Genomic DNA, 57,671 nt, shown 5'->3' on the forward strand with positions numbered 1-57,671 from the left:
TCCCGGTCGACTGGGATGCCTTCTACGCCGGTACGGGTGCTCAGCGTGTCGAGCTGCCGACCTATGCCTTCCAGCGTGAGCGGTATTGGCTGGCGCCGGGCGCTGGAGCCGGCGACCCGGCGGCCGCAGGGCTCGGACGCATCGGACATCCGGTCCTCACGGCCGGGGTGCGGGTCGGTGATCGGGACGAGTGGCTGTTCACCGGTCGCCTGTCGCAGGAATCCGCACCGTGGACGCAGGACCACGGTGTACTCGGGATGATCGTCGTGCCGGGTACGACCCTGGTCGAACTGGCCGGTGCGGCCGGACGGGAAGCGGGCAGCCCGCTGCTCGACGAACTGGTCCTCGAAGCACCGCTGATCCTGGACGCCGACACGGCCGTCCGTGTACAGGTGACGGTCGGGGAGCCGGATGAGGACGGCCGTCGTCAGGTCGCGATCTACTCGCAGCCCGAGGGAGGGCAGGGCGAGGGAACCTGCCATGCCCGTGGCCTTCTCGCGCAGGACGAAACCCCGGCGGAGACGTCGTGGATGCCGGCCGAGTGGCCGCCCGCGGACGCTGAACCGATCGGCGTGGACGCGCTCTACGCACGGCTCACCGAGCTGGGCTTCGACTACGGCCCTGTCTTCCAGAGTCTGCAGAGCGCCTGGCGGGACGGCGACGAGGTCTTCGCCGAGGTGGCTCTGCCCGACGAGGACACGGAGTCGGCCAAGGGCTTCGGCATCCACCCGGCCCTGTTCGACGCGTCCCTGCACGGCGGGCTCGACTGGCTCGATCTGGGCGACGGATCCGCGCGATTGCCGTTCTCGTGGTCCGGTGTCCGCTTTGGGCAGGGCGGCCTGGCCCGGGTCCGGGTGCGGATCGGTTCAGCGGGTGATTCGTCGCTGCGCGTCGACATCGCTTCCGAGCAGGGTGATCTCGTCGCACGCGTTGCCGAGTTGGCGTTCCGGACGGTCGAGCCGTCGCAGCTCAAGGACACCCGAGCTGAGCACGGAGATGCCCTGTTCCGTCTCGACTGGACCGAGGTCGCGAGTGAGGCCGGCGTCGAGGCGCCCCGGGTCGGCGTCCTCGACGACGCCCTGGAGCAGGCGCTGGCCGAGGGCGCTGCCGCGCCGGACGTGGTCGTCGTCCCGATCGTCGGCTCGGCGCAGGCCGACGCTGCATCCATGCATGCGGTCACCGAGGACACACTGCGTCTGCTCCAGCGGTGGCTCGCCGACGAGCGACTCACCGGGGCCCGGCTCGCCGTGGTGACCCGTAATGCGGTCGCCGTCGGTGAGCAGGCGCCGGACCTGGCGCAGGCGCCGGTGTGGGGCCTGGTGCGCAGCGCGCAGTCCGAGCACCCGGACCGGATTCTGCTGCTCGATGTCGACGGCGACGAAGTACCCGACTGGGGATCCGTCCTCGCGACCGGCGAACCGCAACTGGCCGTCCGCGCCGGGCGGATGTTCGCGCCGCGTCTGACCAGGGCTGTCCAGTCCGGCGACGCAGGACGTTCACCGCTGGGTGCCGAGGGCACGGTGTTGATCACGGGTGGTACCGGTGGTCTGGGTGCGTCGTTCGCGCAGCACTTCGTGCGGGAGTACGGGGCGCGGGATCTGCTGCTGGTCAGCCGCCGTGGAATGGCGGCCGACGGCGCCGAGGAACTGGTCGGTGAGCTCCAGGCGGCAGGAGCCCGGGTCCGTGTCGAGGCGTGTGATGTGGGTGACCGGGAGGAGGTCGCCCGGCTGATCGGTTCGCTGGAGCGGCCGCTCGGCGCGGTTGTGCATGCGGCCGGTGTGCTGGACGACGGTGTGATCGAGTCGCTGACGCCGGAGCAGGTCGAGCGGGTGCTGCGGCCGAAGGTGGACGCGGCGCTGCATCTGCATGAGCTGACGGCGGGTATGGATCTGTCGGCGTTCGTGCTGTTCTCGTCGGTGGCGGCGTTGATCGGCAGTCCGGGGCAGGGCAATTACGCGGCGGCCAATGCCACCCTCGATGCCCTTGCTGCCGTGCGGCGGGCGGAGGGGCTTCCGGCGACGTCGCTCGCGTGGGGTCTGTGGGCCACGGCGGGTGGTATGGCCGGTGGGCTGGGTGAGGCGGAGATCGCCCGGCTGGAGCGTATGGGTACGGCGGCGCTGCCTACCGAGCTCGGTCTGGAGTTGTTCGACCGGGGGTTGGGTCTGGGTGAGGCGTTGGTGGCGCCTGTGTTGTTGGACCCGGTGGCGTTGCGGTCACAGGCTCGTGCGGGGTTGCTTCCGGCGCTGTTTCGTGGGTTGGTGCGGTTGCCGGTGCGGCGTGCTGGTGGGGGTGGTTCGCTGGCGCGGCAGTTGGCTGGTGTTGCGCGGGGTGAGTGGGAGCGGGTTGCTCTCGATCTGGTGCGTGGGCAGGTGGCTGCTGTTCTGGGGCATGGGTCGGGGTCGGTGATCGATCCGGATCGGGCGTTCAAGGATCTTGGGTTCGATTCGCTGGGTGCGGTGGAGTTGCGTAACCGGCTGTCGCAGGTCAGTGGTGTGCGATTGCCGTCGACGTTGGTGTTCGATCATCCGACGTCGTCGGCGGTGGCGCGGCTGTTGGTGTCTGAGGTGGGTGGTGTGGAGCCGGCTGTGGCGCCGGTGCGTGCGAAGCGTCGTCGTTCCACGGTGGACGAGCCGTTGGCGATCGTGGGTATGGCGTGCCGTTATCCGGGTGGGGTGACGTCGCCGGATGATCTGTGGCGGCTGGTGGCGGAGGGCCGGGACGCGATCTCGCCCTTGCCCACCGACCGGGGCTGGGACCTGGAGCGCCTCTACGACCCCGACCCCGACCGACTCGGAACCGTCTACACCCGTGGCGGCGGTTTCCTGCAGGGTGCCGGGGACTTCGATGCCGGGTTCTTCGGGATCAGCCCGCGCGAGGCCCTGGCCATGGACCCGCAGCAGCGGTTGCTGCTGGAGGCCGCCTGGGAAGCCATCGAGGACGCCGGGCTGGACCCGGCCTCGCTGCGCGGCACCGACACCGGCGTCTTCTGCGGTGTGGGCCCCTCCGACTACGCGGCGACCCCGGCGGGCTCCCTGCCGGAACTCGAAGGTTTCCGACTGACAGGCGGCACGACCAGCGTCGTCTCTGGCCGGGTCGCGTACACCCTGGGACTGGAGGGGCCGGCGGTGTCGGTCGACACGGCTTGCTCGTCGTCGTTGGTCGCCCTGCACCTGGCGTCCCAAGCGCTGCACTCCGGTGAGTGCTCGCTGGCCCTGGTCGGCGGTGTGACGGTGATGGCCGGCCCGACCCTGCTCATGGAGTTCAGTCGGCAGCGTGGTCTTGCTCCTGACGGCCGTTGCAAGTCGTATGCGGCGGGCGCGGACGGCACCGGGTTCTCCGATGGTCTGGGCCTGGTCGTCATGGAGCGGCTGTCGGATGCGCGGCGCAACGGCCACCGGATTCTCGGTGTCGTGCGGGGTAGTGCGGTCAATCAGGACGGTGCGAGCAACGGTCTGACGGCGCCGAACGGGCCGTCGCAGGAGCGGGTGATCCGCCAGGCGCTGGCGAATGCCGGTCTGAGCCCCGCCGACGTGGATGCCGTCGAGGGGCATGGCACGGGGACCCGGCTCGGTGACCCGATCGAGGCCCAGGCGCTGCTGGCGACGTATGGCCAGGAGCGGGTGAACGGCCCGCTGAAGCTCGGATCGATCAAGTCGAACATCGGGCACACGTCCGCTGCGGCGGGTGTGGCCGGTGTGATCAAGATGGTGAAGGCGATGCAGCACGGGGTGCTGCCCCGCACACTCAACGTGGACGAGCCCTCTCCGCATATTGACTGGTCTGCGGGTGAGGTGGAGCTGCTGACCGATCCTGTGCAGTGGCCTGCTGATGGGGAACGGCCGCGCCGTGCGGGTGTGTCCTCCTTTGGCGTCAGTGGGACGAACGCTCACGTGATCCTTGAGGAGGCTCCGGCGGTCGAGGAGCCGGCTGCTGAGGCGGCCGTGGTGCGGCGTCCGCCGGTGGTGCCCGTGATCGTGTCGGGTAAGAGCGGGGCGGCCTTGGCGGGGCAGGCGGAGCGGCTGCGGTCGCATCTGGTGTCCCACGACGGGCTGGATGTGGTGGATGTGGCGTTCTCGGCGGTGATGTCGAGGGCGCAGTTCGATGAGCGTGCGGTGGTAACCGCGAAGGACCGGGACGATCTGCTGGCGGGGCTGGCCGCGTTGGCGGACGGGCAGCCGGCCACGGGGCGGCCCGTGGCTGGGAAGACCGGGTTCTTGTTCACCGGGCAGGGTGCCCAGCGGGCCGGTATGGGCGCGGAACTGGCCGCCGTCTATCCCGTGTTCGCCGAGGCCTTGGACGAGATTTGCGGCCGGTTGGACGGCCTCTTGGGTCGTTCGCTGAAGGAGCTTTTGTTCGCGGCGGAGGGTTCGCCGGAAGCGGCACTGCTGGATCGTACGGAGTTCACGCAGCCGGCGTTGTTCGCCGTCGAGGTGGCGTTGTTCCGGCTGCTGGAGTCCCTCGGGGTCCGGCCGGACGTCCTCGTCGGGCATTCGGTGGGTGAGCTGGCGTGTGCCCATGTGGCGGGTGTGCTGTCTTTGGACGACGCGTGCACGCTGGTCGCCGCCCGTGGACGCCTGATGGGTGCGCTGCCTGCCGGTGGTGGCATGGTCGCGGTGCAGGCGACCGAGGCGGAGGTGGCCGAGTCTCTGGCCGGCTTCGAGGGCCGTTTGTCGGTCGGTGCGGTGAACGGTCCGACGGCGGTGGTGGTCTCGGGTGAGCTGGCCGCGTTGGAGGAGTGGCTGCCGTCCTGGCAGCAGGCCGGTCGTAAGACGACCCGGTTGAAGGTCAGCCATGCCTTCCACTCGCCGTTGATGGAACCCATGCTGGACGAGTTCCAGGCCATCGCCCAGAGTCTGACGTTCCACGCCCCTCAGGTTCCGGTGGTGTCGAATGTGACCGGCACGTTGGTGTCCGGTGAGCTGACGGACCCGGGTTACTGGGTTTCCCACGTCCGTGAGGCAGTCCGCTTCGCCGACGGGGTACGCACCCTCGCCGAGCAGGGCGTCACGCGCTTCGTCGAGGTCGGCCCGGATGCCGTACTCACCGCCCTCGCCCAGCAGACACTGGACGACGAGGACGCAGTCTTCGCACCTGTCCTGCGTGCCCGTACTCCCGAAGCGGAAGCCTTCGCCACCTTCCTCGGCCGGGCGCACGTCGCCGGTATCCCCGTCGACTGGGACGCCTTCTACACCGGCACCGGCGCTCAGCGCGTCGAACTGCCGACCTACGCATTCCAGCATGAGCGGTACTGGGTGGCGCCGGGAGCTGGAGCCGGCGACCCGGCCGCGGCTGGTCTGGGACGCGTCGAGCACCCCGTCCTCAGCGCTGCGGTGCCCGTCGGTGACCGGGACGAGTGGGTCTTCACCGGCCGCCTCTCCCAGGACACCGCGCCCTGGGTGCGGGACCACGTGGTCCTCGGCATGGTCATCGTCCCCGGTACCGCCTTGGTCGAACTGGCCGGTGCGGCCGGACGGGAAGCGGGCAGCCCCGTTGTCGAGGAGCTGGTGCTCGAAGCGCCGCTCATCCTGGACGCGGACACCTCCGTGCACCTCCAGGTCAAGCTGGGTGAAGCCGACGAGGACGGCCGACGCGAAGTCGCCCTGTACTCCCGCCCCGAGGGCGGGGGCGAGGACGATGCCGGGCGACAGGCGGTCTGCCACGCCCGCGGCACCCTGGTCGCGGCGACGGACGACACGGCTGCGGACTGGTCGGCGCAGTGGCCGCCGGCCGATGCGGAACCGGTCGCCGTGGATGCGATCTACGCCCGGGTCAGCGACATCGGATTCGACTACGGGCCTGCCTTCCAGGGTGTCCGCGCGGCCTGGCGTGACGAGGACACGGTGTACGCCGAGGTGACGCTCCCGGACGACCAGGTGGACGCGGCGGCGGGCTTCGCCATCCACCCGGCGTTGTTCGACGCGTCCCTGCACGGCGGCCTGGACTGGCTGGACTCCGGCGACGGCACCTCGGCGAGCCTGCCGTTCTCGTGGTCCGGCGTCCGGTTCGGGCAGCGTGGCCTGGCCCGTGTCCGGGTGAGGATCGGTTCGGCCGGGGCATCGGCGCTGCGCCTCGACATCGCCGGTGAGGACGGCGTACCGGTGGCGAGTGTGGCCAAGCTGGCCTTCCGGCCCGTGGACCAGAGGCAGCTCCAGGGCTCGAAGCAGAGCGCAGGCCCGCTGTACCAGGTCAACTGGACCCCGGTGACCGGTGAGCCCGGCGAACCCGTCCGGCCGGCTGTGCTGGGTGGCCTGCCGGCCGCGGGTGAGCGTTACGCGGACCTTGCCGCGCTGGAGCTCGCGGTGGTCGAAGGGACCGCCGCCCCGGACGTCGTCCTGGTGGGCGTCGAGCCGGACGGCACCACCGATGTCGCGTCGGGCGCGAGGGCGGCCACCGTGAGCACGCTGGAGCTGCTGCAGCGGTGGCTGGCGAGTGAGGTGCTGCGGGAGTCCCGTCTGGTCGTGGTGACCCGTGACGCGGTGGCCGTCGACGGGCAGGCGCCGGATCTGGTGCAGGCGCCGGTGTGGGGTCTGGTGCGCAGTGCGCAGTCCGAGCACCCGGGCCGGATCACGCTCCTCGACCTCGGGGACGACGGACAGCCCGACTGGGACCTCGTCGTCTCCCTTGACGAACCGCAGCTCGCCCTGCGCGGCGGCGATCTGCTCGCCCCCCGCCTGGGCCGTGCGGCATCCGCTGCCGTGCCGGACGTCTGGCAGCTGGGCACGGAACGCAAGGGCTCCCTCGACAGCCTCACCCTGGTCCGTTCCGAGGGGAACCGTGCGCTCGAGGCCGGTGAGGTACGCATCGGGGTCCGGGCCGCGGGCCTGAACTTCCGGGACGTACTGATCGCGCTTGGTCTCTACCCGGGTGAGGTACCGCTGGGCACGGAGGCCGCCGGCGTGGTCCTCGAAGTCGGCCCCGAGGTGACCGACCTGGTCCCGGGCCAGCGGGTCATGGGCCTCATGGCCGACGCCTTCGGCCCGGTGACCGTCGCGGACCGGCGGATGATCGTGCCCATGCCGTCGGGGTGGTCTTTCTCGCAGGCGGCCTCGGTCCCGGTGGTCTTCCTGACCGCGTACTACGGTCTGGTCGACCTGGCCGGACTGCGGCGCGGCGAACGGCTGTTGGTGCACGCGGCCGCCGGCGGTGTCGGTATGGCAGCCGTGCAGTTGGCTCGCCACCTGGGAGCGGAGGTCTTCGCGACCGCGAGCCCCTCGAAGTGGGGCGCGCTGACGGAACGCGGCATTGCCGAGGAGCGGATCGCCTCCTCGCGGGACCTGTCGTTCCGGGAGATGTTCCTGGAGGTCACTGGCGGGTCGGGCGTGGACGTCGTACTCAACGCCCTGGCCGGGGAGTTCGTGGATGCCTCGCTGGATCTGCTGCCACGCGGCGGCCGGTTCCTGGAGATGGGCAAGGCCGACGTCCGCGACGCCGACGAGATCGACCGGACGCACAGCGGGACCCGCTACCAGGCGTATGACCTGTTCGACGCCGGCCCCGAGCGCCTGCAGGAGATGCTGCGCGAGGTCGTGTCGTTGTTCGAGCAGGGGGCGCTGGAGCACGCGCCCGTCCGTACGTGGGATGTGCGGCGGGGTGCGGAGGCGTTCCGGTTCCTGCGTGAGGGCCGCAATGTCGGCAAGGTGGTGCTGACGGTGCCGGCTCCGCTGGGTGCCGAGGGCACGGTGTTGATCACGGGTGGTACCGGTGGTCTGGGTGCGTCGTTCGCGCAGCACTTCGTGCGGGAGTACGGGGCGCGGGATCTGCTGTTGGTGAGCCGTCGTGGTGCGGCGGCCGAGGGTGTCGCGGAGCTGGTGGCCGGCCTGGAGGGGCTGGGTGCTCGGGTCCGTGTCGAGGCGTGTGATGTGGGTGACCGGGAGGAGCTCGCCCGGCTGATCGGTTCGCTGGATCGGCCGCTCGGCGCGGTTGTGCATGCGGCCGGTGTGCTGGACGACGGTGTGATCGAGTCGCTGACGCCGGAGCAGGTCGAGCGGGTGCTGCGGCCGAAGGTGGACGCGGCGCTGTATCTGCATGAGCTGACGGCGGGCATGGATCTGTCGGCGTTCGTGCTGTTCTCCTCCGTCGCGGCGTTGATCGGCAGTCCGGGGCAGGGCAATTACGCGGCGGCCAATGCCACCCTCGATGCCCTTGCTGCCGTGCGGCGGGCGGAGGGGCTTCCGGCGACGTCGCTCGCCTGGGGCCTGTGGGCGAACGCCACCGGTATGGCCGGTGGGCTGGGTGAGGCGGAGATCGCCCGGCTGGAGCGTATGGGTACGGCGGCGCTGCCGACCGAGCTCGGTCTGGAGTTGTTCGACCGGGCCCGGACGGTGGACGCGGCCGTGCAGGTGCCCGTCCTGCTCGACCTGGGCGCGTTGCGGTCGCAGGCTCGTGCGGGGCTGCTCCCGCCGCTCTTCCGGGGGCTGGTGCGGGCCCAGGCACAGCGGCAGGCGGACGGCAGTGGTGGTTCGCTGGCGCAGCGTCTGGCGGGTGTGCCGGAGGCCGAACGTGCACAGGTCGTGGTCGAGGTCGTCGTGGCGCAGGTGGCTGCCGTGCTCGGGCACGCCTCGGCGTCGGCCGTGGACCCTGAGCGTGCGTTCCGGGAGCTGGGCATCGACTCGCTGGGTGCCGTGGAGCTGCGTAACCGGCTGACCCAGGCCACCGGACTGCGGCTGCCGACCACGCTGGTCTTCGACCACCCCACCCCCACCGCCATCGCCCACTTCATGCTCAACGAGGTGGGTGGTGTGGAGCCGGCTGCGGCGCCGGTGCGTGCGAAGCGTCGCCGCCCCACGGCGGACGAGCCGTTGGCGATCGTGGGTATGGCGTGCCGCTATCCGGGTGGGGTGACGTCGCCGGATGATCTGTGGCGGCTGGTGGCGGAGGGCCGGGACGCGATCTCGCCCTTGCCCACCGACCGGGGCTGGGACCTGGAGCGGCTTTACGACCCCGACCCAGAGCAGACCGGGACGCTCACCACACGTGGCGGTGGCTTCCTGGAGAACGCCGGCGACTTCGACGCGGACTTCTTCGGGATCAGCCCGCGCGAGGCCCTGGCCATGGACCCGCAGCAGCGGCTGCTGCTGGAGGCGTCCTGGGAGGCCCTGGAGAACGCCGGACTCGACGCTGCCTCGCTGCGAGGCAGCGACACCGGCGTCTTCTGCGGTGTCGTCTCCTCCGACTACGGCGGCTCGATGACCCCCGACCTGGAGGGCTTCCGGCTCACCGGTACCACTGCCAGTGTCGTCTCCGGCAGGGTCGCGTACAGCCTGGGGCTGGAGGGTCCGGCGGTGTCGGTCGACACGGCCTGCTCGTCGTCGTTGGTCGCCCTGCACATGGCTGCGCAGGCGCTGCGCTCCGGTGAGTGCTCGCTGGCGCTGGTGGGTGGCGTGACGGTGATGTCCGGGCCGTACCTCCTGGTCGAGTTCAGCCGTCAGCGTGGTCTTGCTCCTGACGGCCGTTGCAAGTCGTATGCGGCGGGTGCGAACGGCACCGGGTTCTCGGACGGGCTCGGTCTGCTGGTGGTCGAGCGGTTGTCGGATGCGCGGCGCAACGGGCACCGGGTGCTGGCCGTCGTGCGGGGTAGTGCGGTCAATCAGGACGGTGCGAGCAATGGTCTGACGGCGCCGAACGGGCCGTCGCAGGAGCGGGTGATCCGCCAGGCCCTGGCCAACGCCGGCCTGAGCCCCGCCGACGTGGATGCCGTCGAAGGCCATGGCACCGGGACCCGGCTTGGTGACCCGATCGAGGCTCAGGCGCTGCTGGCGACGTATGGCCAGGAGCGGGTGAACGGCCCGCTGAAGCTCGGGTCGATCAAGTCGAACATCGGGCACACGTCCGCTGCGGCGGGTGTGGCCGGTGTGATCAAGATGGTGAAGGCCATGGAGCACGGGGTGCTGCCCCGCACGCTCAACGTGGACGAGCCCTCGCCGCACGTCGACTGGACCGCCGGTGACATCGCCCTGCTCACCGAGCAGCAGCAGTGGCCTGCGGAGACGGAACGGCCGCGCCGTGCGGGCGTTTCCTCCTTCGGTATCAGCGGGACGAACGCCCACGTGATCCTTGAGGAGGCTCCGGCGGTCGAGGAGCCGGCCGTCGAGGTGACCGTGGTGCGGCGTCCGCCGGTGGTGCCCGTGATCGTGTCGGGTAAGAACGGGGCGGCCTTGGCGGGGCAGGCGGAGCGGCTGCGGTCGCATGTGCTGTCGCGTGCGGGGCTGGATGTGGTGGATGTGGCGTTCTCGGCGGTGACGTCGAGGGTGCAGTTCGACGAGCGAGCCGTGGTGACCGCCAGCGATCGGGATGGTTTGCTGGCGGGGCTGGCCGCGTTGGCGGACGGGCAGCCGGCTGCGGGTGTCGTCACGGGTCGGCCCGTGTTCGGTAAGACGGGCTTCTTGTTCACTGGGCAGGGTGCTCAGCGGGCCGGTATGGGCGTAGAGCTGGCTGCCGTCTATCCCGTGTTCGCCGAGGCCCTTGACGAGGTATGCGCCCGCCTGGACGGCCTGCTGGGGCGTTCGCTGAAGGACCTGCTGTTCGCGGCGGAGGGTTCACCGGAAGCGGCACTGCTGGATCGTACGGAGTTCACGCAGCCGGCGTTGTTCGCCGTCGAGGTGGCGTTGTTCCGGCTGCTGGAGTCCCTCGGGGTCCGGCCGGACGTCCTCGTCGGGCATTCGGTGGGTGAGCTGGCGTGTGCCCATGTGGCGGGTGTGCTGTCTTTGGAGGACGCGTGCACGCTGGTTGCTGCGCGTGGCCGGCTGATGGGTGCGCTGCCTGCCGGTGGTGGCATGGTCGCGGTGCAGGCGACCGAGGCGGAGGTGGCCGAGTCTCTGGCCGGTTTCGAGGGGCGTTTGTCGGTCGGTGCGGTGAACGGTCCGACGGCGGTGGTGGTCTCGGGTGAGCTGGCCGCGTTGGAGGAGTGGCTGCCGTCCTGGCAGCAGGCCGGTCGTAAGACGACCCGGCTGAAGGTCAGCCATGCCTTCCACTCGCCGTTGATGGAGCCCATGCTGGACGAGTTCCAGGCCATCGCCCAGAGTCTGACGTTCCACGCTCCCCGGGTTCCGGTGGTGTCGAATGTGACCGGCACGCTGGTGTCCGGTGAGCTGACGGATCCGGGTTACTGGGTTTCCCACGTTCGTGAGGCGGTGCGTTTCGCCGACGGTGTGCGCGCCCTTGCCGAGCAGGGTGTGACGCGTTTCGTCGAGGTCGGCCCGGATGCCGTGTTGACCGCTCTCGCCCAGCAGTCGCTGGACGACGAGGACGCGGTGTTCGTACCGGTGCTGAAGGCTCGCGTTCCGGAGACGGAAGCCTTCGCCACCTTCCTCGGCCGGGCCCACGTCGCCGGTATCCCCGTCGACTGGGATGCCTTCTACGCCGGTACGGGTGCTCAGCGTGTCGAGCTGCCGACCTACGCCTTCCAGCGTGAGCGGTACTGGGTCTCCCAGAGCACAGGAGCCGGCGACCCGGCCGCGGCTGGTCTGGGACGCGTCGAGCACCCCGTCCTCAGCGCTGCGGTGCCCGTCGGTGACCGGGACGAGTGGGTCTTCACCGGCCGCCTCTCCCAGGACACCGCGCCCTGGGTGCGGGACCACGTGGTCCTCGGCATGGTCATCGTCCCCGGTACCGCCTTGGTCGAACTGGCGTTGAGCGCAGGCCGGTCGACCGATTGCCCGGTTGTGGAGGAGCTGGTGCTGCAGGCGCCGTTGGTGCTGGCGGAGGATGCGGCTCGGCAGGTGCAGGTGACGGTGGGTGCGCGGGACGCGGAGGGGCGTCGGGAGGTCGCGGTGTACTCCCGGCCCGAGGCGCCCGAGGTGGCCGAGGAGGCGGCGGTCTGTCACGCGCGTGGGTGGCTGACGACGGCGGCGGAGCCGTCGGTGTCGTTCCCCGCGGCCTGGCCGCCGTCCGGTGCCGAGTCCGTTCCCGTCGATGCGTTGTATCCGCGGTTGGCGGCGTCCGGTTATGAGTACGGGCCGGTGTTCCGTGGGCTGCGTGCGGCGTGGCGTGTGGGCGGGGAGGTGTTTGCCGAGGTGGAGCTGGCTGAGGGTGTGGCTGGTGGGGGCTTCGGTGTGCATCCGGCGTTGTTCGATGCGGTGTTGCATGCGGCGTTGGTGGACCGGGATGCGGGTGCGGGTGTGGATCTGCCGTTCTCGTGGTCGGGGGTTCGTCTGGGGCGTGGTGTCGGGTCGCGGGTGCGGGTGCGTATCGGGCGGTCCGGTGAGTCTGCGATGTGTGTGGAGGTGGTGGACGAGCGTGGTGTGCCGGTGGTGGCGGTGGAGTCGCTGTCGGTGCGTCCGGTGGATCAGGCGCAGTTGGCCGGTGCGCAGCGGGGTGGTGGGAACAACGCGTTGTTCGGGCTGGAGTGGGCCGCGGTGACGGCCCCCGCCCCGGCCCCCTCCACGGCGCCGTCCCCGCAGGTGGCCGTGCTGGGTGGCCTGCCGGCCGCAGGCGAGCGTTACGCGGACCTCGGGGCACTCGAGCGCGCGGTGGCCGAAGGCGGCAGCATTCCCGACCTGGTGGCGGTCGCGATCGACGAGCCGCCGTCGCGGTCGGATGCCGTACGGGCCGTGCGTGAGGTCACGCGGAGCACGCTGGAGCTGCTGCAGCGGTGGCTGGCGAGTGAGGTGCTGCGGGAGTCCCGTCTGGTCGTGGTGACCCGTGACGCGGTGGCCGTCGACGGGCAGGTGCCGGATCTGGTGCAGGCGCCGGTGTGGGGTCTGGTGCGCAGTGCGCAGTCCGAGCACCCGGGCCGGATCACGCTCCTCGACCTCGGGGACGACGGACAGCCCGACTGGGACCTCGTCGTCTCCCTTGACGAACCGCAGCTCGCCCTGCGCGGCGGCGATCTGCTCGCCCCCCGCCTGGGACGGACGCCCCCGCAGCCGACGGGCCGTGCCTGGCGGCTGGGCATCGAACGGAAGGGTTCGCTGGACGGCCTGGCGCTCCTGCCGTCCGACGGCGACCGTCCCCTCGGCGCGCGCGAAGTGCGGGTCGGTATCCGGGCCGCGGGCCTGAACTTCCGGGACGTGCTGATCGCGCTCGGGACGTACCCCGGTGAGGCACCGCTGGGCAGCGAGGCCGCCGGTGTCGTCCTGGAGGTCGGTGCGGACGTGACCGACCTGGCGCCCGGTGACCGGGTCATGGGTCTGCTCATGGACCCGTTCGGTCCCGTCGGGATCACCGATCACCGGATGATCGTGCCGATGCCGGACGGCTGGTCCTTCACCCAGGCGGCGGCCATGCCGCTCGTCTTCCTGACCGCCTACTACGCGCTGTCCGAACTGGCGGGCGTCCGGTCCGGTGAGCGACTCCTGGTGCACGCGGCGGCCGGCGGCGTGGGCATGGCGGCGGTGCAGCTGGCCCGGCACTGGGGCCTCGAGGTCTACGCCACCGCCAGCCCGGCCAAGCAGGACGCGGTGCACGACTCGGGCGTCCAGGACGACCGGATCGCCTCCTCGCGGGACCTGTCGTTCCGGGAGAGGTTCCTCGAGGTCACCGGCGGAGCGGGCGTGGACGTCGTACTCAACGCCCTGGCCGGGGAGTTCATCGACGCCTCGCTGGATCTGCTGCCTCGCGGCGGCCGGTTCCTGGAGATGGGCAAGGCCGACATCCGGTCTCCGGAATCGGTGGCCGGCGCCCACCCTGGCGTCCGGTACGTCTCCTTCGACCTGCTCGAAGCCGGCCCCGACCGGATCCAGGAGATGCTGCGCGAACTGGTGTCCCTCTTCGAGCGGGGTGTGCTGCGGCACTCTCCGGTGCGTACGTGGGATGTGCGGCGGGGTGCGGAGGCGTTCCGGTTCCTGCGTGAGGGCCGCAATGTCGGCAAGGTGGTGCTGACGGTGCCGGCTCCGCTGGGTGCCGAGGGCACGGTGTTGATCACGGGTGGTACCGGTGGTCTGGGTGCGTCGTTCGCGCAGCACTTCGTGCGGGAGTACGGGGCGCGGGATCTGCTGCTGGTCAGCCGCCGTGGGATGGCGGCCGACGGCGCCGAGGAACTGGTCGGTGAGCTCCAGGCGGCAGGAGCCCGGGTCCGTGTCGAGGCGTGTGATGTGGGTGACCGGGAGGAGGTCGCCCGGCTGATCGGTTCGCTGGAGCGGCCGCTCGGCGCGGTTGTGCATGCGGCCGGTGTGCTGGACGACGGTGTGATCGAGTCGCTGACGCCGGAGCAGGTCGAGCGGGTGCTGCGGCCGAAGGTGGACGCGGCGCTGCATCTGCATGAGCTGACGGCGGGCATGGATCTGTCGGCGTTCGTGCTGTTCTCGTCCGTCGCGGCGTTGATCGGCAGTCCGGGGCAGGGCAATTACGCGGCGGCCAATGCCACCCTCGATGCCCTTGCTGCCGTGCGGCGGGCGGAGGGGCTTCCGGCGACGTCGCTCGCGTGGGGTCTGTGGGCCACGGCGGGTGGTATGGCCGGTGGGCTGGGTGAGGCGGAGATCGCCCGGCTGGAGCGTATGGGTACGGCGGCGCTGCCGACCGAGCTCGGTCTGGAGTTGTTCGACCGGGCCCGGACGGTGGACGCGGCCGTGCAGGTGCCCGTCCTGCTCGACCTGGGTGCACTGCGGTCGCAGGCGCAGGCCGGGCTGCTCCCGCCGCTCTTCCGGGGGCTGGTGCGGGCCCAGGCACAGCGGCAGGCGGACGGCGGTGGTGGTTCGCTGGCGCAGCGTCTGGCGGGTGTGCCGGAGGCCGAACGTGCGCAGGTCGTGGTCGAGGTCGTCGTGGCGCAGGTGGCTGCCGTGCTCGGGCACGCCTCGGCGTCGGCCGTGGACCCTGAGCGTGCGTTCCGGGAGCTGGGCATCGACTCGCTGGGCGCGGTCGAGCTGCGTAACCGGCTGACCCAGGCCACCGGACTGCGGCTGCCGACCACGCTGGTCTTCGACCACCCCACCCCCGCCGCCATCGCCCGTCTCCTGCTCGACGAGGTCGGCGGCATGGAGCCGGCCGCCCCGGTCGCCGCCGAGAGCACCCCGGACAGCGGGAGCGGCACGCTCGGCGTGCTCCTGCGGCACGCGCACGCGGCCGGCGCCATGGCCGAGGCCGTGCCCCTGCTGACCGGGGCGGCCCGGTTCCGGCCGGCCTTCGCGTCGGCCGCCGAGCTCGCCGGTGACGCGTACGTGGTGCGGCTGGCGTCGGGAAGCGCGCGGACGAAGATCGTCTGTGTGCCGTCCTTCGTGGTCGGTTCGAGCCCGCACCAGTTCATGCGGTTCGCCGACGCCTTCGGCGGCGAACATGACGTGTACGCCTGCACGTTGCCCGGGTTCCGGGACGCGGAGCCCGTGCCCGGATCGTGGGACGCGGCGATCGAGGTGCTGGCGGAGTCGGTCGCCCGGGCGGTCGGCGAGGAGCCGTTCGTCCTGGTCGGCTACTCGACCGGCGGTGTACTCGCGCACTCCCTCGCCGCCCGGTTCGAGGCGGCCGGGGTGCGGCCGGCCGGTGTCGTGCTGATCGACACGCCCATGCCGGAGACCGAGGAGGAGACGAACGGCGTCTTCACGTCGGTGATGACGCAGATCCTCGGCCGTGAGCCGCAGGCCGGCGCGATCGGGGACGCCGACTGGCTGGCGATGGGCGCCTACATGCGGCTGCTGGCCGCGCACACGCCGGACCCCGTCACCGTCCGCAGCCTGATGATCCGCGCCGACGTGTCGCTGGACGGGAACGCCTGGCCGGCCTGGTCCGTCGCCGACACCGACGTGAAGGTCGCCGCGGACCACTTCGCCCTCATCGAGGCGCAGGCCGCCGAAACCGCCGAGGTCACCCGCCAGTGGCTGCGGCACACCGACCCGGAGCAGACCAAGTGAACGCGAATCACAAGAGCGGAGACAGAACGGACATGGAAAACTCTCAGGCGGGCCAGGAGGCCCGTTGCCCCGTCGACCACGGCGGTGCCACCGGAGCGGGCACCGTCATACCCGCCACCGCGCTGCCGGGGTCGAAGAAGCACGCGGTGATCCAGCTGTTCAACTACTGGACGCGTCCCCAGCGGTACATCGAGGAGTGCCGCAAGGAGTACGGCCCCCGGTTCCAGGTCAGCATCCGGCTCCCTCCGCGCGCCGTGTACGTGCTGACCACCCCCGAGGACGTCAAGGCCATGTTCACCGCGCCCGCCGATGTGCTGCACACCGGCAACGGCTCGGCCACGATCGAGAAGTACACCGGCCAGTCCGGTCTGGCCTGGCTCGACGAGGACGCGCACAAGATCCGGCGCAAGGCCATGATGCCCAGCTACCACGGGGCGGCGCTGGAGCGGATCTCGGCGGCCATCCCGCAGATGGCCGAGCGGGACGTCGCCGCCTGGCCGCGCGACCGGGCCGTCCCGCTGCACTCGTACATCCACGGCTTCACGATGCACGTGATCCGTGAGGTGATCTACGGGCCGCAGGTGCCCAAGCGCTGGGACGAACTGCACGCGCTGCTGCTGGAGATGATGCGGTTCAACAACGGGCCGGTCTCGCCGATGCTGCTGCACAAGATGCCGCCCCGGCTGTTCAAGCTCCTGCGGGCGATCCGGCCGCTGGGGCTGGACCGTTTCCTGAAGCTGCGCGACCAGGCGGACGCGCTGATCTACGAGACCATCGAGGAGCACCGCGCGTCCGGGTACCGCGGCGACGATCTGCTCTCCACCCTGCTGGGTGTCACCCACGCGGACGGCTCGCCGCTCACGGACAGTGAGATCCGCGACGAGATGACGACCATCTTCCTGGCCGGCACGGAGACCACCGCGGCCGCGATCGCCTGGGCGTTCGTGTACCTGGCCCGCCACAAGGACGTCACCGAGCGGCTGCGCGAGGAGATCGCGCGCGGGGAGGACACCTATCTGACGGCGGTGATCAACGAGGTGCTGCGGCTGCGTCCGTCGATCCCGCAGATCATCGTCCGCGAGGTGAAGAAGCCGATCGAGATCGGCGGTGTGCGTTACGAGCCGGGGCAGCACCTGTGGGCGAGCGCCTTCCTGCTCAACCGCGACCCGAAGCTCTACGAGGAGCCGGACGCGTTCCGGCCCGAGCGGTTCCTCGACGTCAAGCCCGGTGTCTACTCGTGGATCCCGTTCGGCGGCGGGCGTATCCGCTGCCTCGGCGACCGGATCGCCCTGCTCGAGATGAAGGCCGTGATCCGCGAGGTGCTGACGCAGTGCGAGCTGCATGTGTCGGACCCCGAGCCGCAGCGGGCCCGCAGCCGGATCGTGGTGAACGTGCCGGCCGACTTCGCGCGCGTGGAGCTGCGCGACCGCGTGCCCAGCCTGGTGGGGGAGGGACGCGCGTGAACCCCCTGATGCTTCCCGTCGTCGCCGCGCAGGGGCTGTGGGTGCGTGCCAGGACCGAGGTGCTGCCGCCCGCCGCCGGCCCGGTCACCGGGACCGTCGCGGAAGAGGAGGCCGGTCCGCCGATGCGTGTCGCCGTCCTCGGGGAGTCCACCGCGGCGGGCTGCGGGGTCGCGACGCACGACGAGGGCTTCCCCGGCAGCCTCGCGCGGGCACTCGCCGCCTCGCACGGCTGCCCCGTCACCTGGGAGGTGGCCGGCCGGCACGGCGCCACCGCACGCCGGATCCGGTACCAGCTGCTGCCGCAGCTGGGCGAGGGCTACGACCTGGCGGTGCTGCTCGCGGGCGCCAACGACGTGCTCGGCCGGCGCAGCCCCGGCCAGTGGGGGGAGGATCTCGCGGCGATCGTCGACGAGCTGACGAGGCGGGCCGGGTCCGTCGTGGTGCTGGGGACCCCGCCGTTCGCGGACTTCCCGTCGCTTCCCGGCACGCTCGCACGGTACTGCGCCGAGAACGCGGCCGGCCTGGACCGGGCCTCGCAGCGGATCTGCGCCGGGCGGCCGCAGGTGACCTGGATCGACTCGAACGACATCATGCAGATCACCGGGGACTTCTTCGCGCGGGACGGGTTCCACCCGTCGGCCCACGGCTACCGCCAGTGGGCCCGGGCGGTCGCCGACCACGCACGTGCCGAACGCCGTACCGACCCGAGGTGATCCCCATGACCGAACGGAGCTGCCGCGTATGACGCCGCCGTCGGGCGAGACGACGCCCCGGAGGGGATGGAGCATCGCCGTCGTCCTCATCGGCGTCTTCGTCTCCTCGCTGGACCTGTTCATCGTCAACATCGCGTTCCCCGACCTGGAGGACGCGTTCCCGTCGGCGGGCCTGAGCGATCTGTCGTGGGTGCTCAGCGCCTACGCGATCACGTTCGCCGCGTTCCTCGCGCCGGCCGGACGGTGGGCGGACAGGTCGGGGCGCAAACGCGCCTACCTGGCGGGCCTCGTCCTGTTCACGCTGGCGTCGGCCGCCTGCGCCGCGGCCCCCTCGCTGGGGGCGCTGGTGGCGGCGCGGACGCTCCAGGCCATCGGCGGCGGGCTGATGCTGCCCAGCTCGCTGGGCCTGCTGCTGCCGCTGTTCCCGCCGCACAAGCGTGGCGCGGCGGTCGGCCTGTGGTCGGCGATGGGCGGTGCGGCGGCCGCTCTCGGTCCGCCGGTCGGCGGTCTCCTGGTCCAGGCGGGCTGGCAGTGGGTGTTCCTCGTCAACCTGCCCATCGGCGTGGCCGCCTGCGCGGTCGGCGCGTGGGCGCTGCGCGAGATCCGCGAGGAGTCCAGCACCTCCCCCGACGTGCTGGGCGCCCTCGTCCTCGCGGTGACCGTGGGCGCCGTCGTGGCGGCCATCGTGCAGGGGGAGAGCTGGGGGTGGACCAGCGGGCGCATCCTCGGCATGTTCGCGCTGGGCGCGCTCGGCGTGGTGTTCAGCGCGGTGCGGGCCGTCCGGCATCCGGCCCCGGTCATCGAACCGGCGATCCTGCGCATCCGGGCCGTGTCGCTGGCCAACGTGGCGACCGTCCTGTTCTTCGCCGGTTTCGGCGCCATGATCCTCGCCTCGGTGCTGTTCCTCACCGGTCTGTGGCACCACTCGGTGCTGCGTTCCGGGCTGGAGATCGCGCCCGGCCCCGTCATGGCGGCGGTCTGCGCCGTGCCCGGCGGCCTGCTCGCCACCAAGTACGGGAACTACGTGGTGGGTTTCGCCGGCAGTGTCCTGTTCGCGGTGGGCGGGGTGCTGTGGGCGACCGCCACGTCCGCCGACGTGGCCTATGTGAGCGCCTTCCTGCCGGCCGGCGTGATCGCGGGGATCGGGGCCGGGCTGGCCCTGCCGAGCCTGTCCGGCGCCGCCACCCTGCCGCTGCCCCCGGAGCGCTTCGCCACCGGCACCGCCATGGTGTCCATGTGCCGCCAGGTCGGACTCGCCCTGGGTGCGGCGGTCGTGGCGGCCGTACTGGGCGCCCGCCCGGACCTGGCGGCGTTCCACACCGCCTACTTCTTCATGGCGGCCTGTGGTCTGCTCGGCGGCCTGGCCCTGTTCGGCATCCGGGACAGCGCCTCCCGCCGGGCCCCGGCGGCCGTGGCGGAGGGGGCGGCTCCGCGCTGAGCGCGGCCCTTCGGCCGTTCTCGGCCCGGGCAGGTCTGCGGCTGACCGCTCCTGCCCGGGCCGGATGCGCGGCGGACGCCGCGCATGGTGTGCGTCAGGTGGCCGTGGACAGCGCGTGCAGGGCGTCCGCGAGCCGCTGGAGGACCTGTTCGGCCTGGGCGTCGGACATCCCGTCCGCGCGCCTGCTCAGCCGCAGTTCCCAGGCGCCGTCGGGCTCCGGCACCGCCTCGATCAGCAGCTCGTAGCCGGTATGGGGCGGACGGACGCGCAGCGGCTCCGCGCGCACCGACTCGCCGAGGCGTACCCGGGGCGGCTGCTTCTGCAGGATCACCCAGGTCTGGAACCACGGGTGCCGGTCCCGTCCGGGCCGCAGGGACCGCACCAGTTCGTCGAACGGCGTGCGTGCGTGCCGGAACGCCGACGCGACGGACCGGGCGCAGGTGGTCAGGAGCTCCGCGTCCCGCTGGTCCGGCACGGCGGTCAGCGGGACCGGCAGGGTGTTGACGAAGCAGCCGACGACCCCTTCCAGCTCGGGGACGTGGCGTCCGGCCGACACGGTGCCCAGGCACAGGTCCGTCACGCCGAACACCTGGGACAGGGACCGGCCGGCCGCGGCCAGCAGCGCGGCCACCGGCGGACCGCCGTACGCGTCGGCGGTGCGGGTGAGCCGGGCGACCACCTCGGGGGGCACTCGCACGGCGGACTCGACGCGGCGGGCCTGGGTCCCCTCGGAGGGGCTCGGCAGGAAGGGGCGCGGCGGGTCGCCGAGCACCTCTCGCCAGTACGGCAGGTCCTGTGCGAGCCAGGAGCCGAGCCGGTCCCGCTCCCATCTGCTGAACCCGGCGTAGGTGGCGGGCTGTGGTTCGGCCGGTGGTGTGTCCGGTGCCATGGCGGCGGCGAGGTCCTCCATGAACAGGGTCTCCGACCAGCCGTCGAAGGCCAGGTGGTGCACGCGTACACAGAACAGGTGCGTCCGCTCGTCCACGCGGCACAGCCGCAGCCGCAGCGGCGGCTCCTTCTCCAGCTCCGTGGGCCGGCCCCACCAGTCCGCGGTGATCTCCTCGGCGAGCTCCCGCAGACCGTGCCCGTCCGTGGGGCGGGGGGCGGCCGTGTGCTCCAGGGGCACGGTGGCGAGGTCCGCCGGCAGGGCGCGCTGCACCGCGGTGTCGCCCTCGTAGGGGTACACGGTCCGCAGCACCGCGTGCCGTTCGATCACGCGTCCGAGGGCCGCCTCGAAGCGCCGGACGTCCAGGGGGCCCGTCACGGCGTAGGCGAGCACGACGACGTTGTCGGCGTCGCCGGGGGTGAACTCCTCGGACAGCCAGAACCGTCGCTGGGCGTGCGACAGGGGAGCGTCGCCGGGGCCGGCGCCCAGCGGGACCGGGCCGGGGTCCGCCGATCGCTCGCGGGCCTCGCTCAGCGTCAGCAGCTGGTCCAGGGTCCGTCGCTGGTACACGTCGGCCGCCGTCACGTGGGCTCCGGTGCGGGAGCTGATCCGGGAGGCGAGCCGGACCGCGTCCAGGGAGGTGAGTCCGGCGTGGAAGAGGTCCTCGTGCGGTGCGACCGGCCGGCCGAGGAGTTCGCCGATCTCGGCCGTCAGCGGGCCGGCGGCCGGGGCGGAGGAGTCCGTGTCCGGGACGGCGGGGTCCGGGGCGGGTGCGGTGGCGGCCTGCTCGAGCAGGGCGCGGATCGCCGCCTGGTCGGCCTTGCCCGTGGTGCTCAGCGGCAGCTGCCGCAGGTGCAGTTGACGGCTCGGCACCATCGCGGCGAGCAGTGTGCGTGCCGCGAAGTCGCGCAGTTCCCGCGGGTCGAGGGGCGTGCCGTCGAGCGTGGTGTAGACGCAGGCGAGTTCGGGCCGTCCGGGCGTGGTCTCGATGCGCAGCACACAGCTCGTGGCGATCTCGGGGTGTGCTTCGAGGGCCTTCTCGACCTCTCCGGGGGCGATGCGCACGCCGCGGATCTTGAACTCGCGGTCGGCGCGGCCCCGGTAGCGGTAGGCGCCGTCCTCGTCGAGCACGGCCAGGTCGCCCGTGCGGTAGTGGCGGACGCCGTCCAGGTCGAAGAACGCCTTCGCCGTGGTCTCGGGGTCCGCCAGATAGCGCAGGGCGAGGCCGTCGCCCGAGAGGGCGATCTCGCCGACCTCGCCGGGGGCGGTGCGGCCGCCGGAGGGGCTGACCAGGGTCACGCCGGTCCGGGGCACCGGCCGGCCGATGGGTATCTCGGTGGCGGTCTCGTCGACGTCCCGTGGGCGCACGACGTGGGTGGTGGCGAAGATGGTGCTCTCGGCGGGCCCGTAGCCGTTCACGACGTGCAGGCCGGGGAAGGCCGTCAGGACCTCGCGGACGTGTCCCGGCGAGACGCGTTCGCCGCCGACGAGCAGCAGCCGGATGCCGCGGAACGCCTCGACGTCCTCCTCGGTGAGCACGTTGAACAGCGAGCTGGTCAGCCACAGGCTGTTCACGCCGCGCCCCACCAGCTCCCGCAGGGTGGCCGCGTCCACGGCGGGGCGGTCGCGGTCGAGCAGGACACAGCAGCCGCCGTTCAGCAGCGGTGCCCACAGCTCCAGGGACATGCCGTCCCAGGGTAGGGGCGCCGACTGCAGGAACACGCTGTCGGTGTCCAGGGGGATGGACGGGCAGCCGACCAGGGTGCGGATCGTGCCGCGGTGCGGGGACACCACGCCCTTGGGCTGCCCGGTGGAGCCGGACGTGAAGAAGACGCACGCCGCCTCCGTGCCGTCCTCGAGAGGGGGCAGTGCGACGGGCTCGGCCGCGCCGGCCGCGAACCGGGCGAAGGTGTCCTCCGTGACCACCACGGACGCCCCGGAACGCCGGACGACCAGGTCGGTGCGGGCCGCGGGCCAGGCGGTGTCGACGGCGATGTAGGCCGCCCCCGCCTCGAGGACGGCCAGGAGCGCCACGACCAGCTCCGGGGAGCGTTCCAGGCGGACGGGGACGCAGTCGCCGCGCCGCACCCCCGCGGCGTGCAGGCCCTGCGCCATGGTCGCGGCCCGCCGCCGCAGTTGCGCGTAGGTGAGGGCGCGGTCGCCCTGGCGCAGGGCGATCGCGTCGGGGGTGCGCTCGGCGTGGTGGGCGATGACGCGTTCGATGCGTTCACCGCGCGCGTAGGGGCTGGGCAGGTCCATGGGGCATCCCTCTTTCGGCTGAGGCACGCGCGGGCTTGTCGTGTGGCGAAGTGTTCGCCCTTCGCGAGGACGCGGCGGCCGACGGGGAAATAGCTGAATTCGGCTGTTACCGCGATCGCGAAAGGCTAGCAGGCAATCGGTGGCCGGCCGGTTCGTATAGTGGCGTCCTCCATTTCCCTCTTGGTGGCACTTTTCTGGAAGTGCGCGCCCCGCGGATCGAAGCGGATGTTCCGCTTCGGGGAGGGTGTTTTGACCGATGGCGGGTTGACTCGATTTGACCCAACGGGTTAACTGCGTGAAATCCATGGAGTGATCACATGCATGAGGGTTTACGTTGTGCGCCCGCCGTCCGGCGCCACCGCATCTGATCGAGAAAGGCCCCATCGTGCGTGTTCGACCGACGGCCAAGCCGCTGTGGTGGTCACGGCTGCGACCGCTTCGGGAGCCCGGCTCCGCACCCCGGGCCCGGCTTCTCGTCGTGCCGCACTCGGGCGGCGGACCCAACCGCTATCTGCGGCTGTTCCGGGACCTGCCCGACGACGTGGAGATCCTCGGACTCACGCTCCCCGGCAGGGAGCGCCGCGTCACGGAGCCGCCCGGCGCCGGCCTGGACGAGGTGCTCGACAGCCTCGCGACGATCCCCGGGCCCGAGGTGCCCGCGGTGGTCCTCGGGCACAGCCTGGGCGCGACGGTCGGCCTCCATCTCGCGCACGCCCTCGGCCGGCACTGCCTCGGGCTGATCGCCTCCGGCCAGGAGCCGCGCGATTCCGCCGTCGGCTGGCTCACCGAGGACTCCGGGGACGAGGACGTCCTGCGGCTGCTCGAACTCGGCGGTGACAAAACTCACTTGGCCATAGCGGACGCGGAATGGCGCGCGGCACTCCTGGACACCCTGCGGGCGGATCTCAGGCTCGGCGCGGAGAGCTCCGAGCGGAGCGGGGGCGTACGTATCGACGCGCCGATCACCGTGCTGTGCGGACGCGAAGACCGGCTGGTCGACCTGGCGGCGCTCGAGGGGTGGGGTGCGTACTCGGCCGTGGGGTGCGAGGTGCACGTCGTGCCCGGCGGACACTTCGCCCTCTTCGACTCCGTCAACCGGCCGCGGTACCTCGAGGCGGTCGAACGACGCCTCTCCGGCGCCGCGCACCCGTCGGGACGGCCGCCCCGGGCCTAGCCCGCTGCCGTACGCGTCCGCAAAGACAATTCGTCGGCGGGCGGGGGGAATAGGGGTGGAACCTCCTTGCCGGGGGGAATTCATCGCCGCGGGCGGGAGGGGGTCGTCTATTATTCTTTGCAATCCGATGCTGGATCAGGTTCAACCTATGGGGGGATTTGTGCCGGAAGTAAAGCCCGTGACCGAGGCCGACACACTGCACACCTGGTTCGCCCGGAAGGCCGCCGAAAGTCCCCGGGCCACCGCGCTCACCGCCGGCAAAGACTCCATGTCCTACGCGGAACTCCACGCATCCGCCGGAAACATCGCCGCGCGTCTCGTCGCGGCCGGAGTGCGCCCCGGTGACCTCGTTCCGGTGCTGGTCCCGCGCGGCCGGGTCGTTCCCGCGGTCCTCGGGGTCCTGATGGCGGGCGCCGCCTATGTGCCGCTCGACCCCCGGTACCCCGACAGCCGCCTCGCGAGCCTGGTCGAACGGGTCGGCGCGGGCGTGATCGTGACCGACGAGGAACTGGCCGTACGGGCCAGGACGTGGAGCGGGGCGTCCTTCGTGCTCGTCGGCTCCGCCGCGGACCCGGACCTCCCGGCCCCGAGCGTCGACGTCGCCCCCGACGACCTCGCCTACGTGATGTTCACGTCGGGCTCGACCGGCACGCCCAAGGGCGTGAGGATCACGCACCGCAACGTCACGCGGCTGATGGCCGGGACGTCGGAGCTCTACGGCCTCGGGCCCGACGACGTGTGGACGATGCTGCACTCCTACGCCTTCGACTTCTCCGTCTGGGAGATGTGGGGCGCGCTGCTGTTCGGCGGCCGCCTCGTCGTCGTCGACGACGACACGGCCCGCGCTCCCGACGAACTGCTCGGCCTCCTCGACCGGGAGGCCGTCACGGTGCTGAGCCAGACCCCGTCGGCGCTGGCCGCCCTCGTCGGCGCCGACGAGCTGCGCCCGGCGGGACTCGACCGCCTCCGGCTGATCGTGCTCGGCGGCGAACGCCTCGACCCGGCCACACTGAGCGGATGGTTCGCCCGCCGGGGCGACACCCGGCCGCGCGTGGTCAACATGTACGGGATCACCGAGACCACGGTCCACGTCACGTACTGCCCCATCACGGCGCGGGACGCGGCGGCCGGCGCCGGCAGCCCCATCGGGGTGCCGCTGCCCGACCTGGACATCACGCTGCGGGACGAGGACGGCGCGCCGACCCCGGTGGGCGAGGTGGGCGAGATCTGGATCTCGGGGCCCGGGCTCGCCCGCGGGTACTTCGACGACGACGCCGCCACGGCGCGCGCCTTCCGTACGGCCGCCTGGGGCCCCGGCGACCACCGGTGGACCTACCTCAGCGGCGATCTCGCGCGTGCGGACGCCGACGGTCGGCTCTTCTACGCGGGGCGGCGCGACGAGCAGGTGAAGGTCCGCGGCCACCGCGTCGAACTGGGCGAGATCGGAGCGGCGCTCAAGACCCACCCGGACGTCGTCGACGCCTGCGTCGCCACCGACACCGGTGACTCGGTGGGCTCACGGCTCCTCGCCTGGGCGACCGTCCGCGCCGGGGGCCCGGGTGCGGACGGGCTCCGGGCGTACCTCGCCGACCGGCTGCCCGCTCACATGGTGCCGGGCGAGGTCCGGCTCGTGGACGCGATGCCCCTGACGCCCAACGGCAAGGCCGACCGCAGGGCCCTTCTCGAACAGGCCCGCACGAGCGCGCGTCCCGCGGCACCCGTGCCGCGGCAGTCTCCCGTGGCCGACTCGCTGCAGGCGGCGGTGGCGGCCATCTGGGCCGATGAACTCGGTGTCCCCGACGTCGGCCTCGGGGACGACTTCTTCGACCTCGGCGGACACTCCCTGCTGGTCGCGAAGGTCATCCGGCGCACCCGCAGGGAGATCGGTGCGGAGATCGGCGCGCGCGCCCTCTTCCAGGCGCCGCGCCTCGGCGACTTCGTCGAGCGCGTACGCGCCCAGGCCGACGCCGGCTGAGGGGGACGAACGCCTTCAGGGCCGCCCAGGGGCGGCCCTGAAGGGTTTCCAGCGGCTCCACGTGTCAGGACGGGCGGAGAAGCCGTTTCAGGCAGTGCAGGAAGTCGTCGATGTCGCGGCCGGTCATGCAGCCCATGGTCGAGAGCCGGAAGAAGCGGTTCTTGAGCTGCTCCTGGGCGCTGTAGACGACGAATCCGCTCTCGCGCATCCCGTGGTGCAGCGACTCGTAGCTGAGCCCCTCGGGGATGCGGATCGCGGTGAGGCACACGGACCGCTCCTCGGGCGCGAGCATGATCTCCAGCCCCAGCTCCTCCAGTCCCGTGCGCAGCCGCCTCGCCAGGGCGAGGTAGCGGGCGTGCCGTGCCTCGCGTCCCTCCTCCAGGGCCAGGCCGAGCGCGGTGTCGAAGGCGTAGAAGGCGGGGATGCCCGGCGTGAAGGCGGGCGCGAGGTCCTTCTCCTGGGCCGTGTAGTGGCGGTGCAGGTCGAGGGAGAAGCTCCGCCGCGGGAGGTCGCCCAGCGCTTCGAAGGCCGCGTGCCGGCCGGCGACGAAGCTGAGCCCCGGGGCGCCCTCGACACACTTGTTGGACGACCCGGCCAGCCAGTCGACCCCGTCGCCGGCCAGCGAGATGGCCTCGGCACCCACGCTGCTCACCGCGTCCACGATCACCTCGCGGCCCCTGGCGTGGGCGATCCGGGCGAGGGCGGCGACGTCGTTGAGCCGGCCGGTGCTGGTCTCGTGGTGCACGACGCCGACGTGGGTCAGCGTGCCGTCGTCCCCGAGCAGCCGGTCGACCGCGTCCAGGTCGACCGGGGAGTCCCAGCCCAGCCTCAGATGGCGGGTGCGGATGCCGTGGGCGGCGGCGATGTGCTGGAACCGCTCCCCGTAGTGACCGTTGTCGATCACCAGCAGTCCGGCGTCCCGGGGGACCACCGAGCTGACCGCGGCCTCCACCGCGGAGGTGCCCGATCCCGTGAGGATCACCGAGGTGTGCCGTTCGTCGCCGGCGCACAGCCGGGTGGTGCGCTGCCGCACCCTGCGCATCAGCTCCGCGAACTCGGGCTCCCGGTGGCACATGTCGGGCCCGGCCAGGGCCGTTCTGACCCGGGGGTCGGTCACCACCGGGCCGGGGTTCATCAGGACCAGCCGATCGGATGCCGCGGGCCGGCCGGCCGCTGTCACCTCGGTCATCGGGCCATCGCCTCCATGAATCGGGCCGCCGAGGCGGGGGGCCGGAGAGCGGGGCGGCCGAGCTGCGGATGGGAGCCCGGCGCGATCCGGACCCGGATCAGACGCGGGCCGGGCAGCGACTGGCAGCCGGCGACGGCCCGGGCCAGCTCCTCCGGCTCCGACACGTCGTGGGCGGCCTGATAGCCGCAGGCGGTGGCGAGGCCGCAGAAGTCCACGGTGCCGGAACCGCTGGGCTGGCCGCCGGTGGACTCGTAGGACTCGTTGTCCAGCAGGACGTGGAGCAGGTTCGCCGGGGCCTGGCGGCCGATGGTGGCCATCGCCTCCAGGCGCATCAGGGCCGCTCCGTCGCCGTCCAGGACGACGACCTTGCGCTCCCCGGAGTACAGCGCCACTCCCAGGGCGACGCTGGAGGCGCAGCCCATGGACCCCACGACGTAGAGGTTGTTCGGCCGGTCCCAGTCCCGCTCCAGCTCCCGGGCCGTCTTGCCGGTGGTCGCGATCAGGCAGCCGTCGGGGTCCATGGCCCGCACGACGTGCCCGATGGCCTCGGCCCGGAGCATCCTGCCGGACGTCTCCTCGGGCGGCTCCACGGCGTACGGGGCGATGGAGCCCTTGGGGACGACGAAGGCGAACGGCAGGCCGGTGGACGCCATGTGCTCCTCGGCCACGGCCAGCCGTTCCGCCAGCGCGGCCGGGTCGGACGGGAGCAGTTCGTTGCGGATGTCCATGAGGGTGAGCATCTCGGGGGTGATGCGGCCCATCAGCTCGTGCTGCGGTTCGTCGGTGGTCGACGGCCGGCCGCGCCAGGTCACCAGCAGGAGCACCGGGAGCCGCAGCGTGTGACAGAGCGAGGTGAGCGGGTTGACCGTGTTGCCCAGGCCCGAGTTCTGCAGGATGACCACGGGGCGGCGCCCGGCCAGGCGGGCGCCCGCGGCGAGCGCGACGGCCTCGCCCTCGTTCGCCGCCACCAGGTAGTCCTGCGGGTGCTCGGCCTGCAGGCAGCTGATCACCGGGCCCAGGAACGAGCACGGCACTCCGGTGAACGGGCCGAACCCGCGGTCGCGGAGCAGGCTGACGAGTTCCCCGGCGTCCAGCCGGCTGACGGTCCCGGTCATCGCTCGGCCCCGCTCGCCGCCATGACGTCGCCGACGAAGCGGAGGTCGTCGGCGGTGCGCAGCTCGGTCCAGCCGGAGGCGACCTCGACCGCCCGGACCTGGAGCCCGCCGAGCAGGACGTCGGAGAGCAGCTCGGCGACGGTCGCCGCCGACCCCTCGGCGCGGCGCTTCTCCGCCGCGCTCACCAGCGCGGCCAGGCCCCGTGCGGAGAAGAGCGCGGCGCCGGTGAACTCGGCGTCCGCCGCGCCGCCGCCGAAGGCGGTCACCAGGCTGCTTCCCGCGGTGAGCCGGCGGCCGTCCCGGGCGCTCGAACTCAGGGCCACCCCGACCGCGTCGGGACGACGGGCCGCACGCGCCGACACGTCGACCAGGACCGTGACGTCCGACGCGTTCGCGGCGAGCTGGCGCAGCGGTCCTGCCTCGAAGAAGACGTCGTCGGGCAGGACCAGGGTGGATCCCGGGTGGCTGCCGGGCAGGGTCGGCACCCAGGCCGCGGCGTCCGTACCGACCCCGGCGACCACGCTGACGTCCTGCGGCGCGCGGGCGGGGGGCTCACCGGCGGCGTGGACGGCGACCTGCTCCACCCCGCTGCGGCGGAGTTCGGCGGTCTGGCAGTCCAGGACGTCCGCCGCCCGGTCGAGCCCGGACGGCTGCTGCGCACCGGGCACGACGAACGCGCGGGGGGCGCTGTCGTAGGGGGTGATGTAGAGCCCCTCGTCCCGCTTCTGCGCGGGCACGCCCTGGAGGTCGAAGACGGTGGCCAGGGGAGCGATGTGCTCCTCGATGCCGGTGGTCCGCCCGTCGCGCAGGATCGCCTCGAAGGCCTGGCTGACGGCGGTGATCCCGGCGCGCAGTCCGTGGTTGGCGTAGATCACCATCTTCGCGCCGGCCTCGCCCAGTTCCGCGGCGGTGATGGTGTGGTACGTCGTGGGCACGACCACGACCGGCACCGGGAGCCGCCAGCGGCCGAGGAACTCCAGGACGGGGTCGGGCGACGACCCCTTGGCGTGGATGAGCACCGCGTCGGCTCCGGCCTCGGCGTAGGCCTCGCCGCGGGTGAGCGCCTCGTCCATGCCCCAGCCGGCGATCAGCGCCTCGATGCGGGCGATCACCATCAGCTCGGTGCCGCGCTGCGCGGCCTTGGCGGCGGCCAGCTTCCCGCAGAACTCGCCTATGGGAGCGAGCTCCTGACGCCCCGGTATGAAGCTGTTGACCTTGGGGAACCGCTTGTCCTCGATGGAGACCGCGGAGATGCCGGCCGCCTCGTAGCGGCGGATCATGTTCATCACGTTGTGGGCGTTGCCGTATCCCGCGTCGCAGTCCGCCACCACGGGAACGTCCACGGCCGCGGCCATCGAGCCCGCCACGGCGAGGAGTTCACTCATCGTCAGGATGTCGGTGTCCGGGACGCCCTGGGAGGCGGACACCTCCAGCCCGCTGGACCATACGCCGTCGAATCCGGCTCTCTCCGCGAGCCGCGCGCCCAGGGGGTTGTGGGCGCCGGCGATCCGGACCACTCCCGGCCGCTCGAACAGATCACGGAGGGAGGCGCCGTCCGTGAGGCCCTCTGACGCCCTGGTAACTGCCGCCTTCATGAAAATGCTCCTTGGATGGAATGAGGAGGCGGGGTCAGTCGACGTTGACTGAGGCCCTTGGCAATGAGTTCCCTTAACAACAATTCCCGGAGTGCGCGAGAACGGGCGCCCGGACCTGTTCCGACATCGTTATCGGATGGCACCCGGAGTGGTGATCCTGGATTTCACCCCCGAGATGGAAATGGAATTCCGGGCCAGGCGGCACCTGCCGGAAAGGTGACGCAGGTGCCGTCGTCGGCCGGAGGTCATCCGGTTCCCGGTGCGTGGCGGCCCTGCCAGTCGGCGGCCGTGGGAGCCGGCAGCAGGCCGACGTGGCCCTCGCGTTCCAGGGGCGTGACCCAGCTGGCCACCAGCACGAAGTCCCACAGCGCCAGACCGTCCGTGGCCGGGGGCATCGTCGCCGCCAGCTCGTCGAACGACATGCGCGGCCCGCCCGCCATGACCTCCCGGATCCGGGCCTCGGCGTCCTTCGGCAGCCGCCCTTCGCCCGTCAGGCGTTCCAGGGTCTCGTCGATGTCGAAACCGTGCTCGACCGTGGCCGCCTCGAGCCGCCCGACCTCCTCCAGGAGCGCCGCGGAGACCTTGTCCGCGTCGGCCTCCCCGGCGCCGCGCAGCAGCTCCCTCCGCGACTCCCGGTCGAGGAGGATGCCGAGTTCGCGCACGAGGTCCGCCGGCTCGTCGGCGACGTGGCAGAACTTGATGACCTTGTTCGGGGCCCGGAGCACGGACCTCAGATGCCTCGGCCCCCAGGGGTGGAGCACCGAGCCCTTGAGGTCCGCGAGCCGGACCGTCCCCGGCGTCACCCCGGTGTGGGCGGTGTCGCGGAGCAGGAGCAGGAACGTGTCGGTGGCGGAGTGCATCAGCGACGACAGGGCCAGCCGGTCCGTGGTGTACAGGTTCCAGTCCCAGCGCCAGAGCTCGCGCATCGAGTGGCGGTTGTAGCGCACCCGCTCGAAGCCGACGAGTTCGAAGCCCTCCTCCTCGACGAAGCTCAGCGTGCGGCGCATGCGCCGGCCGACCACCCCGTCCGGCTTGAAGGCCAGCATGGCCAGCGGTCCCAGCGTCTCGGCGGCCCGCTCGCCGGCCACCCGCACCAGGTCCTCCCACGTCTCGCGGAAGTACAGGTCCTCGACGAAGAGCTCCCGCTTGCGCGGTGACACCGTCAGGGCACGCCAGTCGCTCTCCCGCAGCACGCTGTCACCCATCGCGTCCCCACAGCCCCGCTTCCGGATTGTCGATCACCTTGGCCGTGCCCGGGTCGTCGCTCGCCACGCAGACGCTGCCGAGCACGGCGAGATCCCAGTCGGTCACGTCGATGCCCAGCGACTCGACGTCCGCGCAGAACGCGCGCCACGGCACGATCCGCCCCTGGCGGATGCGTTCCGTCCACGCGAGGACGCGGGCGGCCGTCTCGGCGGACGCCGCGTCCCCGGCGGCGCTCGCCCGGACCTTCGGCTCCAGCCTGGCCAGAGGTTCCTCCACGTCCAGGGTGTAGAGCCGGTCGATCTCGCGGTCCAGTTCGGCGCGCAGACGGTCGTGGTCGCTCTCCGGCATCGAGCCGTCCGCCACGGCACGCAGGATCCGCCGGCGTTCCGCCGGGCTCAGCAGCAGGCCGATCTCCCGGAGGAGGTCGGCGGGTTCGTCGGCTACGTGGACGTGATTGATGATCCGGTTGGTCAGTCTCAGCCGGGCCCGCAGCGAATCGGGGCTCCGAGTGTCGGGGTCCGAGGATCCCTTCAGCCCGCTGAGGCGGACCGCCGCCGGGATGGGCGACGGCGCGTCGTCCCGCACGAAGAGCAGCAGACACGGTCCGGTCGCGTAGACGTGCCCCGTCACCACGAGTCGGTCGAGGGTCGCGGAAGTGAGCTGGTACCGCCACATCTCCCGCCAGAGCACCGGCGTGAACTCGACGTGCTGGGCCGCGACGGGGGTGAACCGCTGGTCGGCCAGGAAGTCCAGAATCGGTGCCAGTTTCCCGGTGAGCAGTCCGTCCGGCTTGAGCATCAGCAACGCGGTCGAGCGGATCAGTTCGCCGAAACGGTCACCGAGGATCTCTTCGGCGTCCGCGAGTCCCTCGCGGAAGTAGATCTCCCGCTCATAGAGACCGGCCTTCGTCGGAATCCGCGTCAGAGCGTCCCACACTATCGACACGATTTCTGGTTCTGCCTTTCTTGCTCCTCGCGAACAGTGACGCGGTTTGCCGGATCAATCTCATAAGCGTGCCGCGGGGCCTGTCAAGACGCCGAAGCGTTCGGTGTGTCCTCGCTTTTCGTCATGGGCAGGCGCCGCAGTACGCCGGCGAGTGCGGTCGTCACTCTTCTGTCCGCATCCCGGCCGCGGCTGGTGATGCGCAGCCATTGCCGGCCGCCGCTCGCCGACTTTTCGTCATAGGCCTGCACGAGAATGCGGTCCGCGGTGAACAGCTCGTCCGCGACCGCGTCGGCCGAGACGCCCTCGGGAAGTCCGGCGAACACGGCGTGCGCGTCCGGCGGCACGACGGTCAGCGGCCCGAGCGCGGCCAGGTCGCCGGCGAGTGCGCGCGCGTCGGCCGACACCCGGGCGCACGCGCGCCGGAAGTCCTTGTCGTAGTGCGGCAGTACGCGCAGGAACTCCTCCGCCAGGCCGCCGAGCCTCGGTGACGGCAGCCGGGTGCGCAGCAGGGCGGCGCGGTCCGGGTCGGCCGTGGCCGCGAAGCCGAGCGGGATGCCGCCGACGCCGTAGGCCTCGCCCAGGTCCCTCAGCACTACCAGGTTGGGGTGCTCCTCCAGATGGGGCAGCAGGGAACCGGCAGGCGGTGCCGAGAGGTCCACGAACGACTCGTCCACCAGGACGGTGACGTCGGGCAGCGCCTCGCACAGGCGGCGCAGCTCCGGCAGGGGGACGGCGACACCGGTCCGGTGATGCGGAGAGCCGACGACGGCCGCCGTGCACCCGTGGGCGCGCACGAACGCGGTGAAGGCGTCCACGTCGAGCGTGAACCGGGGCGGTTCCAGCGTGAACGGCACGAGCTGCGCGGACCGGACGGCGTCCACGTGGCCGTCGCCGCCGGGATCCGGCACCGCGACCGGACCGCCGGCCTCGCACAGCGCCGCCAGCAGTTCGGCCGTGCCGCTCGCCACGCACACCTGCCCGGGACGCAGCCCGTGCACCGAGGCGACCAGCTCCGTCGACAGCCCGTTGTCCGCGGGGGAGCCGAGCAGCAGCTCGCGGACGGGTGCGGTGAGCGAGGCGTACATCTCCGGCGTCGGGAAGCCGGAGTTGCGCAGCGACCGGTGGTCGCGGACGTCGAACCGCCAGTACCCGCCGCCCGCTCCGGTCAGCAGCTCGCGGCGCCGGCGCGGCGGGCTGAAGAGGTACTCCGCCTGCAGCCGGTCACCGGGGTCGTCCACCTCGAACCACTCGTCGGCGCCCCACGTGCACACCGCCCACCGGTCGGCGTCGAGGCTGTCCACGATCGCGTAGTCGTAGTACGCCCGGTCGCCGTCCGGGCCGGCGGTGACCAGGGTGTCGAGGGCGGGGGCGAAGCCGTCCCGCAGGTACTCGCCCTCGAGCAGGAAGACGTTGCTCGTCTTGAGCCACCCGTCCGGCGAGAAGCCCGGCCCCTGCTCGCGGTCGGTGTACAGCCGGTCCAGGGTGCCGTCCGGGGCGGCCTTGACGACGGTGCCGCCCAGGCGGCGCGCCGGTTCACCGGCGAACACGATGTTGGGCCTCGGCGAGGTCGGCACGGTGGCGAACGCGTCCTCGCGCAGCACGATGTCGCCCTCGACCAGGTACAGGCTGCGGTCGAAGAACTCACGCGCGAGCCACACCGAGTACGCGTCTCCGGTCTCGTGGTAGCGCGCGTTGTACAGGTAGTGGATGTCGATCCCGGCGAACCGGTCGCCGAGCGAGGCGCGCACCACGTCGTCGAGGTGCCCGGTGACCACGACGGCCTCCGTCACCCCGGCCGCGGCCAGCGCGGCCATGCTGCGGTGCACGATCGGCACGCCGGCGATCGGGGTGAGCGGTTTGGGCCGGTGGTCCGAGTCCCGCCCCAGCCGCCGCCCCATGCCGGCGGCCAGGACGAGCGCCCGGGTCGGTGTCGGGCCGCTCACCTCTGCTTGCCCAGCCAGCCGGTGAGACGGTCCACCATCACGTCGCCGGCGTCGTGCTGGTAGACCCAGACGCCGTGCAGGCGGCCGCGGTAGGAGGGCTCGCCACCGGACTTCGGGTTGGGGCGCGGCCCGGCACCCATGCCGTAGGCGAACAGGCCCACCTTGCTCTCGGCGTCGGTCCCGTGGGTGCCGACCAGGTCGTCGGCGGTGGCCCGGTCCACGGCGCGGCCGGCCATCCGGATCTCCGGCAGCGCGGCACGGTAGCCGAAGCACGGCACGACGATGTCCGCCGGCAGGGCGCCGTGCTCGCGCAGCAGCTCCCGGTCCCACTCGCCCGGCAGCTGGACGACGCGCAGCCGGTCCACCGGTCCGGACAGGGTGCGCACGGCCAGCTCACGGGCCGGGCCGCGCAGCCCTCCGTAGCGGTAGACGCGGCCACTGAGCGGGCAGACGTCCTTCTCGGGGTCGAAGGCGAACCCGGCGGCCTCCGCCTCGGCGGCGGTGGCGAAGTAGAGCTTCGGCATGCGGTGCTGCACGAGCGTGACCTGGACGCCGGGGTTGTCGACGAGCGCCCGGGCCGCGACGCCCCAGGCGGTGTGCGAACCGCCGAGCACGGTCAGCCGGTCGGCTTGGGCGATGGAGGCCGGGTCGATGTAGACGACGTGACCGTCCACCGTGGGCGTGTCCAGCGTCTCGACCAGGCCGGAGTCGCTGAACTCCTCGCCGCCGCAGCAGACCAGGCCGGCGCGCACCGTCTCGGCGCCGCCCGCGGAGTCGTGCACGGTGATCTCTCCGGGGGCGATCACGTCGATCGCCGTGACGGCCGTGCCGAGGCGCACCTCGCAGGCCGGGTGCCGCTCCAGGACCTCGATCACCCGCTGGGCGACCAGTTCGGCGAAGGCGCCGGCCAGCGGCAGCGGCGGATACTGGCCCGACCACTCGCGCAGGGCGTCGGCCTCCGGCGTCTCACCGAGACCGGCGAGCAGCTCACGGGACCCGGGCTCTTCCAGGCTCTCCAGGAACACGTCGGCGAGGCTGTTGGCGGCGAGCTGGTACTCGGACAGCTTGCCGCCGAGCCGCTCGGTGCGCTGCTCGTAGACGACCACACCGCCGTCCAGCAGGGCGTCCAGCCGTCCGGTGCGGGCGGCGGCCACCAGCAGGCCGACCCCGGCCGGACCGAGTCCGACCATCGCGAGATCGAAGTTCCTCTTCATACGTCCTCCCCATGAATGACAGTGAACGGGCATCCGGAGCCGTCGGACCCCGGGAGGTGCCTCCTCAGCCGGCCGGCCGCTTCGGCACCGACACCACGTGTGTGACGACGGTCGCGGCGTCCGCCAGGTGCAGCAGCCCGAGGTCCTGGAACGGGCCCGGGCGGTACGGGGCGTCCGGCCGGAAGTCCAGCGGGAGACTGGTCCAGACGGACGGGCAGGAGGTCGCGACGACGCCGGCGAAGCCGGTGACCACCGCGCGGTGCACATGGCCGGTGCACAGGCGGCCCACGTTGTCGTGGGCGCGCAGCGTCCTGGCGAACGCGTCGGCGTCCGCGAGCCCCATCCGGTCGATGCCGGCCACGCCGATGGCGAACGGCGGGTGGTGCACGGCGACCAGGTGCATGGTGCCGGGAGCGGCCGCGAGCTGCGCGTCGAGCCACTCCAGCTGCTCGGCGCCGAGTTCGCCGTGGGCGTGGCCGGGAACCAGCGAATCCAGCATGAGGACGACGACGTCGCCGGCCTCGCAGCGGCTGGGCGTGCGGGAGCCCAGGCCGACGCGCCGCTCCCCCGCCCCGGCGGGAACGAGCCGGGTGAGCAGCGCACGGTCGTCGTGGTTGCCGGGGAGCACGTGCACGGGGAGCCCGGTGGCCTCGACGGCGCGTGCCACGGCCGCGTACTCCTCCGGTCTGCCGTGGGCGGTGAGGTCGCCGGTGACCAGCACGCGGCCGTCCGGGCCCACCTCGGCCGCCATGTCCGCCAGCGCCGCGGTGAACCGGCGCAGGGGCTCCGGATCGACGTCCGGGTCCTGCACGTGCGGGTCGCTCAGCTGACCGATCAGGGTCGCCACGACGCCATGCCCCTCTCGCCGACGGCGGACTGCCCCGTCCGTGCCCCCACGGCTGTCGCCGGCCGTGGGGAGCGCCCGGCGACTCCGGCGCTCCGACGTCCGGCCGAAGCGGTCACCCCGGCGACCGCCAGGTGCCTCGGGCGGTGGGGCCCGTACTCAGGTGGGGACTCGGTCATGGCCGCCGTTTCGTCGTCGGGTGGACTTGCGGACAGGGGTCGGGCCGGAGCCCGCGGGGAGGACTTACGCCGTCTCGTCGGCGTAGCGCGCCCGGGCGCGCAGCTCCACCTCGCTGAAGTAGCCGCCGCGCAGCTTGCGCCGCATGCCGGACTTGTCGAACTCCGAACGGCCGTGGAGGATGCGCCGGTTGTCGAAGATGATCATGTCGCCCTGCCGCCAGGAGTGGTGGTAGGCGCGGCCCTCCTCGTCCATCAGCGCCTTGAAGCCGCTGTAGGCCCGGTAGACGCCCGGCACCTCGTCGAAGGGCACGTTGTCGAAGAACATCTTGGTGGGGTTGTTCACCAGCCGGACGACCTCGCCCTCGTGGTCGAGGTGAATGATCGGGGTCTGGTTGTGGTAGATCTTCTCGGCCGCGGCGTACTCGGCCCGGTAGATCACCTCGGTGCGGGCCAGCACGGCGAACGCCTCGGGGTCCCGCTCCCGGAGGTTCAGCGCCGCGGCGAGACCGTCCACGAACCGGGTCCGTCCCTCCTGGCTGGCGGCGGCCACGTCGTTGACCTCGAGCCCGAACAGGAACTGGTAGTCCGGCGGCGTGCTGTAGTACGGGATGTCCGTGTGCAGCGGCAGCTGGCGGGTGCTGAAGGAGATGCTGTCGGTCCGGTCGTCGGGCTTGACCTCGAGGTCGAAGTACTCGCCGAAGTAGGAGCGGTCGACGAAGCCGGCCAGCCGGGCGCACAGCGCGTCGGGGTCGGCCGCCTCGCCCTCCGCCGTCCTGATCACGACGAGGCCGTAGCGGAACAGGTGCTCCAGCGCGCCGTTGAGGGCCTTGTAGTCGGCCATGACGTCGGCGTGCGGGAAGGTGCCGTCCGCCACGGTCTCGGCGCTCGACCACGGCGACCACCGCCGCTCCGGGCGGCCCGGCGCCGTCGGCGTGCTGTGCTCGCGCAGCCAGGAGTCCGGGTAGCGGCTCTCGTGGCCGTCCTCCCAGACGATCTCCAGCCCGTTCTCCACGCTGTGCGTCACGGTGCGCGGGCGTATGTCGAGCGGCAGGGTCGCCGCGTCGAAGTACTTCTGCTTGGCGAAGGCGTTGCGGCAGGTCTCGCAGAGGCACGAGTCGCGGAGCCAGATCCAGTGGAACCGCCCGGTCTCGCCGGAATCCCAGTTGATCGACAGGTGCGCTTCGACGGTCGTCGTCATGGTCGTCTCCTTAGTTCGACAGGGGCTTGGCGGCGCGGAACAGTCCCTGGGTCAGCGCTCCCGCGTCCATGAATCCGATCTTTCGGTGCCACCGCTCCACGAGGTGCTCGACGTCCGCCCGGCCGATCGCGGGGTCGTGCTCGGCCCGGGCGAGGTAGGCGTCCAGGTCGCGGCGGAGCAGGTGGTTGGTGTGCGTGCTGACGTCCTTGGCGACGACGTCCGTGAAACCCGCCTGTGCCAGCAGCTCCGGATAGCCGGACACGGCGACGAGGTGGTAGCCGGCGTTCTCGACGTACTCCTCGAACTCCGGTGTGCTGCCGCCCCGGCAGAAGTCGTTGACGACGATCGTCCCGCCGGGCCGGAGCAGTTCGGCGCACCGGGCGAGCACCTTCACCTTGTCCGCCGAGTAGAGCAGGGTGTCCTGGCTGTAGACCGCGTCGAAGGACTCCGGCTCCAGCGCGGCGGAGAAGACGTCGCCGAGCACGAAGGACGTACGCCCCTCGGGGTCCTTGGCCGGCCGGCGGCTGTCCGAGATGGAGACCATCAGTTCCGCGGTGTCGACCCCGACGACCTCGACGGGGTACTCCGCGACCAGGTGGAACGCGGCGCCGCCGAGGCCGGAGCCGATGTCCAGCAGCCGGCTGCCGGGGGACAGCGGAAGCTCCGGCAGGACCGTCTCCCGGAACGCGGCCAGGCCGCCGGAGCTCTGGAAGCCCTCCCCGTAGATGACCTCGGACCGCAGGATGTTGTGCGGCACCGTGTACCGGTTGCCCTCCTCGTACTCCCGGTCGGCGTCCGACCGGGGCGAGGAAACGTTGCTCGACATCGCCCTCCCTCAAGATGGCTGTTGTGGGTGCCGCCGGGCCCGGGCCGAGAGGCGGCGCGGGTCCGCTTCACGGCCCGTGGGCGGCGGCCGTCCGGCCGGCGCGCCGGTTCAGGACGCGGGGACGCGCGCCGTCAGGACCATCCAGACCAGTTCGTGGTCCGCGCTGAACTGGATCTTCTTCTGCCACCGGTCGACGAGCGCCCGGTACTCGTCCTCGGTGAACTCCGCCAGGAAGGCGGGACGTTCGGTCTCGAGCCGGGACAGCTCGCCCCGCATCGACGTGAGCAGCTCCTCGGTCCGGTCCTCGACCGTCACCGCCGTGAACGCGGCCGACTCCAGCACCTCGCGGTAGCCGTCCAGCGTGAGCAGGTGGTGGCCGCACTCCCGGACGTGCTGTTCGAAGGCGGCCGAGGCCTCCTGCGCGCCCCGGCAGTAGTCGGTGATCAGCACCTGCCCGCCCGGCCGCAGCAGGGAGTGGAGGCGCTTCCACACGCGGTACTTGTCGTCCGCCGGCAGGTACATCCCGCAGTCCCGGGTCCAGACGACGTCGTAGGAGGCCTCGCGGAGGTCCGCGGTCCGCACGTCACCGGTGACGAACTCGACGCCGGTGACCTCGCCGTCGGCCGCCCGCTGCCGGCAGATCCCTGTCATGTCCGGCGAGACGTCGAGACCGGTCACCGTCGCGCCGAAGCGCTCGGCCATGCGGAACGCGTCGCCCCCGAGGCCGGCGCCGACGTCCAGGACGCGCAGGCCGGGCGTCCAGTCGAGCTTCGCCGTCAGCCGGGAGAAGACGTCGAACCCGGACGGGCCCTGGTATCCGCGACCGTAGATCTTCTCGGACCGCAGTGCGCTGTGCCGGCTGAACCGCTGGCCGATCGTCTCCTGTGCGTCCGTCGTGTCCGGCACATCGCTTCGTGGTGCGGATGTCACGTAGAGCTCCCCGTCGCGCTGCGGATCGCCGCAGCAGTCTGTGTCAGTAGGTCGGCGCGGGCCGCGGGCGCGCGCTCCACGGCCCCGCCCGGAGAGTGGGCAGGGGCCGGGAGCCGAGCCGGTCGCCGGGTCCCCGCGGGTCGGCGGCTGTGCCGGCGGCCCGTCACCGCCGCGTCACGGGCGCCGCGTCGAGCACCTCACCCGTGGTGTGAGCGGAGCCGCGTCAGGACGAACTCTCGGTACTTCGGAAAGAACATGCATCCCCCCGGCATGCATGAAGATCATCGGAGTTTTGGCTGACGCTACATTAGCTACACCGCAGGGCTCAAGAGGGTTTACTTGTCGTTGGAACCGGGGGGTTGGAGTCCGCACGGTTTGGACGCCTCCTACCGATTTTTCGTGGAGGCGGCTGTGTGCCGTCGGTGAGTCGGTTTTGCCCCGGCGGTGCGTACTTCGGCGGTATTCCGGCGGTCGGGGACGGGTCGGCCTCCGTCGACCAACTCGCTGTTCACAGAGGCGACATGAGAGCCTAAAGTGATTGATCAAGGAGTGAAGTCTCTGATAATTTCACGCGCCGATGTCGTCTCGCGTGCCGTACCCGCCACCGCCGGATGAGACCTGTGAGACCGCACTGATCCCAGGAGTCGTACAGATGCAGCAAAAGCCACCTTACGCACCTCCTATAGCGGTGATCGGTATGGCGGCGCGTTTCCCCGGAGCGGAAAACGTCGAGCAGTACTGGACGAATCTCGTCGACGGCGTCGAATCGTCGAACCGGCCTTCCGCTTACGATTCCGGGCTCGCGGACGGCGCGCGAAACGGCCAGTTCGTACAAGCGGTGGCGCGCCTCGACGGCGTCGATCTGTTCGACGCCGAGCACTTCCGGATACAGCCGACCGAGGCCGTCGTCATGGACCCGCAGCAGCGCGTGCTGCTGGAGGTCGCGGCCGAGGCCCTGGAGGACGCCGGCTACGCGGGGGACCGCGACGGCGTCGTCGGGGTGTTCGTCGGCTCCGGCGAGAACCACTACTTCCGCGACCATGTCGCACCGGCGGAGGCCGGGGCGGGCCGCTCCGGCGACGTACGCGTCACGCTGGCGAACGAGAAGGACTTCCTCGCCCCGCGGATCGCCTTCAAGCTCGGCTTCAACGGCCCCGCCGTCACGGTGCAGACCGGATGTGCCACGGCGCTCACCGCGGTGGCGCTCGCCTGCTCGGCGCTGGCCGCGGGCGACTGCGACATCGCCCTGGCGGGCGGCGTGAGCCTGCTGATGCCCGACGTCGAGGGTTATACGTACACCGACGGCGGGATCCTGTCGGCCGACGGGCGGTGCCGGGCTTTCGACGCCCGGGCCTCCGGGACGATACCCGGCTCGGGTGCCGGAGTCGTCGTGCTGCGACGGGAGTCCGACGCCCGGGCCGCCCGCGACCACCGCAGGGCGGTCGTCCGCGGCTGGGCGGTCAACAACGACGGTGGGTCACGCGGGGGATTCACCGTCCCGAACATCGACGGCCAGGAGGCGGTCATCCGGGCCGCGCTCGCGCGGGCGGACGTCAAGCCCGACCAGGTGGGGTACGTGGAGACCCACGGCACCGGCACCGCCATCGGGGACCCGGTCGAGTTCGAGGCGCTGCGGCGCGTCTTCGCGACCGCCGGCAGGCCGGCCGGCTCGTCCCTCACGCTCGGCGCGGTCAAGCCCAACATCGGGCACACCGACGCGGCGGCGGGCGTCGCGGGACTGATCAAGGCGGCCCTGGCCGTCGAGCGGGCCACCATCCCGGGGACCCTCCACTTCAGTTCGCCCAACCCCGAGATCGACCTCGACGCGACCCCGTTCTCCCTCACCTCGCAGACGCGGCCCTGGGACACCGGGGGACCGCGGATCGCCGGCGTCAGCTCCTTCGGCCTCGGCGGGTCCAACGCGCACGTGGTGCTGGAGTCCGCGCCCGCCGCACCCCCCGCGTCCGCCCCCCGCCCGCGGCACGTCCTCGCGCTCTCCGCGCGCAGCGACGACGAACTGGAGCGGATGCGCGAACGGCTCGCAGACCGGCTGGAGGCGGCCCCGGCCGACGGCGCCGCGCTCGCCGACGTCGCGTACACCCTCGGCGTGGGCCGCGCCCGCTACGCCCGCCGCTGGGCGGCCGTGGTCACCGACTGCGCCGACGCCGTCGCGCGCCTGCGTGCCCCGGCGGAGGCCGGCCGGCCCACCGCGCGCTGGTCCCTGGCGATCCACGGCACCCCGGACGAGCTGGCCGCGACCGGTGAACGGCTGCTCGCCGACGAGCCGTCGGTGCGCTCGGCGCTCGCCGGCCTCACCGGACGGGCCGGACTCGACGGCCTCGCCCCCGAGCGCGCCGGGGCGCTCACCGCCCTCGGCGTCGCCCGGGCCCTGCTCCGCCTCGGCCTGACCTTCGCCCGCGTGGACGCGCCGGCGTGGGCGCGTCCGGCGGCACAGTGGCTGACCACGGGTGCCGACCCGGCCACGCTCGACGCGGCCCTCGACGCCTGCACCGCAGACGCCGACGCCGGGTCCGTCCGCGAGGGCGCCGGCCGGATCGTCGTCGGCCCCGCCTTCGACCTGGCCGACGTGGCGGCCGCGGCGTGGCGGGCGGGTGTCGCGGTCGACTGGGCCGCCTACTACGGCGACGAGCCGCGCGGCCGGGTCCCGCTGCCGACCTACCCGTTCACCCGGCGCCGCTTCTGGCTCGACCGCCCGGAGCCGCAGGCCGAGCCGGACCGGAGCCCGGCGCCGACGGCGACCCGCTCCGACACGACGGACGTCACGGCGTTCGTCGAGCGGGTCTGGCTCGGCGTCCTCGGCGTCGAACGCATCGCGCACGACGCGCACTTCCTGGACGACCTCGGCGGCGATTCGCTGCACGCGGTGGAGATCGGCGCCCGCCTGAACGAGGAACTGGGCCTCGACCTGCCGATCGACCTGCCTTTCATCGCGCCCACCATCGAGGCCGCTTCGACCTACGTCGAACAGGCCCTGGCTACGGAGACCTCCTCATGACCACCGTGAACACCGACGACGTCCTGATCCGCCGGCTCGACGTGACCGCCCGCGTGCCCGACCAGGTCGCGGAACTCAGCGACATCCACGAGGGCGGCCTCCTGATCGAGAGGCTGATCGGCCGCTATGTGATCGACGCCGACGCGCGCAAGGTCTGGCGGCTGATCGACGGGCGCCGCAGCGTCGGCGAGATCGTCGAGGACGTCGCCGAGGAGACGGGCCTGCCGGCCGCAGAGATCGAACAGCCCGTGCTCGCCCTCTGCGCCCGCCTCGTCGACCTCGGCATCCTCCAGGCCGTCACCCTCGCCGACACCGCCGTGCTGGCCCAGCTGGCAGTGGCCGGATGAGTCGCACCGCCATCACCCGGGTCGGTCTGCAGATACCCGGCTACTCCTTCCCCGGGACCATGGACCACCAGCTCTTCGACCGGGTCGTGGAGATGGCGCGGACCGCCGAGGCCTCGGGCTTCGACAGCCTGTGGACCATGGACCACGTCCACCAGATCGCCTCGGTCGGCGAGCCGGACGAGCCGATCCTGGAGGCGTACACGACGCTTGCGGCGCTCGCCGCCGTCACGTCGTCCGCACGCCTCGGCGTGCTCGTCTCGTGCAACGGATTCCGCAACCCCGCGCTGCTCGCGAAGATGGTGACCACCATCGACGTCATCAGCAAGGGGCGCGCGATGCTCGGCATCGGCGCCGGGTGGCACGAGGAGGAGTGCCGCGCCTACGGCCTTCCCTTCCAGTCCACGGGGGAACGTCTCGAAGGGCTCGCCGAGGCGGTGCAGATCTGCCGGGCGATGTTCACCGAGCAGGCGCCGCGGTTCTCCGGCACCTACCACCGCATCGACGAGCCGATCAACGTGCCGGCACCGCTCCACCCCGAAGGGCCGCCGATCCTCATCGGCGGCGGCGGCGAGAAGGTGCTGATCCCGACGGTGGCCAGATACGGGGACGCCTGCAACTTCTTCGGCGCGCCCGCCACCGTGCGGCACAAGATCGGCGTGCTGGAGAAGGCGTGCGCCGCCGTGGGCCGCGACAGCGACGAGATCAGCAGGACGTGGCTGGGGCACGCGATCGTCACCGAGTCCGAGACGGAGCTCCAGGAGGGCCTGGAGCGGCTGGGCGCGCTGCTGGGCCGCGCGCCGGGCGCCGTACGGGGGTTCGCCCTGTGCGGCACCCGTGACGAGGTGCGGCGCCAGGTCGCCGAGTACCGCGCAGCCGGGGCCGACGGTCTGATCGTCACCGTGCTGGACCCGGGCGACCTGGACCATCTGCGCCTGGTCGGCGAGACGGTGCGGGAGGCCATGGATGTCTGATCCGTCGAGCGCCCCCGTGGACGAAGTGGACCTGGACGGCGACCCGGTGGACGTCGTCGCTGCGGTCTGGGCCGCGGCACTCGGGGTGGACGCCGTCGACCCGCAGGAGGGCTTCTTCGATCTGGGCGCGACGTCGGCCATGGTCGTCGACGTGGTCCGGGTGCTGCGCCGCCGCTGGCCGGGCCTGAAGATCGTCGACGTCTTCTCCCGCCCGACCGTCGCCCAGCTCGCGGCCCACCTCGGCGATGGGTAGGCCGGCCGCGAGATCCGGACTCCTACGTCAGTGCCGCACGGACCGCCTCCGCGAGCTCGGGCCACGCGGCGCCGCCGAAGAGATGGTCGGCGCCGGGGATCTCGCGGAAGGAGGCCGGACCCGTGGTCTCGTGCCGCCAGCCGTCGACCCGGGCCCGGCCGAGCAGGTCGTCGCGCCCGCCGTAGAACACGGTGAGCGGTACGTCGAGGGGGTCGTCCGGCGTGTGGACGTAGCCGGAGACCAGCCGCATGTCCGCGGCGAGCACCGGCAGCAGCACCTCCAGGAGCTCCGGTTCCTCACGGAGGTGCTCGGGCACGTACCGCGTGAGGTCCTCGTCCGGGTCGTCCCCGTCGTCCGCGAGGAGGCGCGGCGGCAGCTGCGAGGCGACGAGCAGGTGGGTGACCTCGGGGCCTTCCGCGGACCCGCGCAGCCGCTGCGCCGTCCGGTAGGCGAGCAGGGCTCCGGAGCACTGGCCGAACAGCGCGACGCGCGGCACGTTCAGCGCGGTCAGCTCCGCGGCCAGTTCGTCGACGACCTCCTCGAGGGACGTGGGCAGGGGCTCCGTCTGCCGGCTCTCGCGGCCGGCGAGCCGCACGCCGTACACGTCGGCCGCGTCGCCGATCACCGGACCCCAGGCGCGGAACGGGGTCGCTCCCGCTCCGGCCCACGGAACACACGCGAGTGCGGTGCCGCTCCCCGCATTCCCCGTATTCGTCGCCGTTCCCGGGATCCAGGGCACGAGCTTCGACGATTTCTTCGATATACCCGCGTAATTCGCAGTGTCCATGGGCGTGCACCCTAGCATGCCGCTCCCCTGCCATCCGAGAGGATTATTGTGTTCAATCCGAGCGTCCAGGTAATTGTCGAGCAGCCGTCGGTTCTCACCCAGCCCGACCTTTCCTTCGAGGCCGTTCTCCGGCGCTTTCCCGGACTTGCCGGTGCCAGGGCCGTCTGTATGACGGGATCGACGGCCGCGGGGTGGGGAAACACGTTCAGCGACATCGACCTCTTCGCGTTCTCCGACGAGAAGCTCGACCTCCCCGTCGACCCGACGATGGAGACCTGGCAGATCTCCGACACCAGCACCGGCGTGAGCGCGACCGTGTGGATGGGCGCCTACGGTGACCAGCGCGTCGACCTGAAGGTGTGGCCGACCGACGCGGTCGCCAAGGTCCTCGCCCCCTATCTGGGGAAGGAGGCCGAGTTCTGCGGCAGCAGCGATTCCGTCCAGGACTTCGTCTACCGGGTCTTCATCGGTGTTCCGCTGTCGGGCGACGACTTCTTCAAGGAAATGCGCGAGCTGATTCAGGACTCTTCGTACGGCCGGGCGCTGGCCCGTTCCCAGAAGGCACACGCGGAGAACTGCCTCACCGATGTCATGGGTCAGCTGGACTCCGGCGACCACAAGTCGGCCCGCGTGTCCGCCGGAATCGCCGCGGGTTATCTGACGGACGCCGCCCTCACACTCCACGGGGAACTCTGCCGGCGCAGCAAGTGGGTGCTCCGGCGACTGGAAAGCACTCCGCAGTGCGGAATCGGCGTGGACGAATACCGGCACATGGTCCTCGACGGCCTGCGCCCCGGGGAGTCCGACGCCGACTGCGCGCTGCGCGTCGCCCGCTGGACCCAGTCGCACCTCGTCCGGCTCGAGGACTCCTTCCTGTCCGCCCCCTGATCACCGTCGCAGCCACGGCACAGCGACGCCGGCACATCACCCCTGCGTGCGCCGCAGGTTAAGGAGGAGACAGAGTGAGCACCTCGATGGCCAAGCTCCGGGCCGCGGTGAGCGGTCCCGAGGACCCCAACCAGCGGTTGATGGCCATGTCGACCATCGTGAACACCATCGGCATGGGCATGTTCCTGTCCGCGGGCACCATCTTCCTCATCAGGTCCGCGGGGCTGAGCCCGACCGCCGCGGGCGTCGGCCTGACCGTCGGGTCGCTGGCCGGCTTCGGCGCCGGAGTGCTGATCGGTGACCTCGCCGACCGCAAGGGTTCGAAGAGGGTCCTCATCGCCTCCATGCTGTTCGAGGCGGCGGCCAGCATCAGCCTGCTCCTCGTGCACAGCCTGTGGCCGCTCCTGCTGGTGGCCGCGGCCGCCGCCGTCGGCCGCGCGGGATCGCTCAGCGCCCGCGGCGCCATGATCGGAGTGCTCGCGGAGGAGGGCAAGGGCGCCCAACTGCGCACCTATCTGCGGGCCGTGACCAACGTGGGGATCGCGATCGGCACGCTCGGGGCCGCGGCGGTCCTGGCGATCGACACGCGCGCGGCGTACGTGACGATGATCGTCATCGACACCTGCACCTTCCTGCTCGCCGCCGCCATCCTGACCCGGATGCCGGACTTCGCCCCGACCCGGACCGCCGGCGACGAGGAGAAGGCGGACGTGAAGAAGGAGCCCCGGTGGCTGGCCCTGCGCGACCGGACCTATCTGAGCCTGACCGCCGCCTCCTCGGTCGCGAGCCTGCAGTACTTCGTGCTGGTCCAGGCCGTCCCGGTGTGGATCGTGCTGCGCACCAACGCGCCGCGGTGGATGGCCGCGATCGTCCTGTTCCTCGGCGCGATCATTGTCGCCGCCACGCAGGTCCCCGCGACGCGGTCGATCACCGACCCGCGGTCGGCGGCCCGGCTGCTGGCGCTGTCCGGACCGCTGTTCCTGGTGGCGTGGATCCTGGTGGCGGTGTCGGCGGGACCCTCCGCGTGGATAGCGGTCGCCCTGCTCCTCGTCGGCATCGTCGTGCACTCGCTGGCCGAGGTGTGGCAGGCCGCGGGCACCTTCGAGCTGTCCTTCGCGCTGGCCAAGCCCGAGGCCCAGGGCCAGTACCAGGGCGTGATGGGTCTCGGCCACGGCCTCTCCGAGGCGGTGGCACCGATCGTCGTCATCGCGATGTGCATCAACTGGGGCAAGCCGGGCTGGATCGTCCTCGCGGTGATCGTCACCGTGGCGGGCTTCATCTGCGCGGCGATCGAACGCGGCTGGTCCCGGGCGAACGCGCCGGTCACCACCGAGGCGCTCGCCGGTGAGTGAGCCGCCCCGGCCGCGGTGACGGCCGCGCGGGAAAGCCCCCCTCGGTCCGGGACCATGGGGGGCTTTCGCCGTGCCGGCGACGGGATGCCGTGAGGCGGAGTCACGGCCGTGGGGTCACTCCCGGTGCCACAGGGCGGGCACGTTGGGCGGCTCCCAGCCCGCCATCGACGTGTGGGCCTGCAGACAGCGGTAGGCGGCGGAGCCGTACGTCACGCGGTCGCCGGCGGTGTAGGCGCGGCCGGGGGCCCAGCTGCCGCCGGGCGGGTCGGTCGGCGGGTCGGTGGGGGTGCCCGGGCCGGGGTCGCCGTCGACGTTCAGCACGAAGTCGAAGGTGGCCTCCTTGCGGCCGCCCGCGTCCCGGACGTTCATCAGCAGCGCCGGGTCGAAGAGGGCGTCCGTGTTGTTGCGGGGCTCGCCGGGGAAGTACAGCTGGGTCGTCAGCACGGGCTCGCCGGGTGCCTGGGCCTTGACGTGGATGTGCCGGGTGCGGCCCGGGTAGAGGCCCGGGACGATCGTGCGCAGGGTGAAGGCGCCGGTGGAGTCGGTGAACTGGTGGCCGCGGAAGGTGTATCCGGCCATGTCGTAGGCGCCCGCGACGTCGGCCTGCCAGAAGTCGAGCAGCACGCCGGGCAGGGGGACGCAGTTGCGGCCGAAGACGTAGCCGCTGACGGTCAGCGGGGTGCCGGCGGTGCCCGGGACGGCCAGGTCGGTGCGCAGCGGGGAGTTCGGTTTGAAGTAGGGGCCCTCCATCTGGGCGGGCGTGGGGTCGTCGCCGTCGTCGCAGAAGGGGGTCGGTGCCAGGGTCGTGCCCGGTGTGCGGGCGGAGTCCCGGGCGAGGGCGACGGCGCCGGTGGCCAGCAGCGGGACGGCGGCGCCGGCGGCGACGGCCGCCCTGAGCAGGGTCTTGCGGCTGATGCCGGGCTCGGCGCCGGGATCGTCGGAGGTGGTGGGTGTCATGGCGGGCTCCTCGGGCTCCTCGGTCTTCTCGGTGGGGGCGGACCCCGGGGAAGAAGATGGGCGGGATGTGCATGACACGGAGCGCGTCCCCCGGGCGCGGGGCAGGCTGAAGTGCTTCGGGGGACGCGCTCCCGTGGTGATCGCCGAAACCGTACGCCGCGCCGGCGGGCCGCGGGGACCTCCCGTCGTGCCCCCTGTCCGGCGTTATGGGGAGGCGGGAGCGGGGGGTTCGTGTACGGGCGACGCGGCCGGCTGTACGGTCGTGGCGCGTCCATGACGGCGAGTGCGCCCGGGGTACGGGTGGCGGCCGGCCGCGGCGGGGAGCACGGGCCCCCTCCGGGGATGACGCGATTGCGCGGGCCGAGTACGGGAGTCGGGGAGGGCGGTCGGATGGCCGAGGCGATGACGAAGACGCACACCGAGGTGGCCGCGGACGCCGCGGTGAACGGTGCGACGCGGGACGCCGATGCGCAGGCCCGCGCGGTGCGCGCGGGGCGGATACCGGAGATGCCGGGGTTCGCGCGGTGGCCGGCCGGCGGGTCGCCGAAGGCCGAGGGCAAGGCACTGCGCCGGCGCGTCCCGCGGTCCGCGCACGCCGCCTTCGAGGCCGACGGGGACCGGCCGGACGCCGTGAGCGCGGTCGAGGAGTCCCACCGCGGCCGGATACCCGGGCTCACCCCGATCCGGACCGGGCGGATGGCGGCCACGCCCTTCGCCTTCCTGCGCGGGTCGGCGGGGCTGATGGCGTACGACCTGGCGCGCACGCCGATGACGGGCGTCGGCGCGCAGATCTGCGGCGACGCGCACGCGGCCAACTTCGGCCTGTACGGGGACGCCCGCGGCGGCCTGGTCATCGACCTGAACGACTTCGACGAGACCGTCCACGGTCCCTGGGAATGGGACCTCAAGCGGCTCGCCGCCTCCCTGGTGCTGGCGGGCCGGGAGGCCGGCGCCGACGAGGACACCTGCCGGGAGGCGGCCCACGACGCGGCCGGAGCCTACCGGCGCACCATGCGGCTGCTGGCCGGGCTGCCAGCGCTGGACGCCTGGAACGCCATCGCCGACGAGGAGCTCGTCTCCCACACCGACGCCCACGACCTGCTCGGCACGCTGGAGCGGGTGAGCGAGAAGGCGCGGGCCAACACCAGCGGCCGGTTCGCGGCCAGGTCGACCGAGGCAACCGAGGACGGCGGGCGCCGCTTCGTGGACGCGCCGCCGGTGCTGCGCCGGGTGCCGGACCGGGAGGCGGCGGCGGTCGCGGCCTCCCTGGAGCCCTACCTGGCGACCGTGTCCGAGGACCGGCTGCCGCTGCTGGCCCGGTACGCCGTGCACGACGTCGCCTTCCGCGTGGTCGGCACGGGCAGCGTGGGCACGCGGTCGTACGTCGTGCTGCTCCTGGACCACCGGGGCGAGCCCCTCGTGCTCCAGGTGAAGGAGGCCCGGCCCTCCGCGCTGGAGCCCCATCTGGCGACCGCCGGCTTCGCCGTCCCCGAGGTGGCGCACGAGGGCCGCCGGGTGGTGCTCGGGCAGAAGCGCATGCAGGTGGTCAGCGACATCCTGCTCGGCTGGACCACGGTCGACGGGCGGCCCTTCCAGGTGCGGCAGTTCCGCAACCGCAAGGGCAGCGTCGACCCCGCGGCCCTGGCCGCCGACCAGCTCGACGACTACGGCCGGATGACCGGCGCCCTGCTGGCCCGGGCCCACGCACACAGCGTCGACCCGCGCCTGGTCGCCGGCTACTGCGGCAAGAACGAGGAGCTGGACGAGGCGGTGGCCGCCTTCGCCCTGGCCTACGCCGACCGCACCGAGGCGGACCACGCCGAGCTGCTCGCCGCGGTGCGGTCGGGGCGGATCGCGGCGGAGACGGGGGTGTGAGGGGGCCCGGCGGCGGGCCGGACGGCGGGGGCGGTCCGTGCCCTAGGCTGGTCGGGTGACGACCCCGGAAGCTGAGCCCGAGCAGGGTGGTGCGCCGCGGCCCGAGGAGCGGCTGGAGAAGGCCGTACGGGCCGCCGAGCAGGCGCTCATCGAGTACGAGATCGCCCTGGAGACCTTCCGCGTGGAGGTCGAGAACTTCTCGCGGCTGCACGAACAGCGGCTCGGCCCGGTGTACGCGCGGCTCGAGGAGCTGGAGGCGCGGATCCTCGAGGCCAGGGCGGCGCGCAGCGGCGACCCCGAGGACCGGCGCCGGGCCGACGAGGCACGGGCCCGGCTGATGCCGATCCCCGGCGTCGAGGAACTGCTGCACGGCTGGATGGACGGGGACGGCCTGTTCCCGGAGGCCACGGCGATGCTCACGGACCAGGCGGTCCGTCCGCCGAAGCGGGTGCGGCCGAGCGAGGAGGCCCGCCGGCTCTACCGGGACCTGGCCCGCAAGGCCCACCCCGACCTGGCGCAGGAGGACGGCGAGCGGACCCGGCGCGAGGAGTTCATCACCCGCGTCAACGCCGCCTACGCCCGCGGTGACGAGACCGAGCTGCGGGCCCTGGCCGAGGAGTGGGCCGCGGGCCCGGCGCCCGAGCGGCGCCCGAGCCGGGCCGAGGAGCTGTACGTGCGCCTCGAGTGGCTGGACCGGCGCAAGGAGCTGCTCACCGTGCTCGCCAAAGAGCTGGAGGAGAGCGCCATAGGCGCCATGCTCCGCCTGGCCCCGGACGACCCCGACCGCCTCCTGGAGGAGATCGCCGAACAGCTGGCGGCCCAGGTGAGCGAACGGGAGGCCGAGCTGGCGGAGCTGCTGGGCTAGGGCCTGTCGGACAATTCCCGCCTGCCTCGCGACGCCATGCACGCTCCCCCGGAGGGGGCACCCCCACTCGCCGCACCGGGCGCAGAGCCGAGTACGTCCAGTACGAGGCTCTACGCCCGGCACGCCGAGAGCACGCACCTGACGCGGCGAGGCCGCCCTCCGGGCGGCGACGGGAGTTGTCGGACAGGCCCTGGAGGCGGCCCAACCGTGCCGGCGGGTCCGGTAGCGTCGGGGGCATGAGTTTCGGAGCTGGTGTGCCCACGGTCGAGGTCACGGACCTCAAGGACGACGACTTCCTGCTGGACGTCCGTGAGGACGACGAGTGGCAGGCGGGCCACGCCGCAGGGGCCCTGCACATTCCCATCAGCGAGTTCGTCGCCCGCTACGGCGAGCTGACCGAGGCCGCGCCCGCCGACGGCCGGGTCCACGTGATCTGCCGCTCCGGCGGACGCTCGGCCCAGGTCACCATGTACCTGGTCCAGCAGGGCATCGACGCGGTGAACGTCGACGGCGGCATGCAGGTGTGGGCCGCCGCCGGCCGGCCGGTCGTCGACGCGAAGGGCGAGCCGGGGCACGTCCTCTAGCGGTCCCCGCGGCGCGGATGTGGTGACGGCCACGGTGCGGGCGGTCCGCCGGGGGCTGTGCCGACGGGCCGTCCTGAGTACCGTTCCCGTTCGAGCGTCGTGAGCATCCGCAGCGTTGGTGCCGCACGGCGCCCCCGCGGCAGGGCGGGCGGAGAGACGGACCGGGGAACGGGGCGGAATGGACGTGCACGACACAGGCTCGGGCGTCCGGCGGGTGCCGGACGGGCCGGACGCCCCGGACCGGCCCGCCGAGCCGCACGCCGAGCCGCCCGGCGGGCCTCCTCGCAGCGGGATCGCCGCCCTCTCCCCGCGCTACCAGGTCGGGGCCGTGCTCGCGCTCGCCGTCGTCGCGACCGCCGTCTGCGCCCACATCGGACTGACCTTCCTGCACGTCGCCCCGGCGAACACCCTGTCCAAGCAGCACGGCTCCGTGGTCGACGAGTGGATCTACCCCGAGTTCGAGCAGAACTGGAAGCTCTTCGCGCCCAACCCGCTCCAGCAGAACATCTCCGTCCAGGTCCGCGCCGAGGTGAGCACCCCGGACGGCGGGATACGCACCACCGGCTGGTACGACCTGTCCGCCGAGGACGGCCGGGCCATCGACGGCAATCCGCTGCCGAGCCACACCCAGCAGAACGAGCTGCGCCGGGCCTGGGACTTCTTCGTCGCCACCCACGACACGGACAACCGCCCGGTGGGCCTGCGGGGCGCCCTGTCCGAGACCTATCTGCGCCGCGTCGCCGTCCTGCGGCTGGACCGCAACGAGGCCGCCGGTCCGGACGGCACCGTCGAGCGCGTCCAGTACCGCTCCCGCACGACCGATGTGCCGCCGCCCGAGTGGAGCGGTGAGACGGTCTCCGGCCGGCCGGTGTACCGGGAGCTGCCCTGGTGGCAGGTGCCCGCCGTCGAGGCGGAAGGCGGCGTCGCGTGAACGGCCTCGTGCAGTCGGTCTCGCGCGGGATCGCCCGCGTCACCGGGTCCGCGCTCGGCCCGTACCAGACCGCGGTGATCCGCATCGGCTTCAGCGCGACCTGGCTGCTCTTCCTGCTCCGCGAGATCCCCCACCGACACGAGCTGTACGGGCCCGACGGGCCCTGGAGCCGTGAGCTGGCCGAGCAGCTGATCGCGGACAACGGCGCGTTCACGGCGCTGGTGTGGTGGGACGGCACCGCCTGGTTCGAGGCCGTCTACGCGCTGGCCGTGCTGAGCAGCCTGCTGTTGCTGCTGGGGTGGCGGACGCGGACCGCGTCGGTGCTCTTCATGGTCGGGGTGCTCTCGCTGCAGAACCGCAGCATCTTCATGGGGGACGGGGGCGACAACGTCCTGCACCTGATGAGCATCTACCTGGTCCTCACCCGCTGCGGCCAGGTGTGGTCGCTGGACGCGCGCCGCGCCCGGCGCGCGGCCGAGGCACGCGCGCGGGGGGAGCGCGTCGTGGACCGGACCGGGCCCGCCCTGTGGACGGTGCTCGGTTTCGCGCTGCTCCTGGTGACGCTGGCGGGCCGGCTCGACGGCGACTGGTTCGTGCCGGCGCTGCTGTGGGCGGTGTGGTCGGCGCAGGGCCTGTGGTGGGGCGTGGGGCGGTGGGCCCGCACCGGCCAGCCGCGGATGCTGCTCGACGTGGTCGCCGGCATCGTGCACAACGGCGCCCTGCTGGTGATCATGGCGGAGGCCTGCCTGATCTACGCGACCGCCGGCTGGTACAAGATCCAGGGCTCGCGCTGGCAGGACGGCACCGCCGTCCACTACCCCCTCCACCTCGAGTACTTCTCACCCTGGCCCGGCCTGTCCGAGGCGCTGGCGGCCAACGGCACGATGGTCATGCTCATCACCTACGGCACGGTCGCCGTGCAGGTCGCCTTTCCGTTCACGCTGTTCAACCGGCGGATCAAGAACGTCCTGCTGGCCGCCATGATCACCGAGCACGCGGTGATCGCCGTGGTGCTCGGGCTGCCGTTCTTCTCGCTGGCGATGATCGCCGCCGACTCGGTCTTCCTGCCGACCTCGTTCCTGCGCCGCCTGGGCGGGTGGGCGCAACGCGCGCGGCGCCGCGTGGTGCCGCACGGGGACGGCACGGGGAAGGTGCCGCGGCCGCGCGGTGCCCGGGAGGACGCCGGTCAGGCGCACGTAGGCTTCATGGCATGACCGACCCCGCCCCCGGGCCCCGCCCCGACGCGCTCTCCGTCTGGCGCGGGCACGCCGACGCGTGTGTGCTGCTCGACGGCTTCCACGCCCTCAAGCACGCCCTGCGCTTCGGTGCCGACGTGCCGGTGGCCGTCACCAGCGACCGCGTGGGCGTCCTCGCCCTCGCCGACGAGCTGGCCCCGGACGTCCGGCAGGCGCTGGACGGTCTGCTGACCGAGGTGCCGCACACGGCGTACACCGCGCTCGTGCCGCGCCCGCACCCCACCGCCGTGGCCGCCCTGGCCGTACGCCCCTCGCGCGAGGCCGCGCTGCGGACGCTGGCGCACACACCCCGCACCAGCCCCGTCGTGGTCCTCGACCAGCCGCGCAACCTCGGCAACGCCGGGGCGGTGATCCGGCTGGCCGCCGGTTTCGGGGCGACCGGCGTGGTCACCACGGGCCCGCTCGACCCCTGGCACCCCACGGTGGTGCGCGGCGGCGCGGGGCTGCACTTCGCGACCGCCGTGGAGCGGCTGGACGTGGCGGGGCTGCCGCCCGGGCCGGTGTTCGCGCTGGACCCGGAGGGCGAGGACATCCGCGCTCTGAAGCTGCCCGACGACGCGCTGCTCGCGTTCGGCTCCGAGCGCAGCGGGCTGTCGGAGGAGCTGCGCGCCCGCGCCGACCACCTGGTGGCGCTGCCGATGCGCCCCCAGGTGTCCAGCTACAACCTCGCGACCAGTGTGGCCATGACGCTGTACCACTGGAGCGCCACCGGGGGCGCATCGCCCGCGTAGGTCAGGCCTGACGCCGGACCTCCACCACCCGGAAGCGGTTCGCGACGAACGCGCCGTCGCACAGGGCCGCGTTGGCCGCCGGGTTGCCGCCCGAGCCGTGGAAGTCGGAGAAGGCAGCCGTCTGGTTGACGTACACCCCGCCGGTGAGATTCAGGGAGAGCTGGGCCGCCTCCTCCAGGCAGACCTCCTGCACGGCCTGCTCGACCTCCGGGTCGGTCGTGTAGGCGCCGACGGTCATCGCGCCCTTCTCGCGGATGCTGTGGCGCAGCAGGTCCACGGCGTGCCCGGCGGAGTCGACGGCGACGGCGAAGGAGACGGGGCCGAAGCACTCGCTGGTGTAGGCGGCCTTGTCGTCGGGCTTGGCGCCGTCCAGCTTGACGATCACGGGGGTGCGCACGACCGCGTCCGGGAAGTCCGGGTTCGTCACCTCGCGGGAGGCGAGGGCGACCTCGCCGAGTCCGGCGGCGGCCTCCAGGCGGGCCTTGACGTCCGGGTTGACGATGGCGCCGAGCAGGGCGTTCGCCCGGGCGTCGTCGCCGAGGAGGCCGTCGACGGCGCGGGCCAGGTCGGCGGTGACCTCGTCGTAGGACTTGTCGCCCTGGTCGGTGCGGATGCCGTCGCGGGGGATCAGCAGGTTCTGCGGGGTGGTGCACATCTGGCCGCTGTAGAGGGACAGCGAGAACGCCAGGTTGGCGAGCATGCCCCGGTAGTCGTCGGTCGACTCGACGACGACCGTGTTGACGCCGGCCTTCTCCGTGTACACCTGGGCCTGGCGGGCGTTGGCCTCCAGCCAGTCGCCGAAGGCGGTCGAGCCGGTGTAGTCGATGATCCGGATCTCGGGGCGGGTCGCCAGGGTCTTGGCGATGCCCTCGCCGGGGCGCTCGGCGGCCAGTGCGACCAGGTTCGGGTCGAAGCCGGCCTCGGAGAGGACGTCACGGGCGACCTGGACGGTGAGGGCGAGCGGCAGCACCGCGCGCGGGTGGGGCTTGACCAGGACCGCGTTGCCGGTGGCCAGGGAGGCGAACAGGCCCGGGTAGCCGTTCCAGGTGGGGAAGGTGTTGCAGCCGATGACCAGGCCGATGCCGCGCGGGACCGGCGTGAACTGCTTGGTCAGCGCCAGCGGGTCGCGCTTGCCCTGCGGCTTGGTCCACTCCGCCGTGTCGGGGGTGCGGACCTGCTCCACGTAGGCGTAGGCCACCGCCTCCAGGCCGCGGTCCTGCGCGTGCGGGCCGCCCGCCTGGAAGGCCATCATGAAGGCCTGTCCGGAGGTGTGCATGACCGCCTGCGCGAACTCCATCGTGCGGTCGGCGATCCGCCCGAGGATCTCCAGGCAGACCACGGCGCGCAGCTCCGCGCCCGCGTCCCGCCACGCCTTCTGCCCGGCCTTCATGGCGGGCAGCAGCACATCGAGGTCCGCGTGCGGGTACTCCACGCCCAGCTCGATCCCGTACGGGGAGGTCTCGCCGCCCACCCAGCCGTCGGTGCCGGGCTGGCCGAGGTCGAGGCGGGTGCCGAGCAGCGCGTCGAAGGCGGCCTTGCCCGCCGCCATGTCCAGGCTGCCGTTCTCCCCGTAGGCCTTGGGGTGCTCGGGGTGCGGGGACCAGTACGCGCGCGTGCGGATCGTCTCCAGCGCCTGGTCCAGTGTCGGCCGGTGCCGGTCGATCAGCTGGTGCGCGGTGAGTTCGGCGGCCATGCGGGACCAACTCCTCGTCTCACGAGCTCTCCGTCGAGTCGTGACCTCGGGGGAAACCTGGGCAGGAATATCAGAAGGTGCGGCGCGCAGCGCCTCGGGCAGGGTGGTGGTGGGCGACGGGTGGGCAAAAGGTGCGGCGCGCAGCGCCTCGGGCAGGGTGGTGGTGGGCGACGGGTGGGCGGACACGGCTAGAGTAACCGAACGATCGGTCGGTACAAGGGGGACCGCCGCATCTGTGGAAAACCCCGTGCGGGAGGATCGCGCACATGACAGCACTCGACCTCAGCAGCCCCGTGGCCGTCGTCGGCACCGGCACCATGGGCCAGGGCATCGCCCAGGTGGCGCTGGTCGCGGGCCACCCCGTACGGCTGTACGACGCCGCACCCGGGCGGGCCCGTGACGCGGCCGACGCGATCGGCGCCCGGCTCGACCGGCTCGTCGAGAAGGAACGCCTCGGCGCCGCCGACCGCGACGCGGCCCGCGCCCGGCTGAAACCCGCCGAGACCCTCACCGAGCTCGCCGACTGCGCGCTGGTCGTCGAGGCGATCGTGGAGCGGCTGGACGTCAAGCAGGAGCTGTTCAGCGCGCTGGAGGACGTCGTCGCCGACGACTGCCTGCTCGCCACCAACACCTCCTCCCTGTCCGTCACGGCCATCGGCGGGGCGCTGCGGGTCCCCGGCCGCTTCGTCGGACTGCACTTCTTCAACCCGGCCCCGCTGCTGCCGCTGGTGGAGGTCGTCTCCGGGTTCGCGACCGACGTCACCTCGGCCACGCGCGCGTACGAGACGGCCCGCGCCTGGGGCAAGACCCCCGTCGCCTGCGCGGACACCCCCGGCTTCATCGTCAACCGCATCGCCCGGCCCTTCTACGCGGAGGCCTTCGCGGTCCACGAGGACCAGGGCGCGGACCCGGCCACCATCGACGCCGTGCTGCGCGAGTCGGGCGGCTTCAGGATGGGCGCCTTCGAGCTGACCGACCTCATCGGCCAGGACGTCAACGAGTCCGTCACGCACTCCGTGTGGCAGGCGTTCTTCCAGGACGTGCGCTTCACACCGTCGCTCGCCCAGCGCCGCCTGGTCGAGTCCGGCCGCCTCGGCCGCAAGAGCGGGCAGGGCTGGTACGACTACCGGGAGGGCGCCGAGCGGCCCGAGCCGCACACCGCCGAGCCGGCCGACCGGCCCGCGTACGTCGTGGTCGAGGGCGATCTGGCGCCGGCCGCCGAGCTGGTCGCGATGATCCGCGAGGCGGGCATCGAGGTCCGCCAGGAGGACGAGGACCACGGCACGCGCCTAGTCCTGCCCAGCGGCGGCCAGCTGGTGCTCGCCGACGGCCAGACCTCGGTGGAGTTCCGGGACGTCGTCTACTTCGACCTCGCGCTGGACTACCGCAAGGCGTCCCGCATCGCCCTGTCCGCCGCGCAGTCCACCTCCCCGCGGACCCTCGCCGAGGCCACCGGCCTGTTCCAGGCGCTCGGCAAGAAGGTCAGCGTCATCGGCGACGTCCCCGGCATGATCGTCGCCCGCACGGTGGCGCGGATCATCGACCTGGCGGTCGAGGCGGTCGCCAAGGGCGTGGCCACCGAGGAGGACATCGACACCGCGATGCGGCTCGGCGTCAACTACCCGCTGGGTCCGCTGGAGTGGAGCCGTCGCCTCGGCGGCGACTGGGCCTGCGCGGTCCTCGACAACCTGCACGAGTGCGCGCCCACGGGCCGGTACGCGCCCTCCCTGGCGCTCTACCGCCACGCGTACGCCTCCGGCAAGCAGGAGGGCAGCTCCTCATGACCACCGCCAGGCGCGACACGTACACGCCGGAGACGCTGCTGTCCGTCGCCGTGCAGGTCTTCATCGAGCGCGGCTACGACGGCACCTCCATGGAGCACCTGTCCAAGGCGGCCGGGATCTCCAAGTCCTCGATCTACCACCACGTCACGGGCAAGGAGGAACTCCTGCGCCGGGCCGTGAGCCGGGCCCTGGACGAGCTGTTCGGCATCCTCGACGAGGAGCACGCGCGCGTGGGCCCCGCCGCCGGCCGGCTGGAGTACGTCGTGCGGCGCATGGTCGAGGTGCTCATGGCCGAACTGCCGTACGTGACGCTGCTGCTGCGGGTGCGCGGCAACACCGGCACCGAGCGCTGGGCGCTGGAGCGGCGGCGCGAGTTCGACCACCGGGTCGCCGAACTGCTCAGGGCGGCGGCGGCCGAGGGCGACGTGCGCGCGGACGTGGAGGTGCGCCTCGCGACCCGGCTGGTCTTCGGCATGATCAACTCGATCGTCGAGTGGTACCGCCCCGACG

35 protein-coding genes and 1 pseudogene (1 of these 36 running past the window's edge) are annotated in these 57,671 nt (G+C 72.4%); 21 read left to right on the forward strand and 15 right to left on the reverse strand.

All coding sequences use genetic code 11. The features are described from left to right. Window positions 1–167: 167 nt before the first annotated feature. The 5 genes and pseudogenes from AB0E77_RS20115 to AB0E77_RS20135 form a co-directional block, all read left to right on the forward strand. A pseudogene (locus tag AB0E77_RS20115) lies at window positions 168–389 on the forward strand (hypothetical protein); the annotation flags it as partial. 141 nt (window positions 390–530) lie between these two features. Beyond that, complete coding sequence (locus AB0E77_RS20120; RefSeq protein ID WP_361572712.1) at window positions 531–15,779, forward strand: SDR family NAD(P)-dependent oxidoreductase; 15,249 nt, start codon at window positions 531–533, stop codon at window positions 15,777–15,779. A gap of 32 nt (window positions 15,780–15,811) precedes the next feature. Then, complete coding sequence (locus AB0E77_RS20125; protein ID WP_361572475.1) at window positions 15,812–17,242, forward strand: cytochrome P450; 1,431 nt, start codon at window positions 15,812–15,814, stop codon at window positions 17,240–17,242. Further along, a complete protein-coding gene (locus tag AB0E77_RS20130) occupies window positions 17,239–17,955 on the forward strand; it encodes an SGNH/GDSL hydrolase family protein (protein ID WP_361572478.1) in 717 nt (238 codons plus the stop codon). The genes AB0E77_RS20125 and AB0E77_RS20130 overlap by 4 nt, the downstream gene beginning before the upstream one ends. A gap of 28 nt (window positions 17,956–17,983) precedes the next feature. Then, window positions 17,984–19,393: an MFS transporter gene (locus AB0E77_RS20135; RefSeq protein ID WP_361572481.1), complete on the forward strand. Its 1,410-nt coding sequence runs from the start codon at window positions 17,984–17,986 to the stop codon at window positions 19,391–19,393. Window positions 19,394–19,487: 94 nt separating this feature from the next. On the opposite strand, the gene AB0E77_RS20140 is transcribed toward AB0E77_RS20135, so the two are convergent. Further along, on the reverse strand, window positions 19,488–22,538 hold the full coding sequence (locus tag AB0E77_RS20140) for an amino acid adenylation domain-containing protein (protein ID WP_361572484.1): 3,051 nt from the start codon (window positions 22,536–22,538) through the stop codon (window positions 19,488–19,490). Between the two features lie 385 nt (window positions 22,539–22,923). Between AB0E77_RS20140 and AB0E77_RS20145 the strand changes: the two genes are divergently transcribed. Beyond that, window positions 22,924–23,712 (forward strand): alpha/beta fold hydrolase, encoded by a 789-nt coding sequence (locus tag AB0E77_RS20145; RefSeq protein WP_361572487.1) that lies wholly within the window; start codon window positions 22,924–22,926, stop codon window positions 23,710–23,712. Window positions 23,713–23,890: 178 nt separating this feature from the next. Continuing rightward, window positions 23,891–25,687 (forward strand): non-ribosomal peptide synthetase, encoded by a 1,797-nt coding sequence (locus tag AB0E77_RS20150; protein ID WP_361572490.1) that lies wholly within the window; start codon window positions 23,891–23,893, stop codon window positions 25,685–25,687. Window positions 25,688–25,751: 64 nt separating this feature from the next. Here the strand turns inward: AB0E77_RS20150 and AB0E77_RS20155 are convergent, their stop codons facing one another. From AB0E77_RS20155 to AB0E77_RS20205, 11 genes are all read right to left on the reverse strand, one after another. Further along, complete coding sequence (locus AB0E77_RS20155) at window positions 25,752–26,876, reverse strand: aminotransferase class V-fold PLP-dependent enzyme (protein WP_361572493.1); 1,125 nt, start codon at window positions 26,874–26,876, stop codon at window positions 25,752–25,754. After that, window positions 26,873–27,991, reverse strand: coding sequence for a phosphonopyruvate decarboxylase (aepY, locus tag AB0E77_RS20160; RefSeq protein ID WP_361572496.1), 1,119 nt, complete (start codon window positions 27,989–27,991; stop codon window positions 26,873–26,875). Before aepY ends, AB0E77_RS20155 begins: the two co-directional genes overlap by 4 nt. Next, window positions 27,988–29,586 carry an isocitrate lyase/phosphoenolpyruvate mutase family protein gene (locus AB0E77_RS20165; RefSeq protein ID WP_361572499.1) on the reverse strand — a complete coding sequence of 533 codons (1,599 nt, stop codon included), beginning with the start codon at window positions 29,584–29,586 and terminating at the stop codon, window positions 27,988–27,990. Before AB0E77_RS20165 ends, aepY begins: the two co-directional genes overlap by 4 nt. A 245-nt stretch (window positions 29,587–29,831) precedes the next feature. Then, window positions 29,832–30,791, reverse strand: a complete 960-nt coding sequence (locus AB0E77_RS20170; protein WP_361572502.1) for a hypothetical protein — start codon at window positions 30,789–30,791, stop codon at window positions 29,832–29,834. After that, the gene (locus tag AB0E77_RS20175; RefSeq protein WP_361572505.1) at window positions 30,784–31,737 is read right to left on the reverse strand and encodes a nucleoside-diphosphate kinase; all 954 of its coding nucleotides are present in this window, start codon (window positions 31,735–31,737) and stop codon (window positions 30,784–30,786) included. Before AB0E77_RS20175 ends, AB0E77_RS20170 begins: the two co-directional genes overlap by 8 nt. An 83-nt stretch (window positions 31,738–31,820) precedes the next feature. Further along, window positions 31,821–33,680 carry an aminotransferase class I/II-fold pyridoxal phosphate-dependent enzyme gene (locus AB0E77_RS20180; RefSeq protein WP_361572508.1) on the reverse strand — a complete coding sequence of 620 codons (1,860 nt, stop codon included), beginning with the start codon at window positions 33,678–33,680 and terminating at the stop codon, window positions 31,821–31,823. After that, window positions 33,677–34,894 (reverse strand): hypothetical protein, encoded by a 1,218-nt coding sequence (locus AB0E77_RS20185; protein WP_361572511.1) that lies wholly within the window; start codon window positions 34,892–34,894, stop codon window positions 33,677–33,679. The genes AB0E77_RS20180 and AB0E77_RS20185 overlap by 4 nt, the downstream gene beginning before the upstream one ends. Window positions 34,895–34,958: 64 nt before the next feature. Continuing rightward, window positions 34,959–35,741: a metallophosphoesterase gene (locus tag AB0E77_RS20190; protein ID WP_361572514.1), complete on the reverse strand. Its 783-nt coding sequence runs from the start codon at window positions 35,739–35,741 to the stop codon at window positions 34,959–34,961. Window positions 35,742–35,981: 240 nt separating this feature from the next. Beyond that, window positions 35,982–37,115 (reverse strand): TauD/TfdA family dioxygenase, encoded by a 1,134-nt coding sequence (locus AB0E77_RS20195; protein WP_361572517.1) that lies wholly within the window; start codon window positions 37,113–37,115, stop codon window positions 35,982–35,984. A gap of 10 nt (window positions 37,116–37,125) precedes the next feature. After that, entirely contained in the window at window positions 37,126–37,941 is an 816-nt protein-coding gene (locus tag AB0E77_RS20200) for a methyltransferase domain-containing protein (RefSeq protein WP_361572520.1), read from the reverse strand. Window positions 37,942–38,049: 108 nt separating this feature from the next. After that, the gene (locus tag AB0E77_RS20205; protein WP_361572523.1) at window positions 38,050–38,871 is read right to left on the reverse strand and encodes a methyltransferase domain-containing protein; all 822 of its coding nucleotides are present in this window, start codon (window positions 38,869–38,871) and stop codon (window positions 38,050–38,052) included. A 652-nt stretch (window positions 38,872–39,523) separates the two neighbouring features. Here AB0E77_RS20205 and AB0E77_RS20210 point away from each other — a divergent pair. The 4 genes from AB0E77_RS20210 to AB0E77_RS20225 are packed head-to-tail and all read left to right on the forward strand — an operon-like array spanning window position 39,524 to window position 43,458. Continuing rightward, a complete protein-coding gene (locus AB0E77_RS20210; RefSeq protein WP_361572525.1) occupies window positions 39,524–41,887 on the forward strand; it encodes a beta-ketoacyl synthase N-terminal-like domain-containing protein in 2,364 nt (787 codons plus the stop codon). Next, entirely contained in the window at window positions 41,884–42,234 is a 351-nt protein-coding gene (locus AB0E77_RS20215) for a PqqD family protein (RefSeq protein WP_361572527.1), read from the forward strand. Before AB0E77_RS20210 ends, AB0E77_RS20215 begins: the two co-directional genes overlap by 4 nt. Further along, complete coding sequence (locus AB0E77_RS20220) at window positions 42,231–43,205, forward strand: TIGR03560 family F420-dependent LLM class oxidoreductase (protein ID WP_361572529.1); 975 nt, start codon at window positions 42,231–42,233, stop codon at window positions 43,203–43,205. The genes AB0E77_RS20215 and AB0E77_RS20220 overlap by 4 nt, the downstream gene beginning before the upstream one ends. After that, on the forward strand, window positions 43,198–43,458 hold the full coding sequence (locus AB0E77_RS20225) for a phosphopantetheine-binding protein (RefSeq protein WP_361572531.1): 261 nt from the start codon (window positions 43,198–43,200) through the stop codon (window positions 43,456–43,458). Before AB0E77_RS20220 ends, AB0E77_RS20225 begins: the two co-directional genes overlap by 8 nt. A 22-nt stretch (window positions 43,459–43,480) precedes the next feature. On the opposite strand, the gene AB0E77_RS20230 is transcribed toward AB0E77_RS20225, so the two are convergent. After that, a complete protein-coding gene (locus AB0E77_RS20230) occupies window positions 43,481–44,263 on the reverse strand; it encodes a thioesterase domain-containing protein (protein WP_361572533.1) in 783 nt (260 codons plus the stop codon). Between the two features lie 150 nt (window positions 44,264–44,413). On the opposite strand from AB0E77_RS20230, the gene AB0E77_RS20235 reads away from it, so the two are divergent. After that, entirely contained in the window at window positions 44,414–45,133 is a 720-nt protein-coding gene (locus AB0E77_RS20235) for a hypothetical protein (protein ID WP_361572535.1), read from the forward strand. A gap of 74 nt (window positions 45,134–45,207) precedes the next feature. Continuing rightward, window positions 45,208–46,485, forward strand: a complete 1,278-nt coding sequence (locus AB0E77_RS20240) for an MFS transporter (protein ID WP_361572537.1) — start codon at window positions 45,208–45,210, stop codon at window positions 46,483–46,485. Between the two features lie 114 nt (window positions 46,486–46,599). Here the strand turns inward: AB0E77_RS20240 and AB0E77_RS20245 are convergent, their stop codons facing one another. Next, complete coding sequence (locus AB0E77_RS20245) at window positions 46,600–47,442, reverse strand: carbohydrate-binding protein (protein WP_361572539.1); 843 nt, start codon at window positions 47,440–47,442, stop codon at window positions 46,600–46,602. A 507-nt stretch (window positions 47,443–47,949) separates the two neighbouring features. On the opposite strand from AB0E77_RS20245, the gene AB0E77_RS20250 reads away from it, so the two are divergent. The 6 genes from AB0E77_RS20250 (at window position 47,950) to AB0E77_RS20275 (ending at window position 53,684) form a co-directional block, all read left to right on the forward strand. Continuing rightward, a complete protein-coding gene (locus AB0E77_RS20250) occupies window positions 47,950–49,317 on the forward strand; it encodes a DUF2252 domain-containing protein (protein WP_361572714.1) in 1,368 nt (455 codons plus the stop codon). A gap of 55 nt (window positions 49,318–49,372) precedes the next feature. Further along, window positions 49,373–50,182, forward strand: a complete 810-nt coding sequence (locus tag AB0E77_RS20255; protein ID WP_361572541.1) for a hypothetical protein — start codon at window positions 49,373–49,375, stop codon at window positions 50,180–50,182. A 254-nt stretch (window positions 50,183–50,436) separates the two neighbouring features. After that, window positions 50,437–50,766 carry a rhodanese-like domain-containing protein gene (locus AB0E77_RS20260; protein WP_361572716.1) on the forward strand — a complete coding sequence of 110 codons (330 nt, stop codon included), beginning with the start codon at window positions 50,437–50,439 and terminating at the stop codon, window positions 50,764–50,766. 178 nt (window positions 50,767–50,944) lie between these two features. Continuing rightward, window positions 50,945–51,697: a DUF5819 family protein gene (locus tag AB0E77_RS20265; RefSeq protein ID WP_361572543.1), complete on the forward strand. Its 753-nt coding sequence runs from the start codon at window positions 50,945–50,947 to the stop codon at window positions 51,695–51,697. Beyond that, the gene (locus AB0E77_RS20270) at window positions 51,694–52,911 is read left to right on the forward strand and encodes an HTTM domain-containing protein (protein ID WP_361572545.1); all 1,218 of its coding nucleotides are present in this window, start codon (window positions 51,694–51,696) and stop codon (window positions 52,909–52,911) included. The genes AB0E77_RS20265 and AB0E77_RS20270 overlap by 4 nt, the downstream gene beginning before the upstream one ends. After that, window positions 52,908–53,684 carry a TrmH family RNA methyltransferase gene (locus AB0E77_RS20275; RefSeq protein ID WP_361572547.1) on the forward strand — a complete coding sequence of 259 codons (777 nt, stop codon included), beginning with the start codon at window positions 52,908–52,910 and terminating at the stop codon, window positions 53,682–53,684. The genes AB0E77_RS20270 and AB0E77_RS20275 overlap by 4 nt, the downstream gene beginning before the upstream one ends. Before the next feature lies 1 nt (window position 53,685). Here AB0E77_RS20275 and paaN read toward each other — a convergent pair whose 3' ends face one another. Continuing rightward, complete coding sequence (gene paaN, locus AB0E77_RS20280; RefSeq protein WP_361572549.1) at window positions 53,686–55,377, reverse strand: phenylacetic acid degradation protein PaaN; 1,692 nt, start codon at window positions 55,375–55,377, stop codon at window positions 53,686–53,688. A 266-nt stretch (window positions 55,378–55,643) separates the two neighbouring features. Here paaN and AB0E77_RS20285 point away from each other — a divergent pair, with 266 nt between their 5' ends. Together AB0E77_RS20285 and AB0E77_RS20290 are read left to right on the forward strand one after the other, a co-directional pair. Beyond that, a complete protein-coding gene (locus tag AB0E77_RS20285; protein WP_361572551.1) occupies window positions 55,644–57,161 on the forward strand; it encodes a 3-hydroxyacyl-CoA dehydrogenase in 1,518 nt (505 codons plus the stop codon). After that, window positions 57,158–57,671: the 5' portion of a TetR/AcrR family transcriptional regulator gene (locus AB0E77_RS20290; protein ID WP_361572553.1), read on the forward strand. It continues 89 nt past the right edge of the window; only the first 514 of its 603 coding nucleotides appear in the window; the start codon lies at window positions 57,158–57,160; the stop codon falls past the right edge of the window. The genes AB0E77_RS20285 and AB0E77_RS20290 overlap by 4 nt, the downstream gene beginning before the upstream one ends.

The sequence above is a fragment of the Streptomyces sp. NPDC032940 genome (assembly GCF_040636935.1).
Taxonomy (GTDB): Bacteria; Actinomycetota; Actinomycetes; order Streptomycetales; family Streptomycetaceae; genus Streptomyces.

Coding starts and splice junctions, on each gene's coding strand:
- AB0E77_RS20170 (WP_361572502.1), bottom strand. CDS start 30,791: ATGGGTGACAGCGTGCTGCGGGAGAGCGACTGGCGTGCCCTGACGGTG.
- AB0E77_RS20140 (WP_361572484.1), bottom strand. CDS start 22,538: ATGGACCTGCCCAGCCCCTACGCGCGCGGTGAACGCATCGAACGCGTC.
- AB0E77_RS20185 (WP_361572511.1), bottom strand. CDS start 34,894: ATGAAGAGGAACTTCGATCTCGCGATGGTCGGACTCGGTCCGGCCGGG.
- AB0E77_RS20220 (WP_361572529.1), top strand. CDS start 42,231: ATGAGTCGCACCGCCATCACCCGGGTCGGTCTGCAGATACCCGGCTAC.
- aepY (WP_361572496.1), bottom strand. CDS start 27,991: ATGACCGGGACCGTCAGCCGGCTGGACGCCGGGGAACTCGTCAGCCTG.
- AB0E77_RS20250 (WP_361572714.1), top strand. CDS start 47,950: ATGCCGGGGTTCGCGCGGTGGCCGGCCGGCGGGTCGCCGAAGGCCGAG.
- AB0E77_RS20120 (WP_361572712.1), top strand. CDS start 531: ATGCCGGCCGAGTGGCCGCCCGCGGACGCTGAACCGATCGGCGTGGAC.
- AB0E77_RS20155 (WP_361572493.1), bottom strand. CDS start 26,876: ATGACCGAGGTGACAGCGGCCGGCCGGCCCGCGGCATCCGATCGGCTG.
- AB0E77_RS20245 (WP_361572539.1), bottom strand. CDS start 47,442: ATGACACCCACCACCTCCGACGATCCCGGCGCCGAGCCCGGCATCAGC.
- AB0E77_RS20215 (WP_361572527.1), top strand. CDS start 41,884: ATGACCACCGTGAACACCGACGACGTCCTGATCCGCCGGCTCGACGTG.
- paaN (WP_361572549.1), bottom strand. CDS start 55,377: ATGGCCGCCGAACTCACCGCGCACCAGCTGATCGACCGGCACCGGCCG.
- AB0E77_RS20265 (WP_361572543.1), top strand. CDS start 50,945: ATGGACGTGCACGACACAGGCTCGGGCGTCCGGCGGGTGCCGGACGGG.
- AB0E77_RS20230 (WP_361572533.1), bottom strand. CDS start 44,263: ATGCTAGGGTGCACGCCCATGGACACTGCGAATTACGCGGGTATATCG.
- AB0E77_RS20210 (WP_361572525.1), top strand. CDS start 39,524: ATGCAGCAAAAGCCACCTTACGCACCTCCTATAGCGGTGATCGGTATG.
- AB0E77_RS20275 (WP_361572547.1), top strand. CDS start 52,908: ATGACCGACCCCGCCCCCGGGCCCCGCCCCGACGCGCTCTCCGTCTGG.
- AB0E77_RS20165 (WP_361572499.1), bottom strand. CDS start 29,586: ATGAAGGCGGCAGTTACCAGGGCGTCAGAGGGCCTCACGGACGGCGCC.
- AB0E77_RS20195 (WP_361572517.1), bottom strand. CDS start 37,115: ATGACGACGACCGTCGAAGCGCACCTGTCGATCAACTGGGATTCCGGC.
- AB0E77_RS20225 (WP_361572531.1), top strand. CDS start 43,198: ATGTCTGATCCGTCGAGCGCCCCCGTGGACGAAGTGGACCTGGACGGC.
- AB0E77_RS20135 (WP_361572481.1), top strand. CDS start 17,984: ATGACGCCGCCGTCGGGCGAGACGACGCCCCGGAGGGGATGGAGCATC.
- AB0E77_RS20285 (WP_361572551.1), top strand. CDS start 55,644: ATGACAGCACTCGACCTCAGCAGCCCCGTGGCCGTCGTCGGCACCGGC.
- AB0E77_RS20125 (WP_361572475.1), top strand. CDS start 15,812: ATGGAAAACTCTCAGGCGGGCCAGGAGGCCCGTTGCCCCGTCGACCAC.
- AB0E77_RS20200 (WP_361572520.1), bottom strand. CDS start 37,941: ATGTCGAGCAACGTTTCCTCGCCCCGGTCGGACGCCGACCGGGAGTAC.
- AB0E77_RS20235 (WP_361572535.1), top strand. CDS start 44,414: ATGACGGGATCGACGGCCGCGGGGTGGGGAAACACGTTCAGCGACATC.